We start from the raw sequence: 46,525 nt of genomic DNA, 5'->3' as shown, positions 1-46,525 counted from the left end.
CCCCCGCCATAATGGCGGGTCTTCGTACTCTGCTATAAAAGCAGATTATCTTTTAAGGTTGTAGAAGGATTTCAGGCCGTTGTATTGAGCCAATTCACCCAACTCGTCTTCAATGCGAAGCAATTGGTTGTATTTAGCAACACGGTCTGTACGGGAAGGAGCACCCGTTTTGATTTGACCAGCGTTAGTCGCAACAGCGATGTCAGCGATTGTGCTATCTTCGGATTCGCCGGAACGGTGAGAGATAACAGCTGTGTAACCAGCACGTTTAGCCATTTCGATAGCATCGAAAGTTTCAGTCAATGTACCAATTTGGTTAACTTTAACCAAGATGGAGTTACCGATACCTTTTTCGATACCTGTTGCAAGACGCTCAGTGTTTGTAACGAACAAGTCGTCACCAACCAATTGAACTTTGTCTCCCAATTTTTCAGTAAGCAATTTCCAACCATCCCAGTCGTCTTCGGACATACCGTCTTCGATTGTGATGATTGGGTATTTCTCAACCCATGAAGCAAGAAGGTCAACATACTCAGCGGAAGTGTAAGATTTACCTTCGCCAGCAAGTGTGTATTTACCGTCTTTGTAGAACTCAGTGGAAGCAACGTCCATACCCAAGAATACGTCAACGCCTGGTTTGTAACCAGCTTTTTCGATAGCTTCGATAATTGTAGTGATTGCTTCTTCATTCGAACCAAGGTTTGGTGCGAAACCACCTTCGTCACCCACAGCAGTGTTCAGGCCTTTGGATTGAAGTACGGATTTCAAGTTGTGGAAAATTTCAGCACCTGTACGAAGAGCTTCTTTGAAGCTTGGAGCTCCTACAGGAAGAACCATGAACTCTTGAACATCGATGTTGTTATCCGCATGCTCACCACCATTGATGATGTTCATCATTGGTACTGGAAGAGTTTTAGCGTTGAATCCGCCCAGGTATACATACAAAGGAATATCCAATGCTGCTGCAGCTGCGCGAGCTACGGCCATGGATACTGCTAGGATTGCGTTAGCGCCCAATTTACCTTTGTTATGTGTTCCGTCCAAAGTAATCATCAATTTGTCGATGCCCACTTGATCAAGAGCGTCCATACCGATAACTTCTGGAGCAATGATTTCATTTACGTTCTCAACAGCTTTAAGAACGCCTTTACCCATGTAACGGGATTTATCGCCATCACGAAGCTCTACAGCTTCATGAGCACCAGTGGAAGCGCCGGAAGGAACGATAGCGCGGCCTTTAGCACCGGATTCAAGATAAACGTCAACCTCTACAGTTGGGTTACCGCGGGAGTCAAGGACTTCGCGAGCATATACATCAGAAATAATAGTCATTTTAGTTAATCTCCTTTAAACAATGTTTTGGTTTTTAATTGTTAAAGCTTGAATCTTAGGTATTGTTTCCTTATTTGCGACTAGCAATCATGGATTGACCGGTCATTTCCGCAGGTTGCGGAAGTCCCATCAGATCCAGAATGGTTGGTGCTACATCGGCAAGGATACCGCGATCGCGCAATACAACATTTTCATCCGTAAGGATGAACGGAACCGGGTTAGTGGTATGAGCTGTGAACGGACGACCGTTCTCATCAAACACCATGTCTGCATTACCGTGATCGGCAATAATGATCGCAACGCCACCCTTGGCAACTACTGCGTCCACTACTTTACCTACACACTCATCAGTTACCTCTACAGCCTTGATTGTTGGCTCCAGCATTCCGGAGTGTCCAACCATATCAGGGTTTGCAAAGTTAAGGATAATAGCATCCTGTCTTTCCGCTTCAATTTCTGCTACGCAGGCTGCAGCCACTTCGTAAGCACTCATCTCAGGTTGAAGATCATAGGTTGCTACTTTAGGAGAGTTGATCAAGATACGAGTTTCTCCTGGAAGCTCCTCATCACGTCCACCACTGAAGAAGAACGTTACGTGCGGATATTTCTCAGTTTCCGCGATGCGCAGTTGCTTCTTGTTTTGTTGCACAAGTACTTCACCCAATGTGTTATCCAGGTTCTTCGGTGAATAGGCTACATAACCTTGTACCGTTTCACTGAAAGTAGTCAGGCATACGAAGTGCAAGTCTTGCGGGAACAAAGGACCCCGTTCGAAACCACGGAAATCTTGATTCGTGAACACTTGTGACAACTGAATAGCACGGTCAGGGCGGAAGTTGAGGAACACGACGGAATCGCCGCTCTCTACTGCCGTTACCGGCTTGCCTTCACTGTCTACAATTACGCTAGGTTCAACGAATTCGTCGAACACGGAATTTGAATAAGATGCAGTGATAGCTTGCAGAGCATCCGTGTATTTCGGTCCTTCGCCATAAACCATAGCACGATAGGCTTTTTCTACACGATCCCAACGTTTGTCACGGTCCATTGCGTAATAACGCCCGGATACCGTAGCAATTGTACCTACTCCAACCTCTTCAATCTTAGCAACCAGATCTTGAACAAACTTCTTACCACTATCTGGAGGTACGTCCCGGCCATCCATGAAAGCGTGGATATACACTTCGTGCATATCTTCTTTCTTAGCCAGGTCAAGCATAGCAAACAGGTGATTAATATGGCTATGTACCCCTCCGTCGGATACAAGCGCGTAAAGATGAAGCTTTTTACCTGTGTTCTTAGCATTTCTAACTGCGGCTACCAGTGTTTCATTATCGAAGAATTCGCCCTCACGGATCGATTTATCGATACGAGTCAAATCCTGGTATACAATCCGTCCTGCACCAATATTTAAGTGCCCTACTTCAGAGTTGCCCATTTGGCCTTCTGGAAGACCAACAGCTTCACCACAAGCAGTAAGGGTAGTATTAGGATATTGTTTCAAGTAACGGTCATAGTTAGGTTTGTTAGCTTGAGCAACGGCGTTACCTTCAGAGGTTCCACGCAAACCGAAACCATCCATGATGATCAAAGCTACAGGTCTTGGAGCTGACATCTTACTTCGCCCCCTCAACCAATTGAACGAAGGAAGCAGGCTGCAAGCTGGCACCGCCAACAAGCGCACCATCGATGTCGCTTTGGCCCATGTACTCAGTTACATTCTCAGGCTTCACGCTGCCGCCGTATTGAATACGAACAGCTTCAGCTGTTGCTGCATCATACAAATCTTTTACAAGACTGCGGATGTAAGCAATAACTTCGTTAGCATCTTGGGAAGTGGATGATTTACCTGTGCCAATAGCCCAGATAGGTTCGTATGCAATGACAACTTTTGCTGCTTGCTCGGCACTAAGTCCTTGGAATGCAGCTTCAGTTTGTACTTTACATACTGCTTTAGTTTGATCAGCTTCACGCTCTTCGAGCTTTTCTCCAACACATACGATTGGAGTGATACCGTGACGGAATGCAGCATGCATTTTCTTATTCACGATTTCATCTGTTTCGCCAAAATAAGCACGACGCTCTGAGTGACCAATGATTACATAGTCTACGCCGAGATCGCTAAGCATTACACCACTGATTTCTCCAGTGTAAGCACCGTTATCTTCAAAGTGCAGGTTCTGTGCGCCAATCTTGATGTCTGTACCCTTTGCAGCTGCTACAAGTGCAGGCAGGTTAGTAAATGGAGCGCAGATTACAGTCTCAACGCCTTCTACTTCTGCTTTGCCTTTGATGTCAGCAATAAAGCTTTCTGCTTCAGGAACTGTTTTGAACATCTTCCAGTTTCCTGCGATAATTGGTGTTCTCATGACTTAAGTTGCCTCCTTCTTGGGTCTTACTTATCGTTCAGTGCTTCTACGCCAGGAAGCGCCTTGCCTTCCATGAACTCAAGGGATGCACCGCCACCAGTTGAAATATGATCCATTTGATCAGCCAGGTGGAATTTCTCTGCTGCTGCTGCGGAATCTCCGCCACCAATAACAGTATAACCTTCAGTAGTTGCACAAGCTTTTGCTACTGCAATTGTACCTTCAGCGAATTTATCAATTTCAAATACACCCATAGGTCCATTCCAGACAACTAGCTTGGAGTTTTTGATCACATCTGCATAAAGCTCACGGGTTTTCGGTCCGATATCAAGACCTTCCCAGCCTTCTGGGATTTCATTGAAAGGAACGATTTGCGTGTTGGCATCCGCACCGAATTTATCGGCTACCACGACGTCAACTGGAAGCAAGAAGTTCTTACCAAGCGATTTGGCTTTCTCAATGAATTCAAGAGCAGTTCCCAATTTATCGTTGTCCACTAGGGAAATACCGATTTCAAATCCCAATGCTTTGGTAAAGGTGTAGGACAGACCGCCACCGATCAAGACATTGTCTGCCAAATTCAGCAGGTTGTCGATCACGTCAATTTTGTCCTTCACTTTCGAACCACCGATGATTGCAGTGAAAGGACGCTCAGGGTTAGAAAGAGCTTTACCCAGAACAGACAATTCTTTCTCCATCAAAAGACCGGATACAGCTGGTAGGAAATGAGCGATACCTTCTGTCGATGCATGAGCACGGTGAGCCGCACCAAACGCATCGTTAACGAACAAATCAGCCAGTTCAGCAAATTGTTTAGCCAGTTCAGGATCGTTTTTCTCTTCGCCTGGGTAGAAACGAACATTCTCAAGTACAAGTACGTCGCCTTCTCCTAGCTCAGCAATTTTTGCTTTTACAGCTTCACCAACAGCTTCGTCAGCTTTAGCTACTGGTTTGCCAAGAAGCTCGGACAGGCGTTCAGCAGCAGTAGTCAAACGCATGGAATCTACGAATTGGCCTTTAGGACGACCCATGTGACTTGCAAGAATGATCTTTGCACCGTTCTCAATCAAATATTTAATAGTTGGAAGTGTTTCGCGGATACGAGTATCATCAGTAATTTTACCGTCTTCTACAGGCACGTTGAAATCCACGCGTACAAATACGCGTTTACCCTTTACTTCTACATCACGGACGCTCTTTTTGTTCATGATTAATTCCTCCACACCCCATATTGTTTCTAGCAGGAAACAAGAAATACATTTAGAAAGAGCGGAAACAAGGAACTTCTGTTTCCGCTCTATAGATGTTGCTTATATCAAGTCAATTACTTAGCGATTTTAGCGAATTTCTCCAAAGTACGAACCAATTGTGCAGTGTAGGACATTTCATTGTCATACCAAGCAACCGTTTTAACCAGTTGTTTGTCGCCAACAGTCAATACTTTAGTTTGTGTAGCATCGAACAGGGATCCGAAAGTCATACCTTTGATGTCGGAAGATACGATTTCATCTTCAGTGTAACCATAAGTGTCTGGATCGGAAGCTGCTTTCATAGCTGCGTTGATTTCTTCAACAGTAACGCTCTTATCAAGAACAGTTACAAGCTCAGTCAAGGAACCAGTTGCAACTGGAACACGTTGAGCTGCACCATCCAATTTACCTTTAAGTTCTGGAATAACCAGACCGATTGCTTTAGCAGCACCAGTAGTGTTAGGGATGATGTTCTCAGCTGCTGCACGAGCACGTCTGAAGTCACCTTTAGCGTGTGGAGCATCCAAAGTGTTTTGGTCGCCAGTGTAAGCGTGAATTGTAGTCATCAAGCCTTCAACGATACCGAACTTGTCGTTCAATACTTTTGCCATTGGAGCTAGGCAGTTAGTAGTGCAAGATGCGCCGGAAATAACAGTCTCAGTACCATCAAGAATGTCATCGTTAACGTTGTAAACGACAGTTTTCATGTCGCCAGTAGCTGGAGCGGAGATAACTACTTTCTTAGCTCCACCTTTCAAGTGTTTTTCAGCTGCTTCTTTAGTTGTGAAGAAACCTGTGCACTCAAGTACGATATCAACGCCTAGGTCGCCCCATGGCAATTCTTCAGGGTTACGGTTAGCAAGAACCTTAACTTCTTTACCATTGACTTTGAAGAAGCCGTCATGCACTTCAACATCACCTTGGAATTTACCTTGAGTTGTATCATATTTAAGCAAATGAGCAAGCATCTTAGCGTCAGTCAAGTCGTTGATTGCTACCACTTCGATACCTTCTACATTTTGAATACGGCGGAAAGCAAGGCGTCCAATACGTCCAAATCCGTTAATTCCAACTTTTACACTCATTGAATAGTTCCTCCTAGAATTCGTTTTATTTATTCAAAACAGACCGTGAAGCCTGTCATGACAACAATGTTAAGTATAATGCAAGATATATGTTCTAGTAAGTTACGACGATATCTGTAACTGATTGTCAATCTCCTTGCCTATTTCCACAGCAGCAGCCTCGTCCGTGACGAGTATATTCTCCTGCCCGAAACGCAGCATGGCATGAATAGCTTTGGCCTTTGGCTTGCCTCCGGCAATACCGATGACAGTTTCCGTCCGAACAATATCTTCTAGACGTAATCCCATCGTAAGCATCGTATGCACAACCTGACCATCTTCGTTAAAATAATATCCAAAGGATTCTGCCACTGCTCCCTCACCCTGGATTTCTGAGACAGTAGCCTCATCCAGCTTGCGGCGGCGAGTCATTTCAATGGCATCCCCAATCCCATGTACAATAATACGCGAACTGCGGATGATTTGTACAATCTCTCCAATATTAGAATCAAGTGCTAATGACTGATAGGCATCCCCACTAAGTAAATCAGGGACATGCAGCAACCGGTAATTCGCTCCAACCCGTTTTGCCATTGTAGAGGCAATCGTATTGGCTTGAATCTCCATACTCTCTCCTAATCCGCCACGCGCTGGAACAAACCAGGCGTTCTTATAGGAAAGGGATAACGGCGGTGTCAGTTGATCAGCCATATCGGCAAGCGTTGATCCACCTGTGACAGCAACAATATCATCTGTACGGAGGACACTGAGCAGCGCTTTTGCACCTGCGCGGCCAAGCTCACGTTTGGTGAATGGTGATGACTCACAATCACCCGGCACCACAATGACTTTATCCAGACCGTATGTTGCCCGAATTTTCTCTTCCAGCTCATCCAGACCAAACAGGCTCTTAACGACCGGCTCTAGCAAATCAAGCAGTCTGCGCCCAGCAGCGCTAATGCGCATACCAACGCTCTCGATCTCAATGAGCCCTTGCGATTTCAGAAGATCCGTCTCGGCACGCAGTACCCGCTCAGTCATATCAAGCGAAGCGGCAAGCGTTCTGCGTCCAATGATATCGGACAGCATGATCTGATGAAGAATCGTGTACCGTCTCTTAAGGGTTTCCATGAGATCAGGCAGAAGCTGCTTTTGGATATCTAATAAATTACGCATGCTTTCACTCCTGCAACTTCGTCTTCCTCTATTCCCTTGTTCATGGTCTCAAAATGTCCCGGGTAAACTTTTTAAGTCCCACTCATATTCTAACCAAATATTGCTCGAAGTGCAAGTCTTCCGAGAGTAGAATTCTCAAGCGCTTGTCTTCTTATACATTTATAAGATTGGGAAAGAGTTAAAGCACCTAAAACCTGTCATTAACTATCCAGATTCTATCTCTGAGTGAAAACGAATATAAGCTTGTCTACCTTTAAGAAAAAGGATAGTGTCCTGCTCTGTATTATTAAATTCATTGCAATTGCTCAGGAATTATATTATAATCATTTTTGTTGCGCCCGTGGTCCAATGGATATGACGTAGGCCTCCGAAGCCTGAGATCCAAGTTCGATTCTTGGCGGGCGCGCCATTAATTTCACTTTTGTACATAATTTAGTAGTGCCTATACTACTACTTAACCAAAGAGCCGCATATCGGCTCTTTTTTTTGAATATAAGTTTGACTTTCTTTGACTTTTTGTTTGAATTTGTTTATCATGTGGGTAATACGGCAAGAGTAAAAATGAATACATTTGAAGAACCAATATCAAGGAGGTTTTCCACGTGAGTTATATTCCTATGGTAGTAGAACAGAGCAACCGCGGTGAGCGCGCTTATGACATCTATTCCCGCCTGCTGAAGGACCGCATCATTTTCCTTGGAACGGAGGTTAATGACGTGGTAGCCAATTCTATCATCGCACAAATGCTGTTCTTGGCTGCCGAAGATCCTGAGAAGGACATTCACCTTTATGTGAATAGCCCTGGTGGTTCCATCACTGCAGGTATGGCTATTTTTGATACAATGCAGTACATTAAGCCAGACGTTTCCACCATCTGTGTCGGTATGGCAGCTTCCATGGGAGCTTTCCTGCTTAACGCTGGTGCTAAAGGCAAACGCTTCGCACTTCCTAACAGTGAGATCATGATTCACCAACCTCTGGGTGGTGCTCAAGGTCAAGCAACGGATATCGAAATCCGTGCTCGCCGTATCCTCAAATTGCGCGATAAGCTGAATCGCATTCTTGCAGAACGTACGGGTCAACCCCTGGAACGTATTGAGAAGGATACAGATCGTGATTACTTCATGACTGCTGCAGACGCGGCAGCTTACGGTATCGTTGATAAAGTCATCGAGAAAACACTGCCTAGCGGTGTGTAAGCTATAAAACAACACAAAGAGGCTGTGCACTATCCACTTGATGGTTAGCGCACAGCCTCTTTGCTTTTCAGACCACCATTACAAATGAATCTCAATTAATTCAAACCACCATAACCAAGCGCATTGAGTTTCTCAGCAATCACACGATAGCCTCGGCCATTAGGATGTAAGTGGTCCAACGATAAAAGGCTTCTCTCATTTCCTGCAAACTCACCATAAATAGAAGCAAATCCAACTACTCGGCTACTATACTGCGATGCATAGCGGTTAAACTGCTTCACCCACTCTGTAGCGCCTACTACCTGAGGATAGGGATTATACAATCCCACAATTCGAATGATATAAGGTCTACGTGCCCCCGCTTTCAATTGGAAGAGAATACTCATAATGACAGCGAAATTTTGTTTGCATTCCTGCAGTGATCTTCCCAGTTCTTTAGATAAATTCCCAGGTTGTCTAGCTGCAGCCTTTGCAGCATGAATTAAATCGTTGCCACCGATGGATAGAGTGATAATGTCGGCTGCTCGAATGGCTTCGCGAGTCATTGCACTCCCCCGTAGCCGCTGTTCCAGTTCAGAAGTAGTCAATCCATTCACGCCCAAATTCGTAGAGGCTACATTAGAACGCAGTCTCCCTTCCGCCATTCTACGGTACACCGGTACAAAACCGTTACCTGGCAGAGCGCCAAATCCAGTCGTCAAGGAATCGCCAATTGCAGTGTATTGATAGCTCATAGCTCTCCCCCGTTCATAAACTAGTTACTCCATTTAGCATATGAATTCGAGGTGATTATGGTAAGGGGGAGATGTCCAGTAGTGGCACTAGCGGTTACGAATTCTCTATTTATTTTACAGCAGCAAATGGGCTACCGCCTTCCGGCAACAGTTCTTTGAAAGTAAAGGGGTATTCGGGGAACCCCGCAGCATAAGCTGTGTATTCATACAATTGGAAGAACAGAACGACCTGATCATCCTTTAGATAAAAATACTTTTCCGTATTCAATCCGTTAAATCCTCCCAAATAACTTTCCTCCGCTTTTACCAGCTTGTTCAACTTAGCATTTAACGTTTTTTTGTAGTTTGGGTTAGCACCAAAAAGATCGCCCAGCAATAGACGTTTGCCATCCTTGATCGAGAAGGTAAACGCCTCCCGGTTGGTCATGCCATGAGCCCCGCCCGTATCGCTATACTGTGACATCAGCAAACTAATCACACCATTCTGATTGTAGGTCACTATATAATCTATATCATAAGTATACTTGGGCTCTGACCCAGAACGATTGGAGATATCCTGCTCTGCCCCTGCGGCGAATCTCATGGCACTTTCTTTCAAGGTATCGTTCATGGCCTTTTGCGCAGCGGATTGACTCAGTCCACTAATTTTCGGATAATCAAGCTGGATTAAAGCCTCTTTTCGATCTTTAGCATAGGTCTCAGTGGTTACTGTCAATGCGTTCTGTGGTCTGTTCATCACGTTCAGCTTACTAGAGCCTAGAGTCCAATCCACTTTATAGCCCAAATAATCATTTAAGAGACCGGATGGAACATAGAGACGATTGTTTATTAGCTTTCCTTCATATTCCCGAATGTAATAGTTGTTCACCCAGATAGAAGTACCAAAACTAGATACCGTTAACTTGGCTTTAGCCGTCCCTTTTCCAATCGTGTATGCATTTTCTTCTTTATCATAAGTGAGAGGTAATCCCAGCACATCACGCATAAAGGTAATTGGGATCCAGACCTTCCCTTCCTGCACAATACCTGTCTGCTGCGAAATCACCCCGTTCGCCTTTAATACTATACTTGAAGCATTAGCCTTGCTCTTCGCCTGATCAGACGCTGCATAACCCGTATCACTAGGCAGTAATCCTCCACCAAGCAATAACCCCGCCGACATCAAACCTATGCCCCATTTGCGCACGATTTCTTTTGAGATATTCATCATCTTGTTTTCCCTCTCCTTTCCAATTAATTAAACATAATCCCAGAGAGCTTACACAAAAAAGAGGCATCCCCCACTATTAAGCGGAAGTTTACCTCTTCTCTCTGTATTCATCTTGTAGGCTACTATTTCAATTCATACATAACGCTTAGTTGTGTTGTAACTTTAACTACTCCCGGTTGAACGGATGTGCTTGCACCAGCATCTGCTGCAGCCATATCCATTTTTAGATTTTGTTCAAAATATACTGGAGTAATATCGCCATCATTTTGACTAACCGTGAGCACTTGGCCTAAGCTACGTTTAGCTGCCTTAGCAATAGCTCCTGCCTTAACATCTGCGTTCACCATCGCCTTTTCAATCACCTGAGCTTCAAAGGCAGAAGTATCTTCCACAGAAAAACGTGCATTTCCGAGATTGTTTGCCCCTGCTGCAGATGCAGCGTCAAGCAATTCACCAACCTTAGTCAGATCTCTATAAGACACTAACAGCGTATGATTCGCGTTGTATCCTTTTACTTGCTGTCCTTCTTTTTCGCTATAACTATAGTTGGGTTGCACATAGAATTGGGTGCTTTGAATATCTTTATCTGCAATTTTCCAAGTCCCTTTCAGTAGGGTAGTGATCTTTTGGATTTTAGCAGCATTTGTTTTTTGCGCTTCTTGCGCAGTTGACGCCGTAGTATCTACTCCGATGGACAAGTATACAATATCCGGCTTGATGGACAATTCGCCTTTACCTACTACACTAACAACATTTTTCTGCACTTCATCTGCGTAAGCCTTTGTAGGACCCTGGGAGACACCACTCATACCAATTCCTCCAATTAACAAACTCCCTACAATCAACACTGAACCAATCTTCTTTACCAAACCTTTCATATTTGCCAGCCCCTTTCATCTTTTGTGATTTGTTATTATCCTCTAGACGAGTCATTCTGGTAAATGTTGCACATCTTAAATCTATTTTTTGGTATTAAAAAAAGCCCCTAGGGGCTTTTAGTCATGCAATAAAAAGTCATGTCAAAAGATTATTGGTTCTCAAGCTCTTCTTTGCTGACGAGACTCGTCAAAGCGTTTACAGCTTGATCGGCGTCTGCACCATCCGCGCTGATATAGATCTCCGTGCCGGAACTGATCGCTAGGCTCATAATACCCATAATACTTTTGGCGTTTACTTTTTTATCGTCTTTTTCCACGAAAATCTCCGACGAAAACTTGTTAGCTTCTTGCACAAACAATGCTGCCGGTCGAGCGTGTAGCCCTGTCTTCAACCGAACAACTACCGGGTGCTTTGTCATGAAACGCTTACCCCCTAATTGAGTTCTCCCCAAAAATTTCACATTAATTTTATATTATTATATCATTATAACGTAAACCACACTAGAAAAAAAGTGACTAGCCGCCTCGAACCTTGTCCGCCAGTTCATCAATCTTACGAAGTCGATGATTTACTCCGGACTTACTAACCGTACCTTTCAGCATTTCACCAACCTCTTTAAGGTTGATATCTGGATGTGCCATTCGGATTTCTGCAACTTCCCGCAGTTTATCCGGCAAGCTCTCCAGCCCCACTTCTCGCTGCAGCAATTTGATATTCTCAATCTGCCGCACCGCGGCACTTATCGTTTTATTGAGATTCGCGGTCTCGCAGTTCACGATCCGATTCACGGAATTACGCATATCACGCATAATTCTTACATCCTCAAATTTGAACAACGCTTGATGCGCCCCGATCAGACTTAAGAATTCGATAATCTTCTCGCCTTCTTTAATGTATAGAATGAACCCTTTTTTACGTTCAATGCAGCGTGCGTTTAGGTGAAATTCACCAGCCAGATCAACTAGCGCTTTACAGTGCTCCTCATACATCGAGGAAATCTCCAAATGGTAAGAGGAACCCTCCGGATTATTAACCGATCCGCCCGCCAAAAAAGCACCCCGCAAATAAGCACGCTTACAGCAGTTATTCCCAACAATCTCTTTATCAATACCGTCGGTAAAAATAAATCCTTCGGACACAATTCTGAGATCATTTAAGATCTCCTGTACGCGGCTGGGGATTCTAACGATATACACGTTATTTTTCTTCAAACGCATTTTTTTACGCACGAGTAGCTCAATATGGACCTGGTAATATTTCTTAAGCAAAGAATATACCCGCCTTGCAATCGCGGCGTTCTCCGTCGAAATGTCGAGAATCACCTTTTTGCTTGAAAGCTGCACAGATCCATTCATACGGATAAGTGCTGACATTTCCGCCTTCTCACAACAGGGCTCACTCTCCACCATCGTCAGCTCTTTTTTGGTAAGGGCCGCAAAAGACAAGGGTCTCACCTCTTTCTGAAATAAGTACGTCATTCATATATACAAGCATAAAAGCCTTCGGTGTCCTTGTAAGGACGGTAAGCGTTTAAGCGAGAAATATAAAACATAAAGTATAGGTGTAAACTTATACTCTCTTATATTTTAAGTTATACCCTAGGGTTTCTGTTTATCCAATCTTGCACAAGCTGATAGATATGATGACTAAGCTTATCGGTATCATGCCTTAAATAAGTTCGGAATAACACTAGCTTATCCGCTATAACTTTATATGCACTGCCTTCTAGTACATCCTTATCGAGCTGTACCGGACGCGCACCCTTCTCAGCGTACTTCGACTGCACCTGCTCTGGAATTTCACCGTCATTCACAATAATATAATCAAATAAATGAATTCCAATATGATCATAAACGGCTTGTAGATGGTCATTTACAGTATAATTATCCGTTTCGCCAGGCTGAGTCATTACATTGCAGACAAAAATTTTGATTGCATCAGAAGATACAACCGCTTCTGCTAGCTTCGGAACAAGTAGGTTCGGAAGAATGCTCGTATATAGACTCCCTGGACCCAAAAGAATTGCATCTGCATTTCGAATCGCTTCAAGCGCTTCAGGCAACGGTTCCACATCAGCAGGCTCCAAAGAAACCCGTTTAATGATCCCGCCTGCTTCCGGTATTTTAGATTCCCCCGTGATAATCGTGCCGTCCGACATTTCTGCACGCAATACTACGGCATCTCCCGCAGCGGGTAATACCCGTCCGCGAACAGCAAATAATCGGCTAAGCTCACGAACAGCTGTGACAAAATCGCCAGATATATCTGTAAGCGCGGCAAGAATTAAATTACCAAGACTATGGCCCGCCAATCCTTCGCCCGTGTTAAAACGATATCTCATAATATCCGCCATGAGCGGCTCTACATCAGCCATAGCTGTTAATACGTTGCGGATGTCCCCAGGAGGCGGCATTTGCAGTTCACTACGCAAAATGCCCGAGCTTCCTCCGTCATCTGCTACGGTAACTATAGCTGTAATATCTAGCGGCTTTTCTTTTAAGCCGCGAAGCATGACAGATAGTCCCGTGCCACCGCCCATAACGACGATACGTGGACGCTGTCTTTGTTCTTCAGCCACTATGGACCCCTTCTCTCATTAGTGCCGATCACGCTCGGAATCCCGATGACTAACAGCTACGGATTCCGTTTCGCTGACGCCCAGCATTTTGCCCAAATATTCAGAAATGGCTACTGAACGGTGTTTCCCGCCGGTACAGCCAATGCCGATAATAATCTGGGATTTACCTTCCCTACGATATTGCGGAATTAAGAAATGAAGCATATCGAGCAGTTTGGTCAGGAATACCTGTGTTTCAGGCCACTTCATTACATAGTCATAGACATCGCTGTCCTGACCTGTTTTGGGCCGCAGGTGATCCACATAATGTGGGTTAGGCAAAAAGCGAACATCGAATACGAGGTCTGCATCAATAGGAATACCATACTTAAATCCGAACGATGTAATGTTGACGGAGAGTGTACTTTTTCCTAAATGCGAGAACCGAGAAACGATCTTCTCCTTGAGCTGCACTGGTTTCATACTGCTAGTATCCAGACATAATGTGGCTGAATTCTTTAATTCCTCAAGCATCTTACGTTCCAGCTTGATACCATCAAGCGGAAGTCCCTTAGGCGCTAGCGGATGATGACGCCGGCTTTCCTTGTAACGCTGCACAAGCACCGAATCCGTAGCATCCAAGAACAAGATTTCACAGCCAATGGTTGACTCATCTTTGATATAGGCTAGAGACTCGGACAAAGCAGTGAAGAATTCCCTACCGCGCAGGTCAATCACAAGCGCTACCTTGGCGATCTTACCCTTCGACTGCTCAATCAGTTCTGCAAACTTAGGGATCAGCACCGGCGGCAAATTATCGACACAGAAGAACCCTAGGTCTTCCAGACTCTGAACAGCAATTGTCTTACCCGCACCTGACATTCCGGTAATAATGATCAGGGTGGCTCCAGCCGTTGGAGTATTGTCCAATTCGGTCATTAAAGCGTCCCCTCCCTAAATTAGTATATGAATACTCCCTATCTTTTAAGAACGAAGCAGAAGACCTGCCGCACCCACAATACCTGCATCATTACCAAGCTCCGCAGGGATAATCGAAACACCAGTCTGAAGCGGAGCCGGTGCGAGCTTAGCAAACACACGACGAACTTCATCAAATAGAATATCTCCAGCCTTAGACACACCACCACCAATGATGAAGACCTCAGGGTTAAGCACGGCTGCAACAGAAGCCATAGATTTACCCAGGTAGTATGCTGCACGGTTTACTATGCGAATCGCTACTTCATCGCCAGCCTTAGCCGCATCAAAGACTTCCTTCGCAGCAATCTTCTCTACCATTGAGAGTGAAGTACGATCACCACGAGCTACTGCATCGTTAGCCATACGAATAATTCCTGTAGCGGAGGAAACGGTTTCCAGACATCCCATATTACCGCAACCACATTGAATGGCTTCCAAATCCGGCACTACAGTGATATGGCCAAGCTCACCTGCTAGACCTGCAAAACCTTGATAAATCTTTCCGTTAATAATAATTCCGCCACCAACACCTGTTCCTAGCGTATAGCAAACACAATTTTCAATCCCGCGTCCTGCACCACTCCAGGCTTCACCCAGTGCAGCCACGTTCGCATCATTGTCTATTTTGACAGGCTTGTTCCAGCGATCTTCCAAAATGGAGCGAATCGGCACATCTTTAAATCCTATGTTAGGCGCAAGTATAATGATTCCTTCACGAATATTTGTGAACCCTGCTACGCCCGCTCCTACACCTGCAAGCTGATCCCAAGAGTACGGGGAATCCTCCACAATTTGGCGAACATACTTCTCGATATTATCGATAACAGTATCGACACCTTCTGCAGTTCCTGTAGGTCCCTCATAAGTATGCAATAGAGTTCCCTCAGCATTGCAGATTCCAACCTTAATTGCAGTTCCACCCAAATCCACGCCAACGTAGATATTCTCAGACATGTAACAAGCCACCTTTTTTTATACTAAAATAGTTAATCCTAAGTACCAACTATAATAGAAGCCCCCTCTGTGGTCAAGGAAAGACAACACACCCGGGAATTCCTTATTTTAATACTATACTCTATTATATTCTAAAAAGACCCCCTTACGCCTAAGTAAGAGAGTCTTCTACCTATATTATTACTGGAAAATCACCCAAAGCACCCAGCTATTCTGATAAAATGCGTTTTTGTCCCTCTAGTGAACGAATTGGGGCAATATTCTGTGTGAACTCCAGCGTGCCCATATACCGACCTGTATCGTCGCGGACAGCAAAATAACGGATATAGATGAATTTATCCTTGATGTTAATCCAGAAGTCTTCAGCGTCCTTAATGCCTGCCTTAAAGTCCTCCAGAAGCTTCTCTACCACATGCACACTTTGGGGAGGATGGCAGTTCTGTACCGTGCGGCCGATAACTGCCTTAGTTCGGGCAAAGATACGTTCCTTCCCGTGTGAAAAATATCGAACGACATCATTCTCATCAATGAATGTCAGATCTACTGGCAGATGATTGAGTACTGTTTCGAGCTGATGCAGTGATAACAGCCCTGTCTCAAAACGAATGAACCCTTCCTGGGGAGCCGCACCCACTGCTTCACCCTGCAATGCTGCACCTTCCGGCTCTGCGGCACGTTCGGGTATCCACTCCTGTTCAGGCGCCGTTAGACAGAATCCGATCTCATCGCTCTCCCGAGCGATTTTGACCCATTCGTCTTCCGTCAATTTATCCAGCGACATAGGCAATAAAATATTTTCTTCCTTAAAAATCATTTCATTAACTTCCTTGATGATCTCCGTAAGTTGAGCACCAATATCTGTTGCATTTCCGCTGTAGCTGCTGAGCGCTGCTTTTGCTTCTTTAATCATACGGAGGATATGATCATCCACTCCCCACATGACCTTGGTTGGTCCATAAATGCCGTATTTTTCGAGGTATGGGAACAACAGATTTTCTTTTCGACTGTAGTGCTTATCTAGATCCAGCAGCAAGCTAAGATCCTCCAGCAGCTTGAAGATCAGTTCCTCACTATCGTTCTTCTGAAACTTTGTTGCGTGCAGATCCATGCGGAAGTTCACAAGTCTTTCAATCTCACGGTTTTCTAGTTTGAAGGTGTGGACTGGGTGGCCGGGTTGTTCTTCAGGCTTCGAGGAGCGGTGGATTTCCTCAATAGAACCTTTGAAAATGGCTGTATGCACCGAACAAAGCCGCTGTACCTCGGATACCGGAATCCCTTCTTCGGTCATTAACGAATGCTCCATAGCAGAGATTTCTGCAACAGTAACATCACCTACAGCTTCCTCGAAGCGTGCCTTAACCTCTTCAACGCTTTTGCCTGCATGCAGTTCTTTAATAATTTCCTTAAGCATGGCTTGGCGACGAGTCTGCTCTGGTGCATCAACCTCGCGGTTATTTATAAGCTCACTCATTATTAATCACTCCTTAATGAAGTTTGGTTATCATTTGCTCTTTATTTCACAATCTCGAAGCCATGACGTTCAAAGGCTAACTTCACAGTGTCGAGATCTATTTTCTTCAACTTGATTCCTTTGGATAAGGTCATGAAACGCCCAGCGGTCTGCAGCATGCCCGGCTTGGCGATATCCTTAAAGCCCAGATCCACCATAATCTCGATGACCTCTGGATGCCGGGATACAATGTCGAAGATAGACTCATCCATTCGCAGGACTTTTTCCATGCAACTCTTCTCCTTTTTGTGAGAACTATTCTCAATAACAGATTAGCACAGGCTGTATGGGGCGATTGTGATTGCAATCACTAATTAAGAAGAAAGCGATGGTCGTTCTTTTAACAGAGGATTATGTATTCGTATGAAAATAAAAAACTGCCCCCTACCATAAAAAGCATAAGGGACAGCTTGATTTGTTATAAATCATTTACTATAGCGTTACGCCTGTTTTGAAGATGGAAATCTCGCGGAAATTATTTTTCTCATTATTTACCCATTCCCCACTAACCACGCTGATAATGTAGTTAATGAAGTCACGCAGAACCTCATCTGGAGAACCATCTTCAACCAACACACCCGCATTAAAATCGATCCAGTGACGTTTGCCTTCATATAATGGGGTATTGGTGGATACCTTCATCGTAGGCACGAATGTTCCAAAAGGCGTTCCCCGCCCGGTCGTAAAGATCACCAATTGGCAGCCAGCAGCAGCCAGAGCCGACGAAGCCACTAGGTCATTGCCCGGCGCGTTAAGAAGATTTAAGCCTTTGTTAGTGATAAGCTCTCCGTACTTGAGTACATCCATTACCGTAGAATTACCGGATTTTTGAGTGCAGCCCAGAGATTTATCCTCAAGCGTAGTAATTCCTCCGGCTTTATTTCCTGGTGAAGGATTTTCATATACCGGCTGTTTATAGTCCATGAAATACTGCTTAAAGTCATTGATGAGATCAACAATTTTGTGGAAAATAGCTTCGTCTGCCGCACGTTCCATCAGAATTTTTTCGGCGCCAAACATTTCTGGTACTTCAGTGAGTACAGTTGTGCCGCCTTGGGCAGCCATATAGTCAGACAAACGTCCAAGAAGCGGATTCGCAGTAATCCCGGACAGGCCATCCGAGCCTCCACACTTCAGACCAATCTTCAGCTCAGAGAGTGAGACTTCTTCCCGATGATCACCCTGTACATTATTGTAGAGTTCCTTCAGCAGCTTTACGCCTTCTTCAATCTCGTTTCCAACCTCTTGGGAGACAAGAAAACGCACTCGATCCTCATCGTAACTACCCAGCATGTCTTTAAAAATATGCAAATTGTTATTCTCACAACCTAGTCCGAGCACAAGTACGGCGCCCGCATTTGGATGCTTAACCGCGTTAGCAAGTATTGTACGAGTATTATCATGGTCATCGCCTAGCTGAGAACAACCATAGTTATGTTTAAGCACGAGTACATTATCAAATGGAGCGATATCCCCAACCTCTGCCTTGAAAATATTAATGATCTGCTCCGCCACTCCATTTACACAACCAACCGTAGGGACGATCCATAGCTCATTACGAATACCTACTGATCCGTCAAAACGACGATACCCCTTAAAGGTCAAATTTTCTGTTTTAAAAGGATTGGGTGTCAGCTTCTGCTCAAAAGTATATTCCTCAACTCCTGTTAGGTTTGTCTTCGTATTATGGGTATGCACCCACTGGCCCGGCACGATAGGCGCTTTAGCATGACCGATGGGATAGCCATACTTCAATACATACTCACCTTCGCTAATGCTGGTTAGTGCAATTTTATGACCTCTAGCAATATCTTCCGTAATTTTAATCTCTTTTGAACCTATCACAATGGTGTCGCCTGCTTGATAGTCTTTAAGTGCAACTGCCACGTTATCAGCCTCGTTAATCTGCAGTACCTCTTTCATAGTCTTAATCATGTCGTCATCCACCTCCTGTGTATTAGTTGTGCGCAGGTCTCTTCACGTACGCTTGCAGCGCTTGCTTCATACCTGTTCTCTCAATCGCAATGAGCCCTTCTGTCACCTTATCCGTAAGTCCGGCCACTTCGTTCAGGTCACAGCCCCAGCGATTTGTCGCCGCTAATACCTCGACAGCCAGTGCGCGTAACCCAGTATCTGTGCCATCCCACCCTCCCCACAAGGAGGCGAACCATTCCACAATATCTGCATCGTCCGCCAGCTGAATCTCTTCTTCCCCTCTACGTCCTTTATAGAAGGCAATTAATGCACTCAATGAGAAGACAAGCTTCTCGGGCAATTGTCCTTTGGACTCTACATATTGCAATAAAGAAGGCAGATCTCTTGTCTTAAATTTCGAGATAGAATTAAGGGAGATGCTCATCAAGTAATGCTGCACATAAGGGTTCAGGAACCTTTCTAATACCGCGTCTGCAAAAGAATTCAATTCCTCTACCGGCAGATCCAGCGTCGGGATGATCTCATCATAGATCAAGGACTTCACGTACGCCCCAACCTCTTCGTGCTCAATCGCCTCGGCCACCGTATCAATTCCGTACAAATACGCTACGGGTGTCATCGCGGTATGCGCTCCGTTTAGAATTCTCACTTTACGAGTCCGGTAAGGGGTCATATCATCTACCACGAGCACATTAAGACCTGCTAGTTCAGCCGGGAACTCCTCTTTCATCCACTGCGGCCCTTCAATTACCCAAAGATGGAACTGCTCGCCGACAACAACCATCTTATCCTCATACCCCAGTTCTTCAGTAATCTCAGCGATGCTGTCTCTTGGATATCCGGGAACAATGCGGTCTACCAGACTGCAGCAGAAGGTATTGGCTTCATTCAGCCATTCAATAAAGCCGTCTCCAAGATTCCACAGTTCAGCATATTTCAAAATAACCTTCTTAAGCTCATCCCCATTTCGGTCAATCAGCTCACACGGAATGATAATAAAACCTTTGGAAGCATCCCCATTAAAAAATTCGAAACGTTTATACAATAAGGCCGTCAGTTTGCCTGGAAAACTGCTTTGCGGAGCATCCGTTAATTTGTCGTCCCCTTCAAAAGCAATTCCCGCCTCCGTGGTATTAGACACGATAAAGCGCAGCTCTGGATTCTCGGCAAGCTTCATATACTCCTCATGCTGGGCAAAAGGATTAAGCGTTCGCGTAATACAGTTGATAACCTCATGTTCTTTTACCGCTGCCCCATCTTTGAGCCCTTGGAGATAAAGAGTATACAACCCATCCTGAGCATTTAGCATTTCTGCAAGTCCGTTGCCCAGCGGTTGTACCACAACTACTCCGCCATTAAAATCCGTTTTTTGATTCATGGTATGAATATGCCAATCTACAAAAGCGCGCATGAAATTCCCTTCACCAAATTGCAGAACCTTCTCGGGATATTGCTTATAAGCTTTCCAACTATCACTATTTAATCTGTTCATACAAATGCCTCCTAATTTATAATGCACACGATAAACAAAGTTAAATTACCATATAAAACAATATTTATATTATGTTATGTTAAATAATATGCACACGTGAAAATTTTAATTGAAAACCCCTCACAAATTGTAAAGGATTACGTCGCTGGTATGTGCATCATTACTATCTTTGCAGGTTCTTAACCGATTCTCTCGCAATAAACTCCGTGTCGATCGAGATTAGCCCTTCATTCTCCAATGGCTCTTTGATTAAGCTTAGTAGCTTACGGGCACCTTGCTCGCTGATTTTCTCAATCGGACGCTTAACTGTGGTCAACGAAGGATTGGCAAAGAGCGAAAAGCCAATATCATCAAAACCAACAATAGAGACATCATTCGGCACCTGCAGCCCATGTTCAAACACAGATTTCATAGCTCCGATCGCCATATCGTCATTAGAGCAAAATACTGCCGTCGGCGCTTTTTCCAGATCCAGCAGCTGACCCATCGCCTCATATCCACTTTGCAAATCATACTTACCACTGATCATGTAGTCATTACGCACAGGAATGTTATAATCTATCAATGCTTTTATAAAACCATCTCTGCGCTCCTGTGTGGATTTAAAGCCTTCGACGCCTTCAATAATCGCAATGTCTTGATGGCCGGATTCTATCAGGTATTTACCTGCATGATAAGCGCCTTCCCGGTCATTCGAGATGATGTTAATAATGGAGCGATCATCGATCTGTCGATTCAACACAACGATTGGAATGCCTTGCTGGATCACATGGTAAATAAATTTATTGTCTGCTTCACTTTGGCTCATTAGAATAATTCCGTCAAAACGTTTGTGATGAATGGAGGAGTACTCTGCATAATCGTCGATCCCACGTATGAACAAATTATATTCAACATCTATAACGCTGTTCACACCACGGATCGTGTCAGAGAAGAAACCGGATGTTGTGCCCTTGGCAATACTCGTGAAGAACAAGCCAATGGTATATGATCGCTGCATTACAAGGCTTTTAGCATTGTAATTGGGGACGTAACCCACTTGCGCGGCAATCTCAGCAATTTTTTTACGTGTGACCTCTTTAATGAGTGGACTGTTGTTAAGTGCTCTTGATACAGTTGTATGTGAAACATTCGCCAATTTGGCGATATCCTTGATTGTAGGTGCCATGGGTCAACCTTCCTTATCAAACGGGTTTGGCTCTTCCATGTAAGGATATCATAACGATTACCTTGTCACCAATGCCTGTTTCGAGAAATTGAAATATTGATCCGCATTATTGTAACAGATGTTCTCAATCATACCGCCCAGCAGTTCCATATCATCCGGGACTTCTCCAGCCTCTACCCAAGAACCTACAAGATCACATAGAATTCTTCTAAAGTACTCATGTCTGGTATACGATAAAAAGCTTCTGGAGTCTGTTAACATTCCGACAAATTGGCTGAGTACCCCTAGATTAGCGAGCGTCTTCATCTGTTCCAGCATGCCATCCTTATTGTCATTGAACCACCATGCCGTTCCGAATTGAATTTTCCCAGGTATACCTCCCCCTTGGAAGCAGCCCATTAAACCCGCAATGACATGATTATCATTCGGATTCAATGAATACAAAATCGTCTTAGGCAGTGCGTTCTCACGATCCAGCGCATCAAGCAGTCCTGCCAGTGGTTTAGCAATCATGCCATCATTGATGGCATCATAGCCTGTATCCGGACCGAGACGCCCGAACATTACGCTGTTATTATTACGAAGCGCATGGATATGGAATTGCATCGCCCAATCCAGTTCGCTATATAATTTCCCGAGGAATATAAGTGTGAACCCTTTGTACTTTTTCTCTTCACTCTCGCTTACAGTGCCTTCACGAATTGCTTTGGCGAATATTTCTGTAGCTTCCTCCAAGGTAGCTGGCTCAAACATTACTGCATCCAAAGCATGATCGGATACACGGCCCGCTCTAGCATGGAAGTATCTCACCCTGCTCTCCAGCGCTTCAAGAAACTGTCCATAATGCTCAACCGCTATTCCCGAAACTTCACTAAGCTGATCCACCCAAGCCTTGAAGGTAGGACGGTTGATTTCGAGTGATTTATCTGGTCTGAATCCCGGAACTATGCTAGCTTCGAATCCACTTAGAGTACTGATTTTCTCGTGATATTCTAGATCATCTACAGGGTCATCGGTGGTGCATACAACGGTCACCTTCGATTTAATGATCAAGTCTCTTGCTCCAAAGCCCTCGCCTTGCAGTTGCTTGTTCACTTCGTCCCAAATCTTCGGAGCATTAACCTCATTTAGCAAATCATATACTCCAAAGAAACGCTGTAACTCCAGATGTGTCCAATGATAGAGCGGATTACCGATTATCCTTGGAACAGTTCTTGCCCAGGCCAGAAATTTATCGTAGTCACTACCATCACCGGTAATGTACTTCTCTTCTACACCATTTGCCCGCATCACTCTCCATTTGTAATGGTCACCATACAGCCAAGCCTCGGTAATATTGTTAAACGTCTTGTTCTCATAAATCTCTTTCGGACTGAGATGGCAGTGATAGTCGATAATCGGCATGTCTTTCGCATAGTTATGAAACAGCTGAATCGCAGTCTCACTGGACAATAAGAAGTTCTCATCCATAAATTTTCTGCTCATGAGTTTTTCTGCTCTCCTTTATAATCATAATGGGAGTCACAATCAGTTTAACGTAAACATTTTGATGTTTGAACTATTCATTGAATATTAATTAAATCTAAAATAAATGTTTTGCTTAGCGTTGTGTTGAAAATTGTTCACGTTAACATTTATCTACATTGTAAACTTATTTATAAAATGCGCAAGTCTTTTTCGAAGGACATTGTTACAGTTATTTTAATACCGCTATTTCCTATCATAAAAAAACAGGCAATCCTGTAAGATAAGGATCGCCTGCTAGAAGTCATTCCAATTTAAGTTAGCGGGAAATTAACTACCCAGATTTTCGCTCCAATCATGCACCATCGAACCCTCTAAGTATTTCTCAGCATCCATTGCTGCCATGCAGCCGGTGCCTGCTGCAGAAATCGCTTGACGGTAACGGGTATCCTGCACGTCACCACAAGCGAATACACCCGGAATGTTCGTTTCTGTCGTTCCAGGGGTGACCACAATGTAGCCATTGGTATCCGTAGTAATCTGGCCGCCTAAGAACCCGGTATTCGGCGTATGTCCGATCGCGACAAACACCCCATCCGCTTCGATGAGTTCTTCCTGCCCTGTCTCATTGTTGCGAACCGTCAGCCCTTTAACGCCAGACTCGCCGGTTGTTACTTCAAGCGGTGTACGGTTAAGTGCCCACGCAACCTTACTGTTATCGCGTGCGCGATCCTGCATGATCTTCGAAGCTCTGAGCTCATCACGACGATGAACCAGAGTTACGCTGGAAGCAAATCTTGTTAAGAAGCTGGCTTCCTCCATCGCGGAGTCTCCTCCACCGACCACGATAATCTTTTTGTTCCGGAAAAAGAAGCCGTCACAAGTAGCACAAGTGCTGACCCCACGGCCCACATTCTCCTGCTCCCCTGGTATTCCTAAATATCTGGCAGAAGCACCGGTAGAAATAATTACCGACTCTGCCTCTAATACACCCAAACCATCTACTGTCACTTTGAATGGACGCTGTGAAAAATCCACTGAATCCACCCAACCATTCTTAAATTCAGCACCAAAACGTTCAGCCTGCTTCCGCATGTTGTCCATTAAATCCGGACCGAGAATCCCTTCAGGAAAACCTGGAAAGTTCTCTACTTCCGTTGTCGTTGTCAGTTGTCCACCTGGCTGCAAGCCTTCAATTACAAGTGGGTTAAGGTTGGCACGTGCCAGATAAATAGCAGCAGTAAGCCCGGCCGGGCCTGTTCCGATTACAATCGTTTTGTACATAACAGTGGCCTCCTCACAATAGGGTTTAAGCGTCAAGAATTTAGATATTTTCAGTAAACGGGGGAAGACTGTCGCTCACACTTCCCTGAAAGCTACATTCATCATCGATACGCCGAGCATAACGACTGACCATCGACACAGAAACATCGTAACGCAGAGCTACTTCACGATAGGTAACTGGAAGGTTATGCATTTTTGCGATCAGATATTCTAAGGCAGCACTCCAGCCCCCCGCGTGACGGATAAAAGGAACATCTGGATAGATGCTGCTCACGAATTGCTTCCAGAGTAATTCAGCGTCTTTTTTCTGAACGGCATCAAATCTCCGGTCCATCATACTTACCGTCTGGTCGATGACTTTTTGCCAATCATCTCTCCATTCTGGCAATCCCTTCAGACGTGCAGTAGAAGTTTCTTTGGCTTCCTGAAGTACATTTTCCTCCGGAACACTACCAATCAGTCGTTGCAGGCTGAGAAGCGCAGCTTCTTGCAGCTTTTCTTCCTGCAATGGCTGTTGCTTCAGAAGTCCTTGCAGAATCTCGGACATTTCTTCATCTTCGATCCAGCGCAGAGCTTCCGTCACCTGAAGCTTCGTATTGGCATCTCCGTAGCGAATCGCCCAGAAGAAGGAGGAACGAAGCAGCGGATTGTTCCGCACCTCTTCGGCAAAGCTGCCTTTATTATCTTTCCACAGCTTCAGCTGCTCTTGAAATGGAAGCTGATAGTTGTAGCTGATTGGAGATAACGCTTTGCCTTCTCCCTGTGCTTGCTGCAGCTGGGCCAGAAAAAATCTCGGCACAGCCGATTCCGGATCCAGCTTAGTAGCTTTTTGCCAGCAGCGTTGAGCTTCTGTGTACAGTCCACTATTACTTGCTGCTGCCGCACAGTAATGGTACAAGCTGGCGTCACCGCCGACTTCCTCATCCTTCAGCAGGCGACGAAAATGACCATAGGCGGTTCTATGCCGTCCAAGAATTCCCATCGTAGTGGCCATTTTGAACAAATGCTCCTGGTGAAAAGGAATAGTCGTCTCTAGCTGACGTAATAATCCTGCCAGTTGCCCGCGGTCACCTTCATACTGCAGAAAGATCGCCAAGTTACAAAGTGCGTGCAAATTGCCAGAGTCCTGTTCAAGCACCCGCATAATACATTCTTTGGCTTTGGTAAAACGACCCATATAGAAATACGCAAGGGCTAGGTTGTTATGCGCCGCCAAGAAGTCTGGCGTATTGCTTACAATCTCTTCAAGCAAAGTAACGGCTTGAGTAAACTTGCCTTCTTCCAACAGCGCCCGGGCCCGCTCATGCTCTATTACTCCTTCCCGGCTTCTAATCCGGATAAGCGGTGCAGGACGATCCAGTTCATATTGCAGAAGTTCCATCAACTCTTCCGATTCGGCCAGAAACTCACCGTTCACATCTTCTTCGAGATAAGTAACGAGTGAGCGTTCTGCCTCCTCATAGCTTTCCATATTGGCGAAGTTGTTAGCCATATAGAAATAACATTCCGTCATTCCAGGATCAATATTCTCCAGCACATGGGTCAAAATATCGTTTGACGCCTCATAATTACCCATTTCTGATAATACACCTGCTACGTTGCAATGATTTACCGGGTTCTCCGGTTCGTACTCTACAGCTTTGCGAAAATTCTTTAATGCCTTATCATATTGAAAGCGATCCAAGGACCGAACGGCTCTTTCAAAGAAAAAATTGGCATTCAGAGTGACGGGAATAACATTACCATTCTCCTCATACTCTGAAGTTCTCTCCATCATGGAAGCAAGGCACCCCCTTATAAGAAGCTTCCTTTTATACTAACGAAAAAATAGGAGGACGGCGCCCAATGGGGTATACCGGAGCTCCAAACTTAATCGCTATTCCGTTCCCTATATGGGTGCGGCTATCTTCACACAGTATACCACATGTGACGGTGAGATTCTCAAGTTGAGAAAGACTCTACCACTCCACATACAACAACTTTTTCAAATAAAAATAAAAAAGACGGGGAATTAAATTCCCGCGTCTCTGAAAAGCTTATCAATCGAACCGCCCTCAAGAATAATACGTGTAGCTTGAGCAAGCATCGGTGCAACCGATAAGACCTTAAACCGACTTGAATGATCATCTGGCAGCGCGATAGAGTCGGTAATGACCACTTCCTCAATTGAGGGATGGTCAAGCCGCTGCAGCGCAGGCCCTGAGAACAATCCATGCGTTGCACAGACGATACTGTCCTTCGCACCTCTCTCTTTCAGACCCTCTACCACATTCACAATGGTAGTCCCTGTATCAATCAGGTCCTCGATAATAATCGGTGTACGTCCCTCTACATCACCAATGACATGAGTGATTACAGATTCATTATGGGCTGGACGCTTCTTGATCATAATGGCAAAAGGTGAATCCAGCTTATTCGCCAGCTTCTCAGCCATAGAGGCACGTCCGGCATCTGGAGAGACAATGACCAAATCAGACATAGCCTTGGCCTTCAAATGGCTGCTGATCAAATCGAGAGCAGTCAGATGATCGACCGGAATGTTGAAAAATCCTTGAATTGCCGCTGCATGCAAATCGATAGTGATTACACGGGTTGCGCCGGCGGTCGTAAGTACATCAGCTACCATCTTAGCCGAAATCGGTTCACGAGGTGCAGACTTACGTTCCTGTCGAGCATATCCATAATACGGCACAATAATGTTAACTGTACGTGCCGATGCCCGTTTAGCAGCATCTATCATCACGAGCAGCTCCACGAACATCTCATTAATGGGATGGGATAGGGATTGCACCAAAAATACGTCGCAGTTCCGGATGCTCTCTTCGTAATGCACGTAAATCTCGCCGCTCATGAAACGGGTCAGCTTAATCTGCCCCAATTCAACACCAAGTCGCTCTGCAATATCTGCCGCCAGCTTTGGATTCGACGAACCGGAAAAAATACGTAATTGTTGATGATGCATAATACCCTCCTGCGGATTATAAATTATAGTTTGAACGGAACAGCGGTACGACGACGACCCTCAAATACAGCCAGTTCACGAAATCCTGTGTGCCAAAGCAGGCTACGAGCCTCTTGTAAGCCGTCACCAAGCTTAGCAGGGTCATGTGCATCCGAGCCGAGCGTAAGAGGTATACCGAGCTTAAAAGCCTCCTGTAGCAGATGTTCCGCTGGGAACATTTCAGCACACGGCTTGGAAAGTCCTGAAGCATTTAGCTCCATGGCGACTCCGCTATCTGCTATAACCTTTAAGGTTTCCAGTTCCAATGCTCTCACTTCTGCTTTACCTTCTGGTGTCTGTGGACCATAGCCGAACCGTTTAATAACATCCATATGTCCTATAATATCATATAATCCCGATAACGCCGACTTCTTTACAGCATCATAATAAAGACGATATACCTCTAGTTCATCCTTACCTTCCCAGCCATGAACCTGTCGATAATCCGTAATATCCCATTCCCCAAGAAAATGCACAGAGCCAATCAGATAATCCCATGGGTAAGGAGATAAAATCTCACGAATTTGATCTTCGTAGCCTTCAATATAATCCGCTTCCAGCCCCACCCGCAGATCTATAGCTCCACGATAACGTTCCTTCAGACTCAGACATTCCTCTACATAACGAGGCAGTTCAGCCATTGGCATCGCCATCTCAGGGTAATAGCTAGCAGGATCGACATGAATGAGCGGCAAGTGGTCCGATAACCCTAGTTGCTCAAGTCCAAGCGCAATCCCGCGCTGCACATACTCCTCAAGCTTGCCCACGGCATGACCGCAGCGCTCATGATGCGTGTGGTAATCGATATGCATCCTTCAGTCCCCCCTAGTACTGATCCCGGCGTGGGCGCTCGTGGCGGGTACTGAGCTCTTCCATGATCTCATCCAGCGGAAGCTTACGCTCCTGTAGCAGAACTAGTAAGTGGTAGATCAGATCACTAACCTCAAGACGCAGCTCGGCATTGTCTTTATTTTTAGCGGCAATAATCGTTTCAGAGGCTTCTTCGCCTACCTTCTTAAGGATCTTATCGACCCCTTTATCGAACAAATAAGTGGTATATGCGCCTTCCGGGCGTTCTACTTCCCGCTCAGCAATCACGCGCTCTAGCTCGCCAAGAACGGTAAACCGCTCGCCATCCGTAAGACTTGCAGCCGATTTTTGCGCTTCCTTGGTTTGGTTATCCAAAGGGATTTCACGGAAAAAGCACGAAGTAGCTCCAGTATGGCAAGCTGGTCCTTCAGGAACAACCTTCACGAGCAATGTATCACTATCGCAATCATAGGCTATGGAGGTAATCGCTTGTGTGTTGCCGGAGGTTCCACCTTTGTGCCAAAGCTCGCTGCGTGAGCGGCTCCAGAACCAGGTCTGACCACTTTCCAGCGAGAGCTGCAACGATTCCGAATTCATATAAGCAACCATCAAAACTTCAAGTGTGTTGGCATCCTGTACAACCGTAGGCACCAATCCCGCTTCATTCCAGCGAATGCCGGCCAGCGCTTCTTGTTGGCTAATGGATGTATTCTTTTCTGTTTGATTCATCGGATCTCTACCCCTTTTTGCTTCAAATCAGCCTTTAAGTCGTTAATGGCAATCTCTTTATAGTGAAAAATGGTCGCCGCCAGTCCAGCATCGGCTTTCCCTTCCGTAAATACATCGTAAAAATGCTCCTTCTTCCCAGCACCGCCAGAAGCAATCACAGGAATACTAAGTAAGTCGCTTACTGCTGAGGTCAGCTTCAGGTCGAAGCCATCTTTCGTGCCATCTGCATCCATACTTGTGAGTAAAATCTCACCTGCTCCGAGCTTTTCAGCTTCCTTGGCCCAGGTCAGAGCACGGATGCCAGTGGGCTTGCGACCACCATGTGTATACACTTCCCATTCACCAAATGCCTCGTTATATTTAGCATCTATGGCTACCACAATACATTGAGAGCCAAAACGGCGTGCACCTTCCAGAATTAACTGTGGATTTGTGATAGCAGCCGTATTAATGCCAATTTTGTCTGCACCTGCACGAAGAATCCGCTTCATATCATCAGGTGTAGAGATCCCGCCGCCCACTGTAAAAGGAATGGCGATTTCACCTGCGGTCTGCCGCACAACGTCAATCATGGTCGCTCGGCCTTCTACGGAAGCTGATATATCGAGAAACACAAGCTCATCTGCACCCTCACGGTCATACAGCGCCGCGAGCTCAACCGGATCTCCGGCATCACGCAGATTCACAAAGTTAACGCCTTTGACTACCCGTCCGTCCTTAACGTCAAGACAGGGGATGATTCGTTTTGCTAACATAATAAATCCCTCCTTTATTGCAAAGGTTTTTCGATCCCCCTAAACACAAACTTAAGCCCATAACACCTTCGCGTTGACGTTCTTGCCTCTGTGAGTAGGCGGGCTTACACAGCCTGCAAGCCCAAGCTAGACATACACTCATAATCCCTGTGTCTCCACGATTCATGCTCCTGGCAGGACGACGGACTCGCGACACCCGCAAGACCAAATTCATTAGGCCACCTGTGGGCTCGCGCTCATGAAATAATCGGCTCATTTAGTTGCATCATGTACAGTTATTTCACCGTCCATCCAGCAAACCATGCGTTTAACTGCATTTCGTACAATTAAATCTGGAAATGAGCTTAGAAATAAGATCAACTCTCATTTATAGCTGCACGAAATACAATTAAATTAGCAAACATGCTCTTAATTGGAACAATAGTTGTATGAAGTACTCTTATATCATCCAGCTAAGGCGTAATGCCCATCCCGCCGCCTAATTAGCTTATTACAACAGATTCCACATCAGACTTTAGCTGAAACCACCTTAGTCGCTCAATAGCTTAGGTTTATTAACCTAGTTCGACGTTCTATTGCACTCTGTACAATAGAGTAAACCTCAAACAATCAAATTGTGCCGTCTATTGTATTTCGTGCATTAGATTTCCCAGAAATCCACGAAAACGAAGGTTTATCACTATTTCAACTGTATAAAGTGCAATCAAATAAACATTCAAGCCCTTTAAGAAGGGTTCTATTGCACAAAATACAACCAAACCCTCTAATAAGATTTTTAGCACAGTAAGAACGAATTAATTAGTCAGTTATTAGTCAGTTATTTGTCAGGTTCGTCAACTAACGCAGCTCATACGCAACACTACTTCTGTGCGAGTGCCCGCAAAGCTTTGGAGAGATCAATATTGCCCGTGTACAACGCCTTGCCAACAATAGCTCCGCCCACACCGCTGCCGTTATGCATGCTCAGACGTAACAGATCATCAAGACTGGTGACTCCGCCGGAGGCGATCACCGTTTTACCACTGACCTTCGCCATGGACACAATGCCCTCCACGTTCGGCCCCTGCATCATTCCGTCGCGAGAGATATCGGTGTAAATGAACGTCTCTGCTCCTTTTGCAGCCAGTTCCTTAGCCAGATCCTCAGCACGTACCTCAGAGGTATTCAACCAGCCATGTGTGGCAACATAACCGTTGCGTGCATCAATGCCGATAGCTACTTTATCACCGTATTTAGCCAATACCGCTTCGGTAAAAACATGATCATTAATCGCAGCAGTGCCGATAATAACGCGGCTAACACCAAGTCCGAGCAATTTTTCCACGTCCGCAAGAGTACGAAGGCCACCGCCCACCTGAACAGGCACGTTAGCATTAGCAGCAATAGCGCCGATCATCGCATCATTCACAGGATGACCTGCTTTTGCCCCGTCTAAATCCACCAAATGAATGAATTTTCCGCCTTGCTCTTCCCAAGATTTGGCCACCTTCAGTGGACTATCATTGTATATCGTTTCCTGACTGTAATCCCCTTGTTGCAGCCTGACACATTTTCCATCCCGGATATCAATCGCCGGATATACAATAAAAGAAGACATTTGGCGCTCCCCACTTTCGTTACATTATATTTATAGCGCGGCTTACGTCCGCTCTCCCTTTAATTTCAAGAAATTACCCAGCAGCTTCATTCCCAGCTCTCCGCTTTTTTCCGGATGAAACTGCATGCCGAATACATTATCCTGGCCCACGATAGCTGTAACTGGGTAACCATAATCGGTGACTGCCAACAGATCACTCTTATTCGCTACAAGTGCGTGATAGGAGTGGACGAAATACACATGCCCCTCATCGAGACCTGCAAACAGCGGACTTTGAGGTTGTGTGAAGCTCAGCTTATTCCAACCCATATGTGGCACTTTATAGCCAACTCTAGGAGCAAATCGCACCACCGAGCCTGAGAGAATATCAAGACCCTCATGGCTGCCATGCTCTTCACTGCTGCTAAACAGCAGCTGCATGCCGAGACAAATGCCAAGCAGCGGCTGTGTTCCGGCAGCTACCTGTTTAACCACAAGATCCAAGCCACTTTCCCGCAGCTGCTCCATCGCATCGCCAAATGCACCGACACCCGGCAGAATGACACTATCAGCAGCGAGAATTCGCTCGGCTTCCCCCGTCACTTCACACTCACAACCGAGGCGTTCTACCGCCTTGCTCACACTGTGCAGGTTGCCCATGCCATAATCGACGATTGCAACAGTCATGCTACAGCACTCCCTTCGTAGAAGGCACACCCTTTACACGTGGATCAATTAGTGTCGCTTCATCGAGTGCCCGTCCGAGCGCCTTGAATACAGCTTCAATCATGTGATGTGTGTTAGAACCGTAGTGTACGATCACATGCAGCGTAATCCGGGCTTCCAGCGCGAACTTCCATAAGAATTCCTGAACAAGCTCCGTCGAAAAGCTGCCCACCTGCTGCGAAGGATACGTTGCACGATATTCAAAGTGTGGGCGATTGCTGATATCGATCACAACCTGCGCCAACGCCTCATCCATCGGTACAAAAACACTCGCATAACGTTTAATTCCTTTTTTATCACCCAGTGCTTCGTGCAGCGCTTGACCTAGGCAGATCCCAATGTCTTCAACCGTGTGGTGATCATCAATTTCGATATCTCCACGGGCCTGTACTGACAGGTCAAACTGGCCGTGCTTCGTGAACAGATTCAGCATATGATTCAGAAAAGGAACATCCGTCTCCAGCTCGGAAACTCCACTTCCATCTACATTAAGAGCCAGCTTGATATCCGTCTCGTTTGTTTTGCGGCTTAATCCTGCTTGGCGCAAGGCCTGTTCATTATTATTCTCCATATCCGTCTCCACCTTTTCCTTCGTTCTTGAGTCGAATCTCAATAGCTCGTGCGTGGCCTTCTAACCCTTCGCGACGTGCCAGCTCTATAATGGTCTTCCCATCCCGCAGGAGGGCTTCTTTACTGTAATAGATCAGACTTGATTTTTTTATAAAATCATCCACATCCACTGGCGATGAGAAGCGTGCCGTACCATTGGTCGGGATAATATGATTGGGTCCGGCAAAATAGTCGCCTACAGGCTCTGAGCTATACGCTCCCAGGAAGATTGCTCCAGCATTCTCGATGCTGCCCACAAGGCCCATTGGATCCTCGACAACGATCTCTAGATGCTCTGGTGCCAAACGATTCACTAGGGAGATTCCCTCCTCCATAGATTCCACAACAATGATCGCACCGTAATTCTCTACGGATGAACGGGCGATCGCCTGACGCGGCAGTTCTTGAAGCTGACGCTCCACTTCAGCAGCCACGCCATCCGCCAAGCTCTGCGATGGCGTGACTAGAATCGCCGAGGCCATCTCGTCATGCTCGGCCTGCGAGAGCAGATCCGCTGCGACATAGGCCGGCTCAGCGGTCTCGTCTGCGAGCACGACAATCTCGCTTGGTCCCGCGATACTGTCGATGTCCACGGCGCCATATACCTCGCGTTTCGCCAGCGCAACGTATATGTTGCCGGGTCCACAAATCTTATCTACCGGTGCTATGCTCTCCGTCCCAAAAGCCAAAGCAGCTACCGCCTGTGCTCCGCCCACACGGTAGATCTCATTCACACCTGCTTCTGCGGCAGCAACCAGGATGTAAGGATCAATCCCCTCTTTGCCGCCAGTGGATGGCGGAGTGACCATAACGATCTCTGGCACGCCTGCGATCTGCGCAGGGATCACGTTCATCAGCACCGAGGAAGGATAAGCCGCCTTACCACCAGGAACATATACCCCTACCCGCTTCAGCGGACGAATAATCTGTCCCAGAATCGTGCCATCGGGCTGCAAGTCCATCCACGAATTCCGTTTCTGTCTAGCATGAAAAGCCCGGATATTGGCTGCTGCCGCTTGAATAGCGGATACGAAGGATTCTTCTACTCGGCCATACGCCGCCCGAAGCTCTTCCGGCGTTACCCGCAGCTGATTCGGCGTGAGCGTGACCCGATCAAATTGCTCCGTGTAGCGAAGAAGCGCCGTGTCTCCTTCTTTTTTAATCGCGGATACAATTTCCTTTACCGCCTGATTTTGCTCTGGCGTTCCATACTCGACTTCTCGCTCTAGCTTAAAATCCTTGCTCGATACAACCTTCATCGCCGGTTCCTCCCTTTACCCCTTAACATCTGTCACCTACCGCAAATTTGGTTCCCTTATAACCGCCTGTAGTCGGTCACACAGCTGCTGTATCTCTTCATTTTTCATCCGATAGCTCACACGATTCGCCACAAGGCGGCTCGTAATTTCGAATATACTCTTCATTTCAATTAATCCGTTATCCCTTAGCGTTTGGCCGGTCTCTACCATATCCACGATACGATCGGCGAGACCAATCAGCGGCGCAAGCTCAATGGAACCATTCAGCTTCACGACCTCAACCTGCTGTCCCTGCTCCCGGAAATACTTCGATGCTACATTCGGATATTTCGTCGCTACACGCTGCTGAATTCCCGGCTGCCAGTTCGGCAATCCGATGATCGACATCCGGCATCGAGCGATGCCAAGATCAAGCAGCTCGTATACATCACGATCTTCTTCCAGCAATACGTCCTTGCCCACGATTCCAATGTCCGCCACACCATATTCTACATATGTAGGTACATCTACTGGTTTCGCTAATATAAACTCCATCCCTGCCTCAGGCAGCGGAATAACAAGCTTGCGGGATGCCTCACCATCCGGTGGAATCGGAAGACCTGCCTGGCGGAACAGCTCAGCAGCCTTTTCGTAAATCCGACCCTTTGGCATAGCGACCTTCAAAATCTGTGCCATCGTTAAGTTGCCTCCTTTTCCATCTCCATGCAAAATTTATCTTAGCCGCTCATTCTTGCTAGCGATATCTCAGCCATGCTCACTTACAAAAGATACAAAGGTATAGATTTCGCCGTACCGCACACCATCTGCTTCAACCGTGTCCGTATCTAGACGCTTCACCGTTTCAAGCTCTTCTGGACCTGCTGCCAGTCTAGTCACTACTGCGTGACCTTCCGACCGCAAGCGTATTGCCTCTTTCAGACCTTCTTTTCTGCGAGTAGCATCGTATTGGATCAAGATAGGTAGCTCTTCCTCTTCGTTTGATCCGGCCACTCCATCGAGAATACGATTTGTTTTTAAAGAAAAACCTGTGGAAGGGATCGGACGCCCAAACTGCTGAAGGAGATTATCATATCTGCCTCCACTACATACCGGAAACCCTAATTCCGCTGCATAGCCTTCAAAAGTCATCCCTGTATAATAGGAAAAGTCTCCGATCATCGTCAGATCGATCAGCACATGCTGTGATACGCCGTAAGAGACCAGCACCTCCCATACCTTGCATAAATGATCTATCGAATGACGGGCAAGCGGATGATCGCTAAGCTCCAGCGCCTGTCCACAAATCTCCTTGCCTCCACGCAGACGTAACAGTCCATCCAGTTCATTCTTCTGAGCTTCTGTCAGATCCAGCCGGCGTAAGGTCTCCCGAAAAGAGACGTAGTCACGGCCCAATAAATGACTCTTCAGCTCCTCCTGAGCCTCCGGCAATTCCGGAAGCACCTCTTGAAATAAACCATTCAGAAAGCCTACATGCCCCATAGCGATTTTAAAAGATTTCACACCCGCAGCCTGTAGCGATGAAATCGCGAGCGCCACTACTTCAGCATCGGCCTCAGGTGAATCATCACCTACCAGCTCGACTCCTGTCTGGAAGAACTCCGCTTCCCGCCCTGCTTCTTCCTCAATGGCACGGAAAACATTAGCGTGATAGGATAACCGCAACGGTAATGGCTCATCCTTCAAAAGAGATGCAACCACACGGGCGACCGGAGCCGTCATTTCTGACCGAAGCACCAAAGCCTGACCACGGTTATTAAGCAATTTATAGAGCTTCTGGTCGGACGTGGAGCTAGCCACGCCAACTGTATCGTAATATTCTAGCGTCGGAGTCATCATTTGCTGATAACCCCAGCGACTCATGCAATGCAGGACATCATTCTCAATTTTGCGCAATTTCGTTACAGCCCGGGGCAGATAGTCCCGAACGCCAGACGGCTTCTCAAATCCCTTTGGTTTGGACATCTTCATTGTTCACCTCGTCAGTTATCATTAAATAATATCTATATTTACTTTACTATGGTAAAGTGGTAGCAAATTAAAGTGTTTTTAACATCGTATCATGTTCACCGCTTTTTCGTCAATCCAACGGGATAAAGCTACAACTTCATTTCAAATGCTTGTATGATTAAGCTTGTCCATCTAGGTTGAATTTCTCGCAAGGAGAATCTGAATCTGAATTAATACTTATGTACTTCGAACGAATACTTGAGAATCCCTTTATTTTGCCTCCACGTTTATCCAATACTATAATGAGCTAATATGATTGTACTTCATAATTCTGTAATTAGTGTTCTAAAAATCTACTTACAACTAGAAAGAAGGGCTAATGCGTGACTAAATCCTATATGATTGGCGTTGATATTGGAACTACAAGTACCAAAGCAGTTCTGTTCGAGGAAAAAGGAGCCATAGCTGCACAAGCTAATGTAGGATATCCTTTACATCAGCCCTCACCCTCAATAGCAGAGCAAGACCCAGAGCAAATCCTAAGTGCTGTCTTCCATACTATTTCTGAAGTTATGCGGCAAAGCGGTGTACCTGCGGATAAGATTCTATTTGTCTCCTTCAGTTCCGCCATGCACAGTGTCATCGCCGTCGATAAACTGGGTAAAGCCCTAACTGCCTGCATCACATGGGCTGATAATCGCAGTGCCGGATGCGCGGTTCGCTTGAAGGATGAGCTAAACGGCCATGAATTATATCTGCGCACAGGCACACCTATACACCCAATGTCTCCGATCACCAAGCTAATGTGGCTTCGCGAAGAGCAGCCTGACGTGTTCCAGCAAACTTATAAGTTTATTTCCATAAAAGAATACATATTCGCAAGATTGTTTGGCGAATACGTCATCGATCATTCCATTGCCTCTTCCACAGGCATGCTCAATCTGGAGAATCTGGAGTGGGATAAAGAAGCTTTGGAGATTGCTCATATTACAACGGATCAACTCTCGCGGCTTGTTCCCACCACGCAGATCATGCAAGGGCTGCTCCCTGGTCTAGCTGAGGAACTTCTGCTGCTCCCAACAACCCCATTTGTTATTGGCGCCAGTGACGGCGTCCTGTCCAATCTCGGCGTAGGTGCCATTGAACCTGGTGTAGTAGCCGCTACGATTGGAACCAGCGGAGCCATTCGTACCGTAGTAGATCACCCGCTTACGGACCCCAAAGGACGGACCTTCTGTTATAACCTTACCCCAAATCATTGGGTAGTCGGAGGACCGGTCAATAATGGCGGTATGCTGTTCCGGTGGGTACGAGACGAATTTGCCGCTTCTGAAGTCGAAACTGCCAAACGTCTTGGCATTGACCCCTATGAGGTACTGACCCGCATTGCGGAGCAAGTTCCTCCAGGCAGCGGCGGACTATTATTTCATCCCTACTTAACTGGTGAACGGGCGCCATTGTGGAATCCGGATGCCCGCGGCTCCTTTTTTGGCCTTACCATGAATCACCATAAAGAACATATGATTCGGTCAGTACTTGAGGGCGTAATCTTCAATATGTACATGGTTCTTCTTGCTATGGAGGAGCAAATCGGGCGCCCAAGCAGAATCCTAGCCACAGGCGGCTTCGCCCGCTCTTCGGTGTGGCGGCAGATGATGGCTGATATCTTTGATCAGGAGGTTGTCATTCCGGAGAGCATTGAAAGCTCCTGCCTTGGAGCCGTCGTGCTTGGCCTTTACGCTACGGGTCGCGTAGATTCCTTTGATGTGGTGTTTGACATGATTGGTTCAACCTATAAACATGATCCAATGGAGGAACATACCAAAATATACAAACAGCTACTACCCATTTATATTTCTGTCTACCGTAGTCTCGAAAGCCAGTATCAAGCCATTGCAGAATTTCAGCGGCAAGCATAAGAATCAAAAAAGCGTCGATCAAGCCACCCTATGGTGGAAGACCGACGCTTTTTTATTGCCATTTGCGCATAAGGAAGTTACACGCCTTTGGATATGGTTTTCGCTTTCTGCGGACCTGATCCGAAGATAATCCAAGCTGGTTTAATATATCGGAAGGCCAAAGCTACAACGAGCCATGAGCCTAATAGCGCAAAGAGCCAGCCGCCAGCAATCGCTGCGGTATATGCAAGAGAACCTCCGTGGAACGGTATTTTTCTATAGAAAAATAGCAGTAACGGATGCAGCAAATAGATTCCGAAAGAGCAGGCTCCGGCAGATAACAACAGTCTTGTGAGCAAGCTTCGGCCCGCTCCGTACAATAAGAAGGAGACTTGTAGCAACACCACACAAGAGAGTAGCGCATGAAGGTTAGAGAATCCCTCATACCATAAACTATTGATGACTGTTTTCTTCGTATAGTTGTTAAACCATAGCTCAACATGAACAACCCCTGCTACGATCCACAACAACCACAATGTAATCCATACCGGACCTTTACCAGCGCGCCAACCTTCACGTGAAGGTACCAGCCATTTTTTCAAAGAAGGATAGTATACTGCAATCCCAGCACCCAGCAAGAAATACGAGAAATAAGTGATTGCCAGACTGCCCTTGGACAACTGCCAATACCCGTTATTAGTCATGTATTTATTCAGCAGCACAAAACCCCATTGTAGAACCAATCCGATTAGCGGTGCCCAAGCCGCCAGACGACGAACCTTTTGCAGACACCACAAAATGAGCGGAAATAATACGTAAAACTGTATAATGATAATAATATAATACAAATGCGTGTATGCCGTTCCTGTCCATAAATACTTCCAAAGCTTAGAAGCCATCTCCCCTGGAGGTAAGCTCCATGTATGCCCCGCTGTCATTTTTAATGCGAAATACAGCAGCGAGAATAGTACATAAGGCACAATAATATAAAGCAGCCTTCTACTGTAGAATTTCCCCAGCGTCTTTCCGCCCAGTGGACGATCAATATAGTTATAGAACAGCACGAACCCGCTCAAAAATATGAATGAAGGTACAGCGAACTGGCTGAATTTATTAATAAATAAGAACGGATGAAACATGTTGGTACCTAGTGTCTCCGCCAACGTTCTCGAGGTAGCATGAATCGCTAGCACTGCAAAAATAGCAATCGCCCGAAAAATATCCAGCTGCGGAATTCTTTCTTTTTGTCTCATTATCTTTCCTCCTGTTAAGCTCTGCATCGAAATGATGCCTTATTCAAGTATTAACCTTCCTCATCTCCTCCGAGGCATGTCCTGACGTTACCTTGGATTTAGACTCTAGAGACCGAGGAACACTTCCCAAGAAGATCCATGACTGAGGAATTCGGCGAAAAGCAAACTGCACCATGAACCAGCTTCCTCCCAGTGCAACTACAAGTCCTCCATAGATGAAGAAAACATAAGTTAGCGACTCTAGGGGAATATGGTATCGGAACCTGCGATAGATCGCCAGCAATAACGGATGAATCAAATAAATTGCAAATGACAGCTCACCTAAACGAGTCAAGGAAGCAACGATTACATGAGGAGCCTTACGATAAAGCAAAAATGTAGCGTACAACAGAACCAATGCTGATAACATCGTATGGACATTCCATAATAGCTCGTACCACAGCGAATCTGTCCACACCCCAAAATGGCGGGCTACATACCATAGCTGCACATGGATAAAGGCTGCAATCAACCATGAGGATACCAGCAAGGTAGTCCATCCCTTCTGAGCGGCAGATTGTTCCCTCCATGGCTTCATCAGCCATATCTTTACCTTATCAAAGTGAATCGCGATAAAAGCACCCATCATATAATAAGCCAGGTAGGAGATCGCCAAGCTCCCTTTTTCAACAATATGCAGCTCGTACTTATTCCAAAAAATAAAACCCCACTGAAGCGCCAAACCCACCGGTATCGCCCATTTAATTAAGAAGCGGGAACTCTGCATTAGCTTAAGCAGCACTGGAAAAAGTAAATAAAATTGAATGCTAATAAAGACAAAATACAAATGCGCATATGCGGAACCCGAGAATAATGCTCTAGAAAAGCTTAACAAGTTGTCTCCAAAGTTCTGCATCAATCGTCCGTTAACATATAGACTTAGTGCATAATAGCCCATAGAAGCTAGCAAATAAGGCAGCAAGATGTACTTTAATCGCCGACGGTAGAAATTAATGATCAAGCTGCATGTCACAGGACGACCATAATAATTATAAAACAATACGAAGCTGCTAAGGAAAATAAATGAGGGCGTGCCGAATTTAAAGAAAATGTTAATCCAGTTCAGCCAGTAATAATAAGGAGAATGCAGTGCCTGCTCTCCAGCAGCAAAAGATGAGGCATGCACATGCAGTACTCCTAATATAGCTAGGGCTCTGAAAATATCCAGCTGGGGCAGCCTTTCCTGTCTCACAGTATTCATATTAAATTCCTCTTCTCTACTATGATGGTTGTTCATAGAGACGCTAAGCGGAATGTGGAAACTGAACATACCAGGAAGTCTGCACTTGCTGAATTTACATTCTGATATTTGAAGCTGAATGCCTAGCGTGGGATTTACGTGATAACTAAGGCTAATTATACCGTCTACATCCGAATAAAAAACTTAAGAAGATCTTAAAGTTTTCTTAATAAGCTTCTCCAAGACGCAAGAAACCCTGCAGATCCTGCGCTAAAAAAACGCAATATGAAACTGCAGGGTTTACGAAGCATCTTTTATACTTGTTCCGAAGAATATTCCGATGAAGCTGGGCGTAGCTCTCGCAGTGGATTGCCTCCTACAAAAGAGCCAGCCGCCACGTTCTTGTGTACTACTGATCCAGCGGCAACAACTGCCCAATCACCAATGGTTACACCGGGAAGAATCGTTGTATTCGCGCCAATCAATACATTTTCACCAATCACTACTTCACCCAGGCGATATTCCTTGATTAAATACTCATGCGCCAGAATCGTCGTGTTATAACCGATAATAGAGTTCTCACCCACCGTTATTTTTTCCGGAAAAAATACATCCACCATCGCCATCAGACCGAAGGAGGTATGCTTGCCTACCTTCATCCCGAGAATCCGACGATAGATCCAGTTCTTTAACGGTAGAATCGGACAATAACGGGCAATCTGAATAAAAATAAAGTTGCGGACACCCTTCCACGGGCTGACCGTACGGTAAATGTACCAAAGTGAGTTATGACCTTCTACAGGATATCGGGTTACGTTTCTCACGATTCACTCGTTCCTCGCTCCACTATTTCTATAATATCCTTCATGTTATGGATAATATAGTCGGGATCATACTTGCGGAGAGTCTCTTCGCCTTTCAATGACCACGATACTCCAGCCGCATATACGCCGGCAGCTTTTGCTGACTGAATATCAACCGTACTGTCACCCACCATAAGAGTTTTACGAGGATCAACGCCAAGGTTATTGACTGCTGTCAGAACAGGCTCAGGATGTGGCTTTGGTTCAGTAACATCGTTCACTGTCACAATCGTATCCATGTACTTTAGCAAATCAAACATCTCAAGCGATTTAATCGTTGTTGGACGAATTTTTGTGGTCACAATCCCCATTTTAATTCCACGACGTAAGAGCTCTTCCATTGTCTCATTCACTTGAGGAAAGGGGCGTACTAACGCATCGTGATGTTCATAATTATAAGAACGGTAGGATTTCTCAAGCGCACCACTTACATCCTCAAGTCCAGAGAAGACTCTCATCTGTTGCTGAAGGGTTGTGCCCATATGCGGAATAATCTCTTCCCTAGTGAGTGGAGCTAGACCATTGTCCTTCAGCGCGTACATAAACGAACTAATAATTAGCTCATTTGTATCGACAATCGTTCCATCTAGATCAAAAAGAACGCATTCTATCATAAGCTTTACTGCTCCTTCTTATCTCCATCCGCAGGCTGTCCTTGCTCAGGTTGAGCCCCGTGACGAGCTTTCTGCGGTGTATTTACTGCGCTTTCAGGCACTATAGTATCTGCTTTGATCGGTTTAGTACATACAATAGGATCAGAATAATGTGCTTTTGACTCTCCGGTGACCCTACGAATAATGATAAGCAGTACAGCTGCGACGATGATCAGCAGCGCAAGCAGCTGAGAAATGCGGATATTTCCATAGCTTGGGTCCAAGTATCCTTGCTCAAAACCTAGCCATTCCATCGGTTTCCACAATCCATTCATAAAGGATGCCAAGCCTGCGCTTCCATTAAACGCCAAGCTGTCTGTACGTATAGCTTCAATGAAGAAACGACCGATAGAATACCATATAAAGTAAGACATGAAGATCTCACCGGCACGCACAAACTTCTGGCGACGAAGGACCATGAGTAGCGCGATACCCAGTAAGCTCCAAAGAGATTCATACAAGAAGGTCGGATGATGAAAAGCATCCCCTATGTACATTTGATTCACAATGAAGTCAGGTAAATGCAGTTTATCCCGCAAGAATGACTCTTCAACCACGCTGCCGTATGCCTCTTGGTTGACAAAGTTCCCCCAGCGTCCAATCATTTGACCCGCAAGTAGTCCAGGAGCACAAATATCAACGATACGCCAGAAGGGGTACCCTTTATAGCGGAAATAAATAATCCCACAAATAATGGCTCCAATTAAAGCACCGTAGATAGCGATGCCACCGTTCCAGATCTTAAAGACATCTATTAAATTATCCTTATAATCCTCCCATTTAAACGCTACAAAGTAAATCCGTGCTCCAATAATGGCCGAGGGCACACCTAGCAGCAGCATATCCATAAAGAATTCTTGTGGTATACCAAACCGTTTGCCCTCGCGGATCGCAAGAAATAACCCCGCGAGTGCACCGAAACCCAGTATTAATCCGTACCAGTGTACTTGCAGTGATCCAATTGAGAAGACAATAGGATTTAGTGCTAATGGGAACATTCTCTCACACTCCTAATCGAGATCATCCATATCTTCGGATATGGTCGCAGTTAGCTTATTCGTGAACTGCAAGGCTGCATTAAAGCCCATTTGTTTCAGGCGATAGTTCATCGCTGCAACCTCTATAATAACTGCAAGGTTACGTCCCGGGCGTACGGGAATCGTTACAAGCGGAACATCTGTGTCAATAATCCGTGTCGTTTCCTCATCAAGTCCAAGTCGATCATACTGCTTGTCTTGCTGCCAAGCTTCCAATCTAACAACAAGTGTAATCCGTTTATGATTACGAATAGCACCCGCACCAAAAAGTGTCATTACATTAATGATACCTACTCCACGGATCTCCAGTAAATGACGGATTAACTCAGGGGCTGTACCATGCAGCTGGTTATCTGAAGTCTGACGGATTTCCACTGCATCATCAGCAATCAATCGATGACCGCGCTTTACAAGTTCAAGGGCTGTTTCACTTTTACCAATCCCGCTACTACCCGTAATTAGCATACCTACACCATATACATCACAAAGTACGCCATGGATCGTCGCCGTTGGGGCCAATTTCCCTTCTAAGAAGCTAGTCAAACGGCTGGAAAAAATAGTCGTAGCCATCGAGCTGCGAAGCACAGGAAGGGCCTTTTCATTACTGATGTCAATTAACTCCTGAGGCACATCCAAACCACGTGTAATGACAATACAAGGTGTGTTATCATTGCAAATTCCACGAAGTCGACTTTTCCGCTCAGCTTCGGGCAGCATGGAGAAAAAAGCGAGTTCTGTCTTGCCTAGCAATTGAACACGTTCTTCTGGATAATATTCAAAATAACCAGCAATCTCTAGTCCAGGGCGATTCAGGTCATCGACCGTAATGGGTCTCTTTAGACCTTCCTGGCCGGAAATAACCTCTAATTGAAAATGCTGTACCAATTCAGATACTTTTACTTTCTTAGCCATGTAAGTTCGTCCTTTCGTCACCTGCGGTATTTGTCCGCTTACTGCGTCCGGTTGGCAGTGATCTCTTTACATTCCGGAGGTAATTCTCCTGCTATCTTAATTGATAACGCTTATGAATGCAATCTTAGCACCTAACCAAACAGGGTCCATCTAAACAATAAAGCCACCCTTTCGGGTGGCTTTATCAAGAGAGAAAAGATCTTTACAATCTTATCCCAACAAAATGTTAGCTTCGGATTCTTTATCAAAGAAGTGAACTTTGTTCATATCAATAGCCAATTTAGGCTTGCTGCCTTCGCGAGTAGTGGAACGTCCATCTACACGAGCGATTACAGTAGATTTACCAAGGCCGCTCAAGTAAAGGAGCATTTCGTGACCAAGGTTCTCAGTAACATCAACCAATGAAGTGAAAATTGTGTTCGGGGAAGCTTCCAAGAATACTGGCTCTTCATGGATATCTTCTGGACGAACGCCCATGATTACTTCTTTACCGATGTAGCCTTTGTTGCGGATGATTTGAGCTTTTCCGCCTGGTACTTCAACATCAAGGTTCTCAGCACGGAAACGGATAGAACCGCTCACTTCGGACAAAGTACCATTGATAAAGTTCATTGTAGGGGATCCGATAAATCCAGCTACGAACAAGTTTGTAGGTTCATTGTACAACTCTTCAGGGGAAGCTGCTTGTTGAATGATACCATCATACATAACTACGATGCGATCACCCATTGTCATTGCTTCTGTTTGGTCATGCGTTACGTAGATACAAGTAGTTTCAAGGCGCTTAACCAGTTTAGTGATTTCAGCACGCATTTGACCACGAAGTTTAGCATCCAAGTTGGAAAGAGGCTCATCCATCAAGAAGACTTGTGGATCACGTACGATAGCGCGTCCCAAAGCGACACGTTGGCGTTGACCACCGGAAAGCGCTTTTGGTTTACGATCTAGCAAATGCTCGATATCAAGAATTTTAGCAGCTTCGCGAACTTTCTTGTCGATTTCATCCTTCTTCACTTTACGAAGTTTCAAACCGAAAGCCATGTTTTGGTATACGCTCATATGCGGATACAGGGCGTAGGATTGGAATACCATCGCGATATCGCGGTCTTTAGGTGCAACGTCATTAACTACACGATCGCCAATGTACATTTTACCTTCGGAGATTTCTTCCAAACCAGCGATCATACGCAAAGTTGTGGATTTACCGCAACCGGAAGGTCCAACCAATACTAGAAATTCCTTATCTTTAATATCAAGATTGATATCGATTACTGTTGCTTTATCTGAACCCGGGTATTTTTTGAAAATATGCTCTAAACGTACGCCTGCCATTGTATTTCCCCCTCGAGTTAATTATTAATTAGTTAATATAAAAATTCTGCTTCCTTGTACATTTATATTACCCCAGTCGGGACACTATGGCTATTTGTAAGGTTCACAAAAAACCTATTTCCTTTTCGTCACTTTATACAAAAGCATAGTAAGCTTCACAATAGCAGCGTCCCCAAAGCTTCGTACATCTGCTCCGGTCTCTTGTTTTATCTTATCCAGACGGTAGAGCAGCGTATTCCGATGGATATACAACTTCTTGGCGGTTTCACTTACATTACAGTCCATCTCAAAAAAAGTCTCCAAAGTCAGCAGCATTTCTTTATCTGATAGTACAGAGGAATAGTCACCAATTTGTCCAAGCAACTGTTTGCGGCGTACATCAGGAATGCTGTTAACCAGACGTTCCAAATGCAGCTCCCAAGGTAAATGAATATACTCTCCTACTTGAAAAATACGACCCAGTACAATGGTCTCCCTGAGCAGAGCTACAGATCCAGTCAATCCCTTAACAGGGACCATAGCTGGAGCTACTGCCAAATGGAATACCCCTACCCATTCACTAGCTATCAGCTCATGTAACCCCATACTAGTCTGTGCTAGAAGATCATCTACACTCTCTTCTTCATCATCCTTATCATCCCCGCCCGTAAGTAATTCTTTACGAGCTAATATTAACCATTCCTTCTCTTGAAGGGGAATGAGCAGAATTTCGTTCTCAAAATAGCTGCGCAGTAATTTCATCAGTGAACGGTAAGAGATCTGTGGACTATGCGCAATCTCACTACTAAGGAGGAATGGAATCATATCTCCGAACAGACGTCCCTTTAGGGTGATCTCATCGGGAATTTCAGTGTCATTCTTCTCTTGCTCTAGCTCCGTGTTTAACCAAGCGCCAAGCTGCCGCGCCTCCACTTCACCTTCTTCTCTAAGCCCTGTAGCTTTAAGTGCAATAGCAAAATTTCGAACTGCGTAGTTGACCAGTTGTACTTCCAGAGAGGTAAGCCCCTCCATTTCTACCCAAACAGCGGTTATACGTCCGTCACTCTCATACAAAGGTGCCCAGAGATGACCCTCATGGATTACCAGCTGATCCTGTCCTTCTAATCCCATGCTAAAAAGAGAAGCTGAATGTTGCCTCCCTAACTGCTTGATTCCGGTTCTCTTTCCGGTGAGCTGCTCTAATTTTTTCCGCAATGTCTCACTATCCATAGTCACCATGCTCCACCACTTTTGCTCTTTTCGCCTATTTTAGCATATTCTCTTATGTTATGTTAATCGCTTCAGTAGCGCGCTGCTATAATACAACCATAAAACACAAAAAAAGCCACCACCCTAAGGTGATGACTTTCTGTTTGGGATGAGCCATGAAGGACTCGAACCTTCGACAC

The 46,525-nt window shown here is 45.5% G+C and carries 42 protein-coding genes and 1 tRNA gene; 3 read left to right on the top strand and 40 right to left on the bottom strand.

Annotated elements, in window-relative coordinates; all coding sequences use genetic code 11:
- Positions 1-45: 45 nt before the first annotated feature.
- The 6 genes from eno to CA598_RS20740 all read right to left on the bottom strand — a co-directional run bounded on the left by eno (position 46) and on the right by CA598_RS20740 (position 7,191).
- Entirely contained in the window at positions 46-1,332 is a 1,287-nt protein-coding gene (gene eno / locus CA598_RS20765) for a phosphopyruvate hydratase (RefSeq protein WP_042123330.1), read from the bottom strand.
- Between the two features lie 70 nt (positions 1,333-1,402).
- Positions 1,403-2,947, bottom strand: coding sequence for a 2,3-bisphosphoglycerate-independent phosphoglycerate mutase (gene gpmI, locus CA598_RS20760; protein WP_094877730.1), 1,545 nt, complete (start codon positions 2,945-2,947; stop codon positions 1,403-1,405).
- A 1-nt stretch (position 2,948) separates the two neighbouring features.
- Positions 2,949-3,701, bottom strand: coding sequence for a triose-phosphate isomerase (gene tpiA / locus CA598_RS20755; RefSeq protein ID WP_060626476.1), 753 nt, complete (start codon positions 3,699-3,701; stop codon positions 2,949-2,951).
- A 26-nt stretch (positions 3,702-3,727) separates the two neighbouring features.
- On the bottom strand, positions 3,728-4,909 hold the full coding sequence (locus CA598_RS20750; RefSeq protein ID WP_094873189.1) for a phosphoglycerate kinase: 1,182 nt from the start codon (positions 4,907-4,909) through the stop codon (positions 3,728-3,730).
- Between the two features lie 116 nt (positions 4,910-5,025).
- On the bottom strand, positions 5,026-6,036 hold the full coding sequence (gene gap, locus CA598_RS20745; RefSeq protein WP_036687120.1) for a type I glyceraldehyde-3-phosphate dehydrogenase: 1,011 nt from the start codon (positions 6,034-6,036) through the stop codon (positions 5,026-5,028).
- Between the two features lie 102 nt (positions 6,037-6,138).
- Positions 6,139-7,191 carry a sugar-binding transcriptional regulator gene (locus CA598_RS20740; RefSeq protein ID WP_042123320.1) on the bottom strand — a complete coding sequence of 351 codons (1,053 nt, stop codon included), beginning with the start codon at positions 7,189-7,191 and terminating at the stop codon, positions 6,139-6,141.
- A gap of 334 nt (positions 7,192-7,525) precedes the next feature.
- On the opposite strand from CA598_RS20740, the gene CA598_RS20735 reads away from it, so the two are divergent.
- Both CA598_RS20735 and clpP read left to right on the top strand, forming a co-directional pair.
- Positions 7,526-7,600: transfer RNA gene (locus tag CA598_RS20735), tRNA-Arg, on the top strand.
- 193 nt (positions 7,601-7,793) lie between these two features.
- Positions 7,794-8,390, top strand: a complete 597-nt coding sequence (clpP, locus tag CA598_RS20730; RefSeq protein WP_042184034.1) for an ATP-dependent Clp endopeptidase proteolytic subunit ClpP — start codon at positions 7,794-7,796, stop codon at positions 8,388-8,390.
- 95 nt (positions 8,391-8,485) lie between these two features.
- On the opposite strand, the gene CA598_RS20725 is transcribed toward clpP, so the two are convergent.
- The 26 genes from CA598_RS20725 to CA598_RS20600 all read right to left on the bottom strand — a co-directional run bounded on the left by CA598_RS20725 (position 8,486) and on the right by CA598_RS20600 (position 35,985).
- Entirely contained in the window at positions 8,486-9,124 is a 639-nt protein-coding gene (locus tag CA598_RS20725) for a GDSL-type esterase/lipase family protein (protein WP_094877729.1), read from the bottom strand.
- Between the two features lie 109 nt (positions 9,125-9,233).
- Positions 9,234-10,334, bottom strand: coding sequence for a PdaC/SigV domain-containing protein (locus CA598_RS20720; protein WP_094877728.1), 1,101 nt, complete (start codon positions 10,332-10,334; stop codon positions 9,234-9,236).
- 122 nt (positions 10,335-10,456) lie between these two features.
- Positions 10,457-11,212 (bottom strand): SIMPL domain-containing protein, encoded by a 756-nt coding sequence (locus tag CA598_RS20715; RefSeq protein ID WP_094877727.1) that lies wholly within the window; start codon positions 11,210-11,212, stop codon positions 10,457-10,459.
- A gap of 149 nt (positions 11,213-11,361) precedes the next feature.
- On the bottom strand, positions 11,362-11,631 hold the full coding sequence (locus CA598_RS20710) for an HPr family phosphocarrier protein (protein ID WP_036687106.1): 270 nt from the start codon (positions 11,629-11,631) through the stop codon (positions 11,362-11,364).
- Between the two features lie 97 nt (positions 11,632-11,728).
- Positions 11,729-12,658 carry a DNA-binding protein WhiA gene (gene whiA, locus CA598_RS20705; protein WP_042123310.1) on the bottom strand — a complete coding sequence of 310 codons (930 nt, stop codon included), beginning with the start codon at positions 12,656-12,658 and terminating at the stop codon, positions 11,729-11,731.
- Between the two features lie 146 nt (positions 12,659-12,804).
- Entirely contained in the window at positions 12,805-13,752 is a 948-nt protein-coding gene (locus CA598_RS20700; protein ID WP_179085868.1) for a gluconeogenesis factor YvcK family protein, read from the bottom strand.
- Between the two features lie 57 nt (positions 13,753-13,809).
- Positions 13,810-14,709 carry an RNase adapter RapZ gene (gene rapZ, locus CA598_RS20695; protein ID WP_042123306.1) on the bottom strand — a complete coding sequence of 300 codons (900 nt, stop codon included), beginning with the start codon at positions 14,707-14,709 and terminating at the stop codon, positions 13,810-13,812.
- A gap of 45 nt (positions 14,710-14,754) precedes the next feature.
- Positions 14,755-15,705, bottom strand: coding sequence for an ROK family glucokinase (locus CA598_RS20690; protein WP_042184026.1), 951 nt, complete (start codon positions 15,703-15,705; stop codon positions 14,755-14,757).
- A 208-nt stretch (positions 15,706-15,913) separates the two neighbouring features.
- Positions 15,914-17,176, bottom strand: a complete 1,263-nt coding sequence (locus CA598_RS20685) for a DUF438 domain-containing protein (protein WP_094877726.1) — start codon at positions 17,174-17,176, stop codon at positions 15,914-15,916.
- Positions 17,177-17,217: 41 nt separating this feature from the next.
- Entirely contained in the window at positions 17,218-17,445 is a 228-nt protein-coding gene (locus CA598_RS20680) for a DUF1858 domain-containing protein (RefSeq protein WP_094877725.1), read from the bottom strand.
- A gap of 202 nt (positions 17,446-17,647) precedes the next feature.
- Positions 17,648-19,138 carry a UxaA family hydrolase gene (locus CA598_RS20675; protein ID WP_094877732.1) on the bottom strand — a complete coding sequence of 497 codons (1,491 nt, stop codon included), beginning with the start codon at positions 19,136-19,138 and terminating at the stop codon, positions 17,648-17,650.
- Positions 19,139-19,172: 34 nt separating this feature from the next.
- Positions 19,173-20,642, bottom strand: coding sequence for a tagaturonate reductase (locus tag CA598_RS20670; protein ID WP_094877724.1), 1,470 nt, complete (start codon positions 20,640-20,642; stop codon positions 19,173-19,175).
- A 163-nt stretch (positions 20,643-20,805) separates the two neighbouring features.
- Entirely contained in the window at positions 20,806-21,810 is a 1,005-nt protein-coding gene (locus tag CA598_RS20665) for a LacI family DNA-binding transcriptional regulator (protein ID WP_094873178.1), read from the bottom strand.
- Positions 21,811-21,867: 57 nt separating this feature from the next.
- A complete protein-coding gene (gene uxaC, locus CA598_RS20660; RefSeq protein ID WP_094877723.1) occupies positions 21,868-23,295 on the bottom strand; it encodes a glucuronate isomerase in 1,428 nt (475 codons plus the stop codon).
- Between the two features lie 309 nt (positions 23,296-23,604).
- Positions 23,605-24,558 carry a thioredoxin-disulfide reductase gene (gene trxB, locus CA598_RS20655; RefSeq protein ID WP_094873176.1) on the bottom strand — a complete coding sequence of 318 codons (954 nt, stop codon included), beginning with the start codon at positions 24,556-24,558 and terminating at the stop codon, positions 23,605-23,607.
- A gap of 40 nt (positions 24,559-24,598) precedes the next feature.
- Positions 24,599-26,335 carry a tetratricopeptide repeat protein gene (locus tag CA598_RS20650; RefSeq protein ID WP_094877722.1) on the bottom strand — a complete coding sequence of 579 codons (1,737 nt, stop codon included), beginning with the start codon at positions 26,333-26,335 and terminating at the stop codon, positions 24,599-24,601.
- Between the two features lie 234 nt (positions 26,336-26,569).
- Complete coding sequence (locus CA598_RS20645) at positions 26,570-27,520, bottom strand: ribose-phosphate diphosphokinase (RefSeq protein ID WP_094873173.1); 951 nt, start codon at positions 27,518-27,520, stop codon at positions 26,570-26,572.
- 23 nt (positions 27,521-27,543) lie between these two features.
- Entirely contained in the window at positions 27,544-28,371 is an 828-nt protein-coding gene (gene hisJ, locus CA598_RS20640; RefSeq protein WP_094877720.1) for a histidinol-phosphatase HisJ, read from the bottom strand.
- Positions 28,372-28,384: 13 nt separating this feature from the next.
- Entirely contained in the window at positions 28,385-29,098 is a 714-nt protein-coding gene (gene hisIE / locus CA598_RS20635; protein ID WP_094877719.1) for a bifunctional phosphoribosyl-AMP cyclohydrolase/phosphoribosyl-ATP diphosphatase HisIE, read from the bottom strand.
- Positions 29,095-29,853: an imidazole glycerol phosphate synthase subunit HisF gene (gene hisF / locus CA598_RS20630; protein WP_076299978.1), complete on the bottom strand. Its 759-nt coding sequence runs from the start codon at positions 29,851-29,853 to the stop codon at positions 29,095-29,097. Before hisF ends, hisIE begins: the two co-directional genes overlap by 4 nt.
- 859 nt (positions 29,854-30,712) lie before the next feature.
- Entirely contained in the window at positions 30,713-31,450 is a 738-nt protein-coding gene (hisA, locus tag CA598_RS20625) for a 1-(5-phosphoribosyl)-5-[(5-phosphoribosylamino)methylideneamino]imidazole-4-carboxamide isomerase (RefSeq protein WP_094877717.1), read from the bottom strand.
- A 42-nt stretch (positions 31,451-31,492) separates the two neighbouring features.
- The gene (gene hisH / locus CA598_RS20620) at positions 31,493-32,116 is read right to left on the bottom strand and encodes an imidazole glycerol phosphate synthase subunit HisH (protein WP_094877716.1); all 624 of its coding nucleotides are present in this window, start codon (positions 32,114-32,116) and stop codon (positions 31,493-31,495) included.
- 1 nt (position 32,117) lies between these two features.
- Positions 32,118-32,726 (bottom strand): imidazoleglycerol-phosphate dehydratase HisB, encoded by a 609-nt coding sequence (hisB, locus tag CA598_RS20615; RefSeq protein WP_094877715.1) that lies wholly within the window; start codon positions 32,724-32,726, stop codon positions 32,118-32,120.
- Entirely contained in the window at positions 32,716-34,023 is a 1,308-nt protein-coding gene (gene hisD, locus CA598_RS20610) for a histidinol dehydrogenase (RefSeq protein WP_094877713.1), read from the bottom strand. The genes hisB and hisD overlap by 11 nt, the downstream gene beginning before the upstream one ends.
- 36 nt (positions 34,024-34,059) lie before the next feature.
- Positions 34,060-34,698 carry an ATP phosphoribosyltransferase gene (gene hisG / locus CA598_RS20605; RefSeq protein ID WP_094877711.1) on the bottom strand — a complete coding sequence of 213 codons (639 nt, stop codon included), beginning with the start codon at positions 34,696-34,698 and terminating at the stop codon, positions 34,060-34,062.
- Positions 34,699-34,767: 69 nt separating this feature from the next.
- Positions 34,768-35,985, bottom strand: a complete 1,218-nt coding sequence (locus tag CA598_RS20600; protein WP_094877731.1) for an ATP phosphoribosyltransferase regulatory subunit — start codon at positions 35,983-35,985, stop codon at positions 34,768-34,770.
- A gap of 383 nt (positions 35,986-36,368) precedes the next feature.
- Between CA598_RS20600 and gntK the strand changes: the two genes are divergently transcribed.
- Positions 36,369-37,889 carry a gluconokinase gene (gene gntK / locus CA598_RS20595; RefSeq protein WP_179283722.1) on the top strand — a complete coding sequence of 507 codons (1,521 nt, stop codon included), beginning with the start codon at positions 36,369-36,371 and terminating at the stop codon, positions 37,887-37,889.
- Positions 37,890-37,966: 77 nt separating this feature from the next.
- Here gntK and CA598_RS20590 read toward each other — a convergent pair whose 3' ends face one another.
- The 8 genes from CA598_RS20590 to CA598_RS20555 all read right to left on the bottom strand — a co-directional run bounded on the left by CA598_RS20590 (position 37,967) and on the right by CA598_RS20555 (position 46,355).
- Positions 37,967-39,121, bottom strand: a complete 1,155-nt coding sequence (locus CA598_RS20590; protein WP_094873160.1) for an acyltransferase — start codon at positions 39,119-39,121, stop codon at positions 37,967-37,969.
- Between the two features lie 43 nt (positions 39,122-39,164).
- Positions 39,165-40,361 (bottom strand): acyltransferase, encoded by a 1,197-nt coding sequence (locus CA598_RS20585; RefSeq protein ID WP_094877708.1) that lies wholly within the window; start codon positions 40,359-40,361, stop codon positions 39,165-39,167.
- Between the two features lie 293 nt (positions 40,362-40,654).
- The gene (locus tag CA598_RS20580) at positions 40,655-41,164 is read right to left on the bottom strand and encodes an acyltransferase (RefSeq protein WP_179283721.1); all 510 of its coding nucleotides are present in this window, start codon (positions 41,162-41,164) and stop codon (positions 40,655-40,657) included.
- Complete coding sequence (gene ppaX, locus CA598_RS20575) at positions 41,161-41,817, bottom strand: pyrophosphatase PpaX (protein WP_094873155.1); 657 nt, start codon at positions 41,815-41,817, stop codon at positions 41,161-41,163. The genes CA598_RS20580 and ppaX overlap by 4 nt, the downstream gene beginning before the upstream one ends.
- Positions 41,818-41,822: 5 nt before the next feature.
- On the bottom strand, positions 41,823-42,854 hold the full coding sequence (lgt, locus tag CA598_RS20570; protein ID WP_094873154.1) for a prolipoprotein diacylglyceryl transferase: 1,032 nt from the start codon (positions 42,852-42,854) through the stop codon (positions 41,823-41,825).
- Between the two features lie 12 nt (positions 42,855-42,866).
- The gene (hprK, locus tag CA598_RS20565; protein WP_042123257.1) at positions 42,867-43,805 is read right to left on the bottom strand and encodes an HPr(Ser) kinase/phosphatase; all 939 of its coding nucleotides are present in this window, start codon (positions 43,803-43,805) and stop codon (positions 42,867-42,869) included.
- Between the two features lie 210 nt (positions 43,806-44,015).
- A complete protein-coding gene (locus tag CA598_RS20560; protein WP_094873152.1) occupies positions 44,016-45,137 on the bottom strand; it encodes an ABC transporter ATP-binding protein in 1,122 nt (373 codons plus the stop codon).
- Between the two features lie 114 nt (positions 45,138-45,251).
- Positions 45,252-46,355 carry a PucR family transcriptional regulator gene (locus tag CA598_RS20555; RefSeq protein ID WP_256989977.1) on the bottom strand — a complete coding sequence of 368 codons (1,104 nt, stop codon included), beginning with the start codon at positions 46,353-46,355 and terminating at the stop codon, positions 45,252-45,254.
- Positions 46,356-46,525: the final 170 nt, after the last annotated feature.

This window comes from Paenibacillus sp. VTT E-133291 (assembly GCF_002264395.1).
Classification (GTDB): domain Bacteria; phylum Bacillota; class Bacilli; order Paenibacillales; family Paenibacillaceae; genus Paenibacillus_AQ; species Paenibacillus_AQ nitricinens.
This window is presented reverse-complemented; position numbering and strand designations above follow the sequence as displayed.

Bases quoted from the DNA above. Each gene is read 5' to 3' on its own strand.
- eno (WP_042123330.1), bottom strand. From the start codon at position 1,332: ATGACTATTATTTCTGATGTATATGCTCGCGAAGTCCTTGACTCCCGC.
- gpmI (WP_094877730.1), bottom strand. From the start codon at position 2,947: ATGTCAGCTCCAAGACCTGTAGCTTTGATCATCATGGATGGTTTCGGT.
- tpiA (WP_060626476.1), bottom strand. From the start codon at position 3,701: ATGAGAACACCAATTATCGCAGGAAACTGGAAGATGTTCAAAACAGTT.
- CA598_RS20750 (WP_094873189.1), bottom strand. From the start codon at position 4,909: ATGAACAAAAAGAGCGTCCGTGATGTAGAAGTAAAGGGTAAACGCGTA.
- gap (WP_036687120.1), bottom strand. From the start codon at position 6,036: ATGAGTGTAAAAGTTGGAATTAACGGATTTGGACGTATTGGACGCCTT.
- CA598_RS20740 (WP_042123320.1), bottom strand. From the start codon at position 7,191: ATGCGTAATTTATTAGATATCCAAAAGCAGCTTCTGCCTGATCTCATG.
- CA598_RS20725 (WP_094877729.1), bottom strand. From the start codon at position 9,124: ATGAGCTATCAATACACTGCAATTGGCGATTCCTTGACGACTGGATTT.
- CA598_RS20720 (WP_094877728.1), bottom strand. From the start codon at position 10,334: ATGATGAATATCTCAAAAGAAATCGTGCGCAAATGGGGCATAGGTTTG.
- CA598_RS20715 (WP_094877727.1), bottom strand. From the start codon at position 11,212: ATGAAAGGTTTGGTAAAGAAGATTGGTTCAGTGTTGATTGTAGGGAGT.
- CA598_RS20710 (WP_036687106.1), bottom strand. From the start codon at position 11,631: ATGACAAAGCACCCGGTAGTTGTTCGGTTGAAGACAGGGCTACACGCT.
- CA598_RS20700 (WP_179085868.1), bottom strand. From the start codon at position 13,752: ATGGGCGGTGGCACGGGACTATCTGTCATGCTTCGCGGCTTAAAAGAA.
- rapZ (WP_042123306.1), bottom strand. From the start codon at position 14,709: ATGACCGAATTGGACAATACTCCAACGGCTGGAGCCACCCTGATCATT.
- CA598_RS20690 (WP_042184026.1), bottom strand. From the start codon at position 15,705: ATGTCTGAGAATATCTACGTTGGCGTGGATTTGGGTGGAACTGCAATT.
- CA598_RS20685 (WP_094877726.1), bottom strand. From the start codon at position 17,176: ATGAGTGAGCTTATAAATAACCGCGAGGTTGATGCACCAGAGCAGACT.
- CA598_RS20680 (WP_094877725.1), bottom strand. From the start codon at position 17,445: ATGGAAAAAGTCCTGCGAATGGATGAGTCTATCTTCGACATTGTATCC.
- CA598_RS20675 (WP_094877732.1), bottom strand. From the start codon at position 19,138: ATGAAAGAGGTACTGCAGATTAACGAGGCTGATAACGTGGCAGTTGCA.
- CA598_RS20670 (WP_094877724.1), bottom strand. From the start codon at position 20,642: ATGAACAGATTAAATAGTGATAGTTGGAAAGCTTATAAGCAATATCCC.
- CA598_RS20665 (WP_094873178.1), bottom strand. From the start codon at position 21,810: ATGGCACCTACAATCAAGGATATCGCCAAATTGGCGAATGTTTCACAT.
- uxaC (WP_094877723.1), bottom strand. From the start codon at position 23,295: ATGAGCAGAAAATTTATGGATGAGAACTTCTTATTGTCCAGTGAGACT.
- trxB (WP_094873176.1), bottom strand. From the start codon at position 24,558: ATGTACAAAACGATTGTAATCGGAACAGGCCCGGCCGGGCTTACTGCT.
- CA598_RS20650 (WP_094877722.1), bottom strand. From the start codon at position 26,335: ATGATGGAGAGAACTTCAGAGTATGAGGAGAATGGTAATGTTATTCCC.
- CA598_RS20645 (WP_094873173.1), bottom strand. From the start codon at position 27,520: ATGCATCATCAACAATTACGTATTTTTTCCGGTTCGTCGAATCCAAAG.
- hisJ (WP_094877720.1), bottom strand. From the start codon at position 28,371: ATGCATATCGATTACCACACGCATCATGAGCGCTGCGGTCATGCCGTG.
- hisIE (WP_094877719.1), bottom strand. From the start codon at position 29,098: ATGAATCAAACAGAAAAGAATACATCCATTAGCCAACAAGAAGCGCTG.
- hisF (WP_076299978.1), bottom strand. From the start codon at position 29,853: ATGTTAGCAAAACGAATCATCCCCTGTCTTGACGTTAAGGACGGACGG.
- hisA (WP_094877717.1), bottom strand. From the start codon at position 31,450: ATGTCTTCTTTTATTGTATATCCGGCGATTGATATCCGGGATGGAAAA.
- hisH (WP_094877716.1), bottom strand. From the start codon at position 32,116: ATGACTGTTGCAATCGTCGATTATGGCATGGGCAACCTGCACAGTGTG.
- hisB (WP_094877715.1), bottom strand. From the start codon at position 32,726: ATGGAGAATAATAATGAACAGGCCTTGCGCCAAGCAGGATTAAGCCGC.
- hisD (WP_094877713.1), bottom strand. From the start codon at position 34,023: ATGAAGGTTGTATCGAGCAAGGATTTTAAGCTAGAGCGAGAAGTCGAG.
- hisG (WP_094877711.1), bottom strand. From the start codon at position 34,698: ATGGCACAGATTTTGAAGGTCGCTATGCCAAAGGGTCGGATTTACGAA.
- CA598_RS20600 (WP_094877731.1), bottom strand. From the start codon at position 35,985: ATGTCCAAACCAAAGGGATTTGAGAAGCCGTCTGGCGTTCGGGACTAT.
- gntK (WP_179283722.1), top strand. From the start codon at position 36,369: ATGATTGGCGTTGATATTGGAACTACAAGTACCAAAGCAGTTCTGTTC.
- CA598_RS20590 (WP_094873160.1), bottom strand. From the start codon at position 39,121: ATGAGACAAAAAGAAAGAATTCCGCAGCTGGATATTTTTCGGGCGATT.
- CA598_RS20585 (WP_094877708.1), bottom strand. From the start codon at position 40,361: ATGAATACTGTGAGACAGGAAAGGCTGCCCCAGCTGGATATTTTCAGA.
- ppaX (WP_094873155.1), bottom strand. From the start codon at position 41,817: ATGATAGAATGCGTTCTTTTTGATCTAGATGGAACGATTGTCGATACA.
- lgt (WP_094873154.1), bottom strand. From the start codon at position 42,854: ATGTTCCCATTAGCACTAAATCCTATTGTCTTCTCAATTGGATCACTG.
- hprK (WP_042123257.1), bottom strand. From the start codon at position 43,805: ATGGCTAAGAAAGTAAAAGTATCTGAATTGGTACAGCATTTTCAATTA.
- CA598_RS20560 (WP_094873152.1), bottom strand. From the start codon at position 45,137: ATGGCAGGCGTACGTTTAGAGCATATTTTCAAAAAATACCCGGGTTCA.
- CA598_RS20555 (WP_256989977.1), bottom strand. From the start codon at position 46,355: ATGGTGACTATGGATAGTGAGACATTGCGGAAAAAATTAGAGCAGCTC.